At 66.5% G+C, this 53,602-nt stretch carries 62 protein-coding genes and 2 tRNA genes (1 of these 64 cut by a window edge); 28 read left to right on the top strand and 36 right to left on the bottom strand.

Annotated features, from left to right (window positions below):
- A protein-coding gene (locus ABD050_RS07085; RefSeq protein WP_343888690.1) for a prephenate/arogenate dehydrogenase family protein crosses the window boundary here: on the top strand, positions 1–284 show its final stretch. It extends 625 nt beyond the left edge of the window; the window shows 284 of its 909 coding nt (coding positions 626–909); its start codon lies beyond the left edge, outside the window; its stop codon occupies positions 282–284.
- Positions 285–658: 374 nt separating this feature from the next.
- Here the strand turns inward: ABD050_RS07085 and ABD050_RS07080 are convergent, their stop codons facing one another.
- Entirely contained in the window at positions 659–1,075 is a 417-nt protein-coding gene (locus tag ABD050_RS07080; protein WP_343888552.1) for a CHRD domain-containing protein, read from the bottom strand.
- A gap of 129 nt (positions 1,076–1,204) precedes the next feature.
- Complete coding sequence (locus tag ABD050_RS07075) at positions 1,205–1,585, bottom strand: VOC family protein (protein WP_343888551.1); 381 nt, start codon at positions 1,583–1,585, stop codon at positions 1,205–1,207.
- Positions 1,586–1,681: 96 nt separating this feature from the next.
- Between ABD050_RS07075 and soxR the strand changes: the two genes are divergently transcribed.
- Positions 1,682–2,146: a redox-sensitive transcriptional activator SoxR gene (gene soxR / locus ABD050_RS07070; RefSeq protein WP_343888550.1), complete on the top strand. Its 465-nt coding sequence runs from the start codon at positions 1,682–1,684 to the stop codon at positions 2,144–2,146.
- Positions 2,147–2,154: 8 nt separating this feature from the next.
- Here the strand turns inward: soxR and ABD050_RS07065 are convergent, their stop codons facing one another.
- From ABD050_RS07065 to ftsE, 4 genes are read right to left on the bottom strand one after another with little or no spacing between them, the layout of a single operon-like run.
- Positions 2,155–2,844: a lysophospholipid acyltransferase family protein gene (locus ABD050_RS07065; protein WP_343888549.1), complete on the bottom strand. Its 690-nt coding sequence runs from the start codon at positions 2,842–2,844 to the stop codon at positions 2,155–2,157.
- A complete protein-coding gene (locus ABD050_RS07060; protein WP_343888548.1) occupies positions 2,841–3,377 on the bottom strand; it encodes a YdcF family protein in 537 nt (178 codons plus the stop codon). Before ABD050_RS07060 ends, ABD050_RS07065 begins: the two co-directional genes overlap by 4 nt.
- Positions 3,374–4,267: a cell division protein FtsX gene (locus tag ABD050_RS07055; protein WP_343888547.1), complete on the bottom strand. Its 894-nt coding sequence runs from the start codon at positions 4,265–4,267 to the stop codon at positions 3,374–3,376. The genes ABD050_RS07060 and ABD050_RS07055 overlap by 4 nt, the downstream gene beginning before the upstream one ends.
- The gene (gene ftsE, locus ABD050_RS07050; protein ID WP_343888546.1) at positions 4,264–4,980 is read right to left on the bottom strand and encodes a cell division ATP-binding protein FtsE; all 717 of its coding nucleotides are present in this window, start codon (positions 4,978–4,980) and stop codon (positions 4,264–4,266) included. The genes ABD050_RS07055 and ftsE overlap by 4 nt, the downstream gene beginning before the upstream one ends.
- 231 nt (positions 4,981–5,211) lie before the next feature.
- On the opposite strand from ftsE, the gene ABD050_RS07045 reads away from it, so the two are divergent.
- Complete coding sequence (locus ABD050_RS07045; protein ID WP_343888545.1) at positions 5,212–5,916, top strand: MJ0042-type zinc finger domain-containing protein; 705 nt, start codon at positions 5,212–5,214, stop codon at positions 5,914–5,916.
- On the opposite strand, the gene ABD050_RS07040 is transcribed toward ABD050_RS07045, so the two are convergent.
- A complete protein-coding gene (locus tag ABD050_RS07040) occupies positions 5,867–7,255 on the bottom strand; it encodes an MATE family efflux transporter (protein WP_343888544.1) in 1,389 nt (462 codons plus the stop codon). The genes ABD050_RS07045 and ABD050_RS07040 overlap by 50 nt on opposite strands.
- A 153-nt stretch (positions 7,256–7,408) precedes the next feature.
- On the opposite strand from ABD050_RS07040, the gene ABD050_RS07035 reads away from it, so the two are divergent.
- The 6 genes from ABD050_RS07035 (at position 7,409) to ABD050_RS07010 (ending at position 13,234) form a co-directional block, all read left to right on the top strand.
- Positions 7,409–7,495, top strand: a tRNA-Leu gene (locus ABD050_RS07035).
- A gap of 176 nt (positions 7,496–7,671) precedes the next feature.
- Positions 7,672–8,748, top strand: coding sequence for a type III polyketide synthase (locus ABD050_RS07030; RefSeq protein ID WP_343888543.1), 1,077 nt, complete (start codon positions 7,672–7,674; stop codon positions 8,746–8,748).
- Positions 8,745–9,434, top strand: a complete 690-nt coding sequence (locus tag ABD050_RS07025; RefSeq protein WP_343888542.1) for a methyltransferase domain-containing protein — start codon at positions 8,745–8,747, stop codon at positions 9,432–9,434. The genes ABD050_RS07030 and ABD050_RS07025 overlap by 4 nt, the downstream gene beginning before the upstream one ends.
- Positions 9,413–10,543 carry an NAD(P)/FAD-dependent oxidoreductase gene (locus tag ABD050_RS07020; RefSeq protein ID WP_343888541.1) on the top strand — a complete coding sequence of 377 codons (1,131 nt, stop codon included), beginning with the start codon at positions 9,413–9,415 and terminating at the stop codon, positions 10,541–10,543. The genes ABD050_RS07025 and ABD050_RS07020 overlap by 22 nt, the downstream gene beginning before the upstream one ends.
- A 5-nt stretch (positions 10,544–10,548) precedes the next feature.
- A complete protein-coding gene (gene msrB / locus ABD050_RS07015; RefSeq protein WP_343888540.1) occupies positions 10,549–10,971 on the top strand; it encodes a peptide-methionine (R)-S-oxide reductase MsrB in 423 nt (140 codons plus the stop codon).
- 103 nt (positions 10,972–11,074) lie between these two features.
- On the top strand, positions 11,075–13,234 hold the full coding sequence (locus tag ABD050_RS07010; protein WP_343888539.1) for a transglycosylase domain-containing protein: 2,160 nt from the start codon (positions 11,075–11,077) through the stop codon (positions 13,232–13,234).
- Here the strand turns inward: ABD050_RS07010 and ABD050_RS07005 are convergent.
- The 3 genes from ABD050_RS07005 to ABD050_RS06995 are packed head-to-tail and all read right to left on the bottom strand — an operon-like array spanning position 13,210 to position 14,929.
- Positions 13,210–13,884 (bottom strand): M48 family metallopeptidase, encoded by a 675-nt coding sequence (locus ABD050_RS07005; RefSeq protein WP_343888538.1) that lies wholly within the window; start codon positions 13,882–13,884, stop codon positions 13,210–13,212. The genes ABD050_RS07010 and ABD050_RS07005 overlap by 25 nt on opposite strands.
- The gene (locus ABD050_RS07000) at positions 13,881–14,315 is read right to left on the bottom strand and encodes a YcgN family cysteine cluster protein (RefSeq protein ID WP_425542418.1); all 435 of its coding nucleotides are present in this window, start codon (positions 14,313–14,315) and stop codon (positions 13,881–13,883) included. The genes ABD050_RS07005 and ABD050_RS07000 overlap by 4 nt, the downstream gene beginning before the upstream one ends.
- Positions 14,312–14,929 (bottom strand): SCO family protein, encoded by a 618-nt coding sequence (locus ABD050_RS06995; RefSeq protein ID WP_343888536.1) that lies wholly within the window; start codon positions 14,927–14,929, stop codon positions 14,312–14,314. Before ABD050_RS06995 ends, ABD050_RS07000 begins: the two co-directional genes overlap by 4 nt.
- Before the next feature lie 78 nt (positions 14,930–15,007).
- On the opposite strand from ABD050_RS06995, the gene ABD050_RS06990 reads away from it, so the two are divergent.
- Entirely contained in the window at positions 15,008–15,613 is a 606-nt protein-coding gene (locus tag ABD050_RS06990) for an ankyrin repeat domain-containing protein (protein ID WP_343888535.1), read from the top strand.
- Here ABD050_RS06990 and ABD050_RS06985 read toward each other — a convergent pair.
- From ABD050_RS06985 to ABD050_RS06935, 11 genes are all read right to left on the bottom strand, one after another.
- Positions 15,610–16,104, bottom strand: a complete 495-nt coding sequence (locus ABD050_RS06985; protein ID WP_343888534.1) for an MmcB family DNA repair protein — start codon at positions 16,102–16,104, stop codon at positions 15,610–15,612. The genes ABD050_RS06990 and ABD050_RS06985 overlap by 4 nt on opposite strands.
- A gap of 65 nt (positions 16,105–16,169) precedes the next feature.
- A complete protein-coding gene (locus ABD050_RS06980; protein ID WP_343888533.1) occupies positions 16,170–16,823 on the bottom strand; it encodes a cell wall hydrolase in 654 nt (217 codons plus the stop codon).
- Between the two features lie 155 nt (positions 16,824–16,978).
- Complete coding sequence (locus ABD050_RS06975) at positions 16,979–17,320, bottom strand: DUF1491 family protein (RefSeq protein WP_343888532.1); 342 nt, start codon at positions 17,318–17,320, stop codon at positions 16,979–16,981.
- 24 nt (positions 17,321–17,344) lie between these two features.
- On the bottom strand, positions 17,345–17,830 hold the full coding sequence (locus ABD050_RS06970) for a PaaI family thioesterase (RefSeq protein WP_343888531.1): 486 nt from the start codon (positions 17,828–17,830) through the stop codon (positions 17,345–17,347).
- The gene (locus ABD050_RS06965) at positions 17,817–18,284 is read right to left on the bottom strand and encodes a PTS sugar transporter subunit IIA (RefSeq protein ID WP_343888530.1); all 468 of its coding nucleotides are present in this window, start codon (positions 18,282–18,284) and stop codon (positions 17,817–17,819) included. Before ABD050_RS06965 ends, ABD050_RS06970 begins: the two co-directional genes overlap by 14 nt.
- Positions 18,285–18,350: 66 nt before the next feature.
- Positions 18,351–18,932, bottom strand: coding sequence for a ribosome hibernation-promoting factor, HPF/YfiA family (gene hpf / locus ABD050_RS06960; RefSeq protein ID WP_343888529.1), 582 nt, complete (start codon positions 18,930–18,932; stop codon positions 18,351–18,353).
- A 54-nt stretch (positions 18,933–18,986) separates the two neighbouring features.
- Positions 18,987–19,679 carry a DNA polymerase III subunit epsilon gene (dnaQ, locus tag ABD050_RS06955; protein WP_343888528.1) on the bottom strand — a complete coding sequence of 231 codons (693 nt, stop codon included), beginning with the start codon at positions 19,677–19,679 and terminating at the stop codon, positions 18,987–18,989.
- A gap of 17 nt (positions 19,680–19,696) precedes the next feature.
- The gene (gene coaE / locus ABD050_RS06950) at positions 19,697–20,281 is read right to left on the bottom strand and encodes a dephospho-CoA kinase (RefSeq protein WP_343888527.1); all 585 of its coding nucleotides are present in this window, start codon (positions 20,279–20,281) and stop codon (positions 19,697–19,699) included.
- Between the two features lie 7 nt (positions 20,282–20,288).
- Positions 20,289–21,101, bottom strand: coding sequence for a shikimate dehydrogenase family protein (locus ABD050_RS06945; RefSeq protein WP_343888526.1), 813 nt, complete (start codon positions 21,099–21,101; stop codon positions 20,289–20,291).
- The gene (locus ABD050_RS06940) at positions 21,098–21,694 is read right to left on the bottom strand and encodes a Maf family protein (RefSeq protein WP_343888525.1); all 597 of its coding nucleotides are present in this window, start codon (positions 21,692–21,694) and stop codon (positions 21,098–21,100) included. Before ABD050_RS06940 ends, ABD050_RS06945 begins: the two co-directional genes overlap by 4 nt.
- Positions 21,691–22,515 (bottom strand): pyruvate, water dikinase regulatory protein, encoded by an 825-nt coding sequence (locus ABD050_RS06935; RefSeq protein WP_425542417.1) that lies wholly within the window; start codon positions 22,513–22,515, stop codon positions 21,691–21,693. The genes ABD050_RS06940 and ABD050_RS06935 overlap by 4 nt, the downstream gene beginning before the upstream one ends.
- 308 nt (positions 22,516–22,823) lie before the next feature.
- Between ABD050_RS06935 and hemE the strand changes: the two genes are divergently transcribed.
- From hemE to ABD050_RS06910, 5 genes are all read left to right on the top strand, one after another.
- On the top strand, positions 22,824–23,864 hold the full coding sequence (hemE, locus tag ABD050_RS06930) for a uroporphyrinogen decarboxylase (protein WP_343888688.1): 1,041 nt from the start codon (positions 22,824–22,826) through the stop codon (positions 23,862–23,864).
- Complete coding sequence (locus ABD050_RS06925) at positions 23,861–24,313, top strand: CopD family protein (RefSeq protein WP_343888524.1); 453 nt, start codon at positions 23,861–23,863, stop codon at positions 24,311–24,313. Before hemE ends, ABD050_RS06925 begins: the two co-directional genes overlap by 4 nt.
- A 159-nt stretch (positions 24,314–24,472) precedes the next feature.
- Positions 24,473–25,729: a transcription termination factor Rho gene (rho, locus tag ABD050_RS06920; RefSeq protein ID WP_343888523.1), complete on the top strand. Its 1,257-nt coding sequence runs from the start codon at positions 24,473–24,475 to the stop codon at positions 25,727–25,729.
- A gap of 117 nt (positions 25,730–25,846) precedes the next feature.
- Positions 25,847–26,137 (top strand): antibiotic biosynthesis monooxygenase family protein, encoded by a 291-nt coding sequence (locus tag ABD050_RS06915; protein ID WP_343888522.1) that lies wholly within the window; start codon positions 25,847–25,849, stop codon positions 26,135–26,137.
- Entirely contained in the window at positions 26,134–26,778 is a 645-nt protein-coding gene (locus ABD050_RS06910; RefSeq protein ID WP_343888521.1) for a YjbE family putative metal transport protein, read from the top strand. Before ABD050_RS06915 ends, ABD050_RS06910 begins: the two co-directional genes overlap by 4 nt.
- A 284-nt stretch (positions 26,779–27,062) precedes the next feature.
- On the opposite strand, the gene ABD050_RS06905 is transcribed toward ABD050_RS06910, so the two are convergent.
- Positions 27,063–27,764, bottom strand: coding sequence for a dienelactone hydrolase family protein (locus ABD050_RS06905; protein WP_343888520.1), 702 nt, complete (start codon positions 27,762–27,764; stop codon positions 27,063–27,065).
- 151 nt (positions 27,765–27,915) lie between these two features.
- Between ABD050_RS06905 and ABD050_RS06900 the strand changes: the two genes are divergently transcribed.
- Genes ABD050_RS06900 through ABD050_RS06875 form a run of 6 tightly spaced genes read left to right on the top strand, consistent with a single transcriptional unit; the run spans position 27,916 to position 33,614 of the window.
- Positions 27,916–28,143 (top strand): DUF6489 family protein, encoded by a 228-nt coding sequence (locus ABD050_RS06900; protein WP_343888519.1) that lies wholly within the window; start codon positions 27,916–27,918, stop codon positions 28,141–28,143.
- Between the two features lie 5 nt (positions 28,144–28,148).
- Positions 28,149–29,429 carry a tRNA uridine-5-carboxymethylaminomethyl(34) synthesis GTPase MnmE gene (mnmE, locus tag ABD050_RS06895; RefSeq protein WP_343888518.1) on the top strand — a complete coding sequence of 427 codons (1,281 nt, stop codon included), beginning with the start codon at positions 28,149–28,151 and terminating at the stop codon, positions 29,427–29,429.
- Positions 29,430–29,486: 57 nt separating this feature from the next.
- A complete protein-coding gene (gene mnmG, locus ABD050_RS06890) occupies positions 29,487–31,328 on the top strand; it encodes a tRNA uridine-5-carboxymethylaminomethyl(34) synthesis enzyme MnmG (protein WP_343888517.1) in 1,842 nt (613 codons plus the stop codon).
- Complete coding sequence (gene rsmG, locus ABD050_RS06885; protein WP_343888516.1) at positions 31,325–31,939, top strand: 16S rRNA (guanine(527)-N(7))-methyltransferase RsmG; 615 nt, start codon at positions 31,325–31,327, stop codon at positions 31,937–31,939. Before mnmG ends, rsmG begins: the two co-directional genes overlap by 4 nt.
- On the top strand, positions 31,936–32,715 hold the full coding sequence (locus ABD050_RS06880) for a ParA family protein (RefSeq protein WP_343888515.1): 780 nt from the start codon (positions 31,936–31,938) through the stop codon (positions 32,713–32,715). The genes rsmG and ABD050_RS06880 overlap by 4 nt, the downstream gene beginning before the upstream one ends.
- Complete coding sequence (locus ABD050_RS06875; RefSeq protein ID WP_343888514.1) at positions 32,712–33,614, top strand: ParB/RepB/Spo0J family partition protein; 903 nt, start codon at positions 32,712–32,714, stop codon at positions 33,612–33,614. Before ABD050_RS06880 ends, ABD050_RS06875 begins: the two co-directional genes overlap by 4 nt.
- A 2-nt stretch (positions 33,615–33,616) precedes the next feature.
- Here the strand turns inward: ABD050_RS06875 and holA are convergent, their stop codons facing one another.
- The 4 genes from holA to ABD050_RS06855 are packed head-to-tail and all read right to left on the bottom strand — an operon-like array spanning position 33,617 to position 38,136.
- Positions 33,617–34,630, bottom strand: coding sequence for a DNA polymerase III subunit delta (holA, locus tag ABD050_RS06870; protein ID WP_343888513.1), 1,014 nt, complete (start codon positions 34,628–34,630; stop codon positions 33,617–33,619).
- Positions 34,631–34,653: 23 nt separating this feature from the next.
- The gene (lptE, locus tag ABD050_RS06865; RefSeq protein WP_343888512.1) at positions 34,654–35,151 is read right to left on the bottom strand and encodes an LPS assembly lipoprotein LptE; all 498 of its coding nucleotides are present in this window, start codon (positions 35,149–35,151) and stop codon (positions 34,654–34,656) included.
- Positions 35,148–37,685 carry a leucine--tRNA ligase gene (leuS, locus tag ABD050_RS06860; protein ID WP_343888511.1) on the bottom strand — a complete coding sequence of 846 codons (2,538 nt, stop codon included), beginning with the start codon at positions 37,683–37,685 and terminating at the stop codon, positions 35,148–35,150. The genes lptE and leuS overlap by 4 nt, the downstream gene beginning before the upstream one ends.
- 13 nt (positions 37,686–37,698) lie before the next feature.
- Positions 37,699–38,136 (bottom strand): DUF3576 domain-containing protein, encoded by a 438-nt coding sequence (locus ABD050_RS06855; protein WP_343888510.1) that lies wholly within the window; start codon positions 38,134–38,136, stop codon positions 37,699–37,701.
- 268 nt (positions 38,137–38,404) lie between these two features.
- Between ABD050_RS06855 and ABD050_RS06850 the strand changes: the two genes are divergently transcribed.
- Positions 38,405–39,064, top strand: coding sequence for a hypothetical protein (locus ABD050_RS06850; protein ID WP_343888509.1), 660 nt, complete (start codon positions 38,405–38,407; stop codon positions 39,062–39,064).
- 7 nt (positions 39,065–39,071) lie between these two features.
- Here ABD050_RS06850 and ABD050_RS06845 read toward each other — a convergent pair whose 3' ends face one another.
- Positions 39,072–39,572, bottom strand: a complete 501-nt coding sequence (locus ABD050_RS06845; RefSeq protein ID WP_343888508.1) for a thiamine phosphate synthase — start codon at positions 39,570–39,572, stop codon at positions 39,072–39,074.
- 70 nt (positions 39,573–39,642) lie between these two features.
- Between ABD050_RS06845 and ABD050_RS06840 the strand changes: the two genes are divergently transcribed.
- Together ABD050_RS06840 and ABD050_RS06835 are read left to right on the top strand one after the other, a co-directional pair.
- Entirely contained in the window at positions 39,643–40,311 is a 669-nt protein-coding gene (locus tag ABD050_RS06840) for a YggS family pyridoxal phosphate-dependent enzyme (RefSeq protein ID WP_343888507.1), read from the top strand.
- A complete protein-coding gene (locus ABD050_RS06835) occupies positions 40,308–40,970 on the top strand; it encodes an HAD family hydrolase (protein ID WP_343888506.1) in 663 nt (220 codons plus the stop codon). Before ABD050_RS06840 ends, ABD050_RS06835 begins: the two co-directional genes overlap by 4 nt.
- Positions 40,971–41,003: 33 nt before the next feature.
- On the opposite strand, the gene ribA is transcribed toward ABD050_RS06835, so the two are convergent.
- The 4 genes from ribA to ABD050_RS06815 all read right to left on the bottom strand — a co-directional run bounded on the left by ribA (position 41,004) and on the right by ABD050_RS06815 (position 46,203).
- Entirely contained in the window at positions 41,004–42,065 is a 1,062-nt protein-coding gene (gene ribA / locus ABD050_RS06830) for a GTP cyclohydrolase II (RefSeq protein ID WP_343888505.1), read from the bottom strand.
- Positions 42,062–42,856, bottom strand: coding sequence for an exodeoxyribonuclease III (locus ABD050_RS06825; RefSeq protein WP_343888504.1), 795 nt, complete (start codon positions 42,854–42,856; stop codon positions 42,062–42,064). Before ABD050_RS06825 ends, ribA begins: the two co-directional genes overlap by 4 nt.
- Before the next feature lie 359 nt (positions 42,857–43,215).
- A complete protein-coding gene (locus ABD050_RS06820) occupies positions 43,216–43,797 on the bottom strand; it encodes a LolA family protein (RefSeq protein WP_343888687.1) in 582 nt (193 codons plus the stop codon).
- Between the two features lie 105 nt (positions 43,798–43,902).
- Positions 43,903–46,203 (bottom strand): DNA translocase FtsK, encoded by a 2,301-nt coding sequence (locus ABD050_RS06815; protein WP_343888503.1) that lies wholly within the window; start codon positions 46,201–46,203, stop codon positions 43,903–43,905.
- Positions 46,204–46,316: 113 nt separating this feature from the next.
- Here ABD050_RS06815 and ABD050_RS06810 point away from each other — a divergent pair, with 113 nt between their 5' ends.
- Positions 46,317–47,534, top strand: coding sequence for a UbiH/UbiF/VisC/COQ6 family ubiquinone biosynthesis hydroxylase (locus ABD050_RS06810; protein WP_343888502.1), 1,218 nt, complete (start codon positions 46,317–46,319; stop codon positions 47,532–47,534).
- Between the two features lie 31 nt (positions 47,535–47,565).
- Entirely contained in the window at positions 47,566–48,027 is a 462-nt protein-coding gene (locus tag ABD050_RS06805) for a hypothetical protein (RefSeq protein ID WP_343888501.1), read from the top strand.
- 24 nt (positions 48,028–48,051) lie between these two features.
- On the opposite strand, the gene ABD050_RS06800 is transcribed toward ABD050_RS06805, so the two are convergent.
- Both ABD050_RS06800 and ABD050_RS06795 read right to left on the bottom strand, forming a co-directional pair.
- Positions 48,052–48,705 carry an LON peptidase substrate-binding domain-containing protein gene (locus ABD050_RS06800; RefSeq protein ID WP_343888500.1) on the bottom strand — a complete coding sequence of 218 codons (654 nt, stop codon included), beginning with the start codon at positions 48,703–48,705 and terminating at the stop codon, positions 48,052–48,054.
- The gene (locus tag ABD050_RS06795; protein ID WP_343888499.1) at positions 48,702–49,598 is read right to left on the bottom strand and encodes a tetratricopeptide repeat protein; all 897 of its coding nucleotides are present in this window, start codon (positions 49,596–49,598) and stop codon (positions 48,702–48,704) included. The genes ABD050_RS06800 and ABD050_RS06795 overlap by 4 nt, the downstream gene beginning before the upstream one ends.
- A gap of 208 nt (positions 49,599–49,806) precedes the next feature.
- On the opposite strand from ABD050_RS06795, the gene ABD050_RS06790 reads away from it, so the two are divergent.
- A tRNA-Gly gene (locus ABD050_RS06790) sits at positions 49,807–49,881 on the top strand.
- 39 nt (positions 49,882–49,920) lie between these two features.
- On the opposite strand, the gene ABD050_RS06785 is transcribed toward ABD050_RS06790, so the two are convergent.
- From ABD050_RS06785 to ABD050_RS06775, 3 genes are all read right to left on the bottom strand, one after another.
- Entirely contained in the window at positions 49,921–50,832 is a 912-nt protein-coding gene (locus tag ABD050_RS06785; protein ID WP_343888498.1) for an LLM class F420-dependent oxidoreductase, read from the bottom strand.
- Between the two features lie 51 nt (positions 50,833–50,883).
- The gene (locus ABD050_RS06780; protein ID WP_343888497.1) at positions 50,884–51,726 is read right to left on the bottom strand and encodes an SDR family NAD(P)-dependent oxidoreductase; all 843 of its coding nucleotides are present in this window, start codon (positions 51,724–51,726) and stop codon (positions 50,884–50,886) included.
- A 152-nt stretch (positions 51,727–51,878) separates the two neighbouring features.
- Positions 51,879–52,424: a TetR/AcrR family transcriptional regulator gene (locus tag ABD050_RS06775; protein ID WP_343888496.1), complete on the bottom strand. Its 546-nt coding sequence runs from the start codon at positions 52,422–52,424 to the stop codon at positions 51,879–51,881.
- Between the two features lie 487 nt (positions 52,425–52,911).
- On the opposite strand from ABD050_RS06775, the gene ABD050_RS06770 reads away from it, so the two are divergent.
- Positions 52,912–53,602, top strand: a 691-nt coding sequence (locus ABD050_RS06770) for a TonB-dependent receptor plug domain-containing protein (RefSeq protein WP_343888495.1), incomplete at its 3' end; no start/stop codon positions are given.

The raw sequence follows: 53,602 nt of genomic DNA, 5'->3' as shown, positions 1-53,602 counted from the left end.
GCAGCGAGGTGATCAAATATTCGGCCGGCGGCTTTCGCGATTTCACCCGCATCGCCGCCTCCGACCCGACCATGTGGCGCGACGTGTTCCTCTCCAATCGCGAGGCGGTGCTCGACATGCTCCAGCGCTTCTCCGAGGACCTCTCGGCGCTGCAGCGCGCGATCCGCTGGGGCAAGGGCGACGAGTTGTTCGAACTCTTCACCAAGACCCGCGCAATCCGCCGCGGCATCATCGAGCAGGGCCAGGATGATCCGGCGCCCGATTTCGGGCGGACGCACGACTGAAGCGTACAACCCGCTCGCGGTGATCGGCTGAGCTTTTCCCGCTGTTCCCCGCTGTTAATCGGCATTTTTTATTTTCGCCGCTGTTATGTTGGATTTTCCGGCCCATTTCTTCGCTTATTATCAACAGCTTGCCGGCAATCCCGCTGTTATTGAATAACAGCGGCGGAACAGCGGGAATAACAGCCACGATAACAGCGAGGAACAGCGGGCGGGAACAGCGGGCTGTTGGAAAGAACAGCAAACGCGTGCCGGCCTATGAAGCGGTCATGTCAAAGAGCCGGGCGGGACCGATCCAGCATCCCGCCCGCACGCGCTCTCCCATAGTCTCAGCCAGGGTTGAATCCGGCATGGGCCACCAGGTGGCGGCGTCGCTTCTATCCGCCCAGTTGCCCGCGCAGCGCGCCTTTCGGGAAGGCAGCATTGTGGATGTTGACATAATAGTCCGACGGTGTGGCGAGGATCGCGGCGATCACGGCCGGGTCGACTGGTTTGCACCCTGTCGAGCTGCCGGTCGCCGGCGGATCGAGCGGCACGACCACCGGGCCGGCAACCCCCGCCGCACCCTTGTGGATGTGCGCCATCGTCGCCGTGTCGATGCCGGCCACGCTCAGCGTGTAGCAGACCTGGCCCTTGGCAGCGTCGATCGTCACGCTCGCCGTGCCGGTGCCGTCGGGGTCGCCGGCCGGAACCTCGGCGGCGCCGGTCATCGCCACCTTGATCGTCACCGGGTCGGCGGCGAGCGCAGGGGCGGCCGCCATCGCCGTCGCCAGCAGTGCCAGGGTCATTCGCATCGAATCCTCCTCTTCTCAGCGCGCCAGCGCTAGCCCGTGCCGGCGCGATCATCATCCCGGAGGGAGTGTGTGCCCGGCCGGGCCGCATGGCAATGGAATCATCGGTCAATTGTGCCAAACCCGGGGCCGTCATCGATAGCTGACCACCTCATATTCGATGCCGTCCGGATCGAGGAAATAGAAGCGGCGGCCGGGCTCGTAATCGCCATGCGAGAAGGGCACCAGCCCGGCCGCGACGACCTTCGCCTCGGTGGCATCGAGATCGTCGACCTCGACGCCGACATGGTTGAGCGGACGGCCCTTGGCGAAGTCCTGGTCGGTATAGGTGACGTCATGGCCCGTATAGAGCGCCATATAATGCGCCTCGGTGCCGACATGGACGGTGTGGCCGCCGTCCCGCGCCGGGCCGCGCCACCGGACATACCAGCCGAACAGGCCAGCGAGCATGCCGGCGCTATGCTCCGGATCCCTGACCGTCAGGTTCACATGTTCGATTGCAAGCGATGCCATTTTCTTCTCCTGGATCGAGGCGGGAAACCCGCGATTTGCGAGTCGTACGACCTCAAGCTAAGGTGAGGTCAAGAGTCATTTTCCGGGAGGTCTGTCATGGCCGAATCGCCACTGTTGACGATCGGGGAGCTGGCGCGGCGAACCGGCATGTCGGTATCGGCGATCCGTTATTATGAGGCGCGCGGGCTGGTCGACGCGATCCGCACCAGCGGCAACCAGCGGCGCTTCCTGCGATCCGACATCAGGCGGCTGTCCTTCGCGCTGATCGGCCAGCAGCTCGGGCTGACGCTCGGCGAGATCGAGCGCGAGCTGGCGACATTGCCCCGTGGCCGCGCGCCCACCCAGGGCGACTGGCAGGCGATCAGCGCGCGCATCCGCGGGGCGCTCGAGGCCAAGATCGACATGCTCGAGCAGACCCGTGACCTGCTCGACGGCTGTATCGGCTGCGGCTGCCTCTCGCTCGATCGTTGCGCGCTCTACAATCCCGGTGACCGGGCGGCGCGGGCTGGGACCGGGCCGCGCTTCCTGATGGGCAATCGCGCGGGTGATTTCGCTGATTGAAAGGAACGCTACCGCGTCTCCAGCGCATTGATCGCCTCGTGCACCAGCCGCTCGGCCTCGGCGCGCGGAAGGCCCGGCGGGATCGGCTCGCCGAAGCGGAACGTCACCGTGCCGGGATGTTTGGGCCCGTGCCTCGGCCACACCAGCCCCGAATTGATCGCGACCGGAATCACCGGGATTCTGAGCATCTGATAAAGCCCGGCAAAGCCAGCGCGGAGCGGCGGCTGCTCACCCGGCGCGACTCGCGTGCCTTCAGGGAAGATCAGGATCGAGCGCCCGAGCGCGAGCTCAGCCTGCGCCTCGCGTACCATCCGCCTGAGCGCGCCCGCTGTCGCCTCGCGATCGACGACGATGACGCCATAGCGTCGCGCCGCCCAGCCCCAGACCGGAATCGACGCAAGCTCCTGCTTCATCACGATCGCGGGGGTGCGCAGCATCCGGCCGAGCTCGAGCGTTTCGTACATCGCCTGGTGCTTGGCGGCATAGATCACCGGCCCGTCGGCATAGAGCATGCCTTCGACGCGGCGGTGGATGCCGAGGATATGCTCGGTCGTCCAGCCATGGAAGCTGGTCCAGAGATGGGTATGGACGATCAGCGCCTTGCGCCCGAACATCGCCGTGATCGGCGTCAGCAGCACGATCGGCACCGAACCGAGATAGAAGACGATCATGAAGGCGATCGTGCGCACCCAGATCATTGGCCGATCCCGAGCCAGAGCGCCGCCCGGCGCAGCAGCAGCTTGTTATATTCAGCGACCAGCAGCGCGAGGCGCGGGTTGTTCGGCACCCCGTCGCCCAGCACCGTCACGTCGCTGCCCAGCGTGTTGCCGAGCTCGAGCCGGGCGCGGGCGAGGTGCCAGTCCGAGGTGACGATCCGGACCGAATGATAATGATGGTGCTTCACCCAGGAAGCGGTTTCCTCGGCATTGGAGCGGGTATCGACTGCCTCATGGCCGAGATCGATGCAGCAGGCGAACAGGGCCGGCGGGCTGTGATATTCGGCGGCGAGTTCGGCGGGACGCACCTCGGGCGCCACGCCGCTGATCAGCATCCGCTGCGCAAGATGCCTCTGGAGGAGCGCAATGCCGTGGTCGATCCGGCCCGGCGCGCCGGTCAGCACGACGATGCCGTCAGTCTTCACATCGCCGAGCGGCCCCGGCAGGGCGAGCAGGAACAGCACGAAGCCGAAGGCCCAGAGCAGGGCGATGGCGCCGAGGATGCGCGCGATCACAGGCTGCGCCTGAGCACGCCCAGCACCGCGAGCCGCGCGGCGACGGTTGCGAGCAGGGCAAAGGAGATCGGGAGCAACCCGAGCAGCACCCAATCGCGGCTGGACAGCGCCAGGCCCCCCAGCAGATCCGAGCCCAGCGTGGTGAGCTGCATGCCGACCAGCACGACGGTGCCGATCGCGAGCGCAGTGCCCAGCACTCCGCCGAACAGCGTGTCGAGCGCGATGCGGCGCTGGAACAGCCGCGCGACCTGGATATCGGTCGATCCGAGCATGTGCAGCACCTCGATCGTGTCGCGGTGAGTCTCGAGCCCGGCGCGCGCGGCGAGGATGACGACCGCCGCGGTCGCCCCCGCCATCAACAGCACCAGCCCCAGAGCGAGCCAGGTCATGAGGTTCATGAAATGGCTGACCGGCGACATCCACGCCTCATGGCGATCGACCCGGGCGGCAGGCGCTGCCGCCATGACGGCATGGGTCACCCGTGCGGCCGCAGCATCGGTGCCGACGCCGAGATCGACATCGATCATCGCCGGGATGGGCAGATCGGGGTCGGCACCGTCGCTGCCGAGCCAGGGCCTGAGCAATTCGGCAAGCTGCGTGCGGCTGACCTCGGTGGCCTTCACGACTTCGGGCAGGCGATGGAGCGTCGCCATGGCGGCCGCGGTCTGGGCCTCGCGGGCATGATCGACGGGTTCGACGATCTGGACCGTCAGCCGGCCGGCGAGCTGACGGTCGAGCAAGGTGGCGGCCGAAAGCGTGCCGAGCCCGAACGCCGCCGCCAGCACCGTCAGGAACAGCATGATCGCCATGATCCACGTCATCGCCCGCGTGCTGCGGCTCTCGTCGAGCAGGCGACGATCAGCGGCCGAGGTGATCAGGCGGACGCTCATGCGCCGCTTTCGGCCGGCGGGACGGGCGGGAAGCGCAGCGATCCGGTCGGATCGAGCAGCCGCCCCTTGTCGAGCCGCATCATATGCGCGCCCGGGATGCGGCCGAGCAGGTGGAAATCATGCGTGGCGACCACCACGGTCGTGCCGAGCCGATTGAGCGAATCGAACAGATGGAGCAGGCGCTCGGCCATGTCGGGATCGACATTGCCGGTCGGCTCGTCGGCGACGAGGATCTCGGGCCGGCCGATCACCGCGCGTGCGATCGCCACGCGCTGCTGCTCGCCGCCCGACAGGGTCGGCGGCTTGGCCTGGACCCGGTCGGACAGGCCGACCCAGGCGAGCATCTCGCGCACCGGCGCCTCGACATCGCTTTCCGGCACCCCCGAGACCCGCAGCGGCAGGGCGATATTGTCATAGGCCGAGAGATGCGGGACGAGCCGGAAATCCTGGAACACCACGCCGATGCGGCGGCGGAAGCCGGGCAGGCGCTTGCGCGGCAGGGTGACGGCGTCCTCGCCGAACAGGCGGATCAGGCCCCGGCTCGGGCGCTGCGCGAGATAAAGAAGCTTCAGCAATGACGTCTTGCCGGCGCCCGACGCGCCGGTGAGAAAATAGAAGGAGCCAGTCGACAGCGTGAAGCTGACGTCGGACAACGTCTCCTGGCTGGTGCCGTAGCGCAGCCCTACATTCTCGAACTGGACGATATTCGCCATTATTCGGCGTTGCCGCTCACTGATCGTTATGCCCCGCCCGCCATCGCACGATCGGGGCGCGCGCCACAAGGACGGGGTTTGCACCGCTGTCGGCAGATGGGACGAACAGCCCTTCTCTCTCCCTGAAGGCCGATCGCCCCTTACGGACAATCACGACCATTGCGGGAACAAACGACAGGGCTTAGTTCAAAGACGGGTGCCGCGGGTTCGCGGTGCCGGAAGCGGCCACCAATGATCCTCGAATGCAGCCAGTGCCGGACACGTTACCTCGTTCCCGATTCAGCGGTCGGGCCCGACGGGCGGACCGTGCGATGCGCGGCCTGCAAGCATAGCTGGTTCCAGCCGGGCCATGTGCTCGATCTGGTCGCGCGCGCCGAGGCGCCGCTGGCGCCTGCCCCTTCCCCGCCACCGCCACCCCCGCCGCCCCCGCCCGATGTCGTGATCGCACCGCCCGGCACGGCGCCGGACTATGACGCATTCGCCAACGAGCCCCCTTTCCGCCCCCGTCGCAACCCGGCGCGGCGTTGGACGATGGCCGCGATCGCCGCCGGCATCCTGATGCTGATCGGCGCGGGCGCGATCCTGTGGAGCGGCGCACCCGGGCTCGCCGACCGGTTCGGCCTGCAGCTCGGGCCGGCCGAGGTACCGCTCAAGATTGTCAGTAACGCAGTCGACCACCGCGATCTCGACAATGGCAGCCACATCTTCGCGGTCAGCGGCAAGGTCGTGAACCCGACCAGCACCCGCCAGCATGTTCCCGACATCCGGGTCGAGCTCAAGGATGCGCAGAACCGGGTGGTTTATGGCTGGATGATCCGGCCCGATGCGACGACGCTCGCGCCGCATGGCTCGGTCGAGTTCAACAGCGCGAAGCTCGATGTGCCGCTCAGTTCGAAGAATCTGGTGCTGAGCTTTTCAGGCGAAGCCGCGAGCTGACCAGGGCGAAGCGGCCGCCATGGAGCGCCGCCGCCGCGATCATCCCGGCGCCCGAGGCGTAGACGAGCCCGGGCAGCCCGAAACCGGCATGGACCAGCCACCAGCCCGCGCCGCCGGTCACCAGGAAATAGGCGATGATGCTGTTGATCCCCGCCGCGATCTGATCGCCGAGCGAGCGCAGCGCATAGACCAGCACCACCTGGACGCCGTCGAACAGGATGAAGGGCGCCCATAGGGGCACCATCGCCAGGGCGAGCCCCTTGACCTCGCCGGTCGCCGGGAACAGGCCGACCACGCCCGCCCGGCCGATCACCAGAAGCAGGGCGAGCAGCCCGGTGAGCAATGCAGCCACCCCGACCGCGATCAGCGTGCGGTGGACTGCAGCGGCGGGAGTGCCTTCGCCGACCGCATTGCCAGCGCGCACGCCCGCCGCCGAGCCGAGCCCGAGCGCGACGGCGAAGGTGACGTTATGGATCGAGAAGACGATCTGGAAGGCATGCGCGGCGGCGTCGCCGAGCTGGGTGGACAGCGCGATCAGGATCGAGAAGCCGGCCAGCTCGAGCCCCGAGGCGATCGCCGGGACAATGCCGAACCGGGCGAGCCGGGCGACGCCGACCGCTACCGTCGCCCAGGCCGCCGGGGAAAGATCATGGACGCCGCGACCCCGTGCCCGGGGCAGCGTCCATGCAGCGCCGAGCATGCCGGCCGCGCCGATCGCCGAGGCGATCGCCGTCGCGGTTGCCGCCCCGACGGCACCAAGCGCGGGCAGGCCGAGATGGCCGCCGGACAGCGCCCAGGCGAGCAGGGCGTTGAGCGGCAGGATCGAGAGATTGACCGTCATCACCCGGCGCGGACGGCTGACGCCTTCGAGGAAATAACTGGCCGCGACGATCACGAGCTGGAACGGAAAGGAGATGCCCATCACCCTGACCACCCGGGCTGCCTCGGGCACCAGCGCATCCGCGACCCCCATGGCGGCGAGCATCGGCGCAGCGAAGACGAGCAGGAGCAAGCCCATCGCGAGACCGAGCAATATGGCGAGCGCAAGCCCCTCGCGCAGCACGCCACCCGTGCGCTCCAGCTCGCCGGCGCCATCGGCGCGTGCGGTGAACACCAGCACGCCCGACAGGCCGGCAAGCCCGGCGACGATCGCGACGAAGGTCAGCGACCGGCTCGCCCCGAGCGCCGCGACCTCGCCGGTGCCGGCGAGCCCCACGACGATGACGTCAGTGACGTGCAGGATCGTCCAGTTGAGGCTGGTCAGCATAACCGGCCAGGCAAGCGCCAGGATGCGGCGCGTCTCGTCGGCGATCGGCCTGGCTGTGTGCGAAATCGGCATGCGGCGCTGGTAGCGGCGCGCCGGCCTCAGGCATAGCGGTGGCGATCGCCCTTCCTTTCCCAAAGGCGAGGGGGCCGGGTTGCTATCGGTGCAACACCTTGCTAGGGGCGCTCCCCTACCAGCTGCCGGGGCTTGTCCGGCGGTGTTTCACGTGCGGCCGTGGCGGAACTGGTAGACGCGCAACGTTGAGGTCGTTGTGGGCGAAAGCCCGTGGAAGTTCGAGTCTTCTCGGCCGCACCACATTCTCCTTTGATGGACCGAGAGTCCGGAGCGCGGACGGACAGATGTCCGTCCGCCGCTTATTTGGCGGCCGATAGAACCTTCGTGCAAAGCATTGGTACCTACGGATCGACCGCGCTGCTATGGCGTTGTGCAAGCGGTGCGGCATCCGTCTCACCTGCTCTCGAAAGCCATTCTTGCCTGACATCGTCGCTCATCTGAATGCGATCGGGACCGCGGTCCCGGATCACGATATCCACCACGCCTTCATCGACTGGGCACAGGAGCGGATCGCGGACGGCCGCTCGGCGAAGCTGTTCGCGCGGATGGCGGCGCGATCGGGGATCGAGCATCGCTGGTCAGTGCTCGAACGCACTCCGGGCGGCGGGTCGCCGGTCGCGACCACGGGCTTTTATGCCCGACCCCAGCTTCCCGGCACCGCCGAACGCATGCGGCTCTATGCCGAAACCGCGCCGGCGCTCGGGATCGCCGCGATCGAGGCGCTGGCGGCGCAGATACCTGTCCAGGGCATCACGCATTTCGTCGTCGCGAGTTGCACCGGCTTCGTTGCGCCCGGTATCGACCAGATCATTGCGCGGCGGATCGGGCTGTCCCCCGCGGTCGAGCGGCTGCTGATCGGCTTCATGGGCTGCTATGCAGCGGTCGCGGCACTGCGCACCGCGCGCCATATCGTCCGCTCCGATCCGCCCGCCCGCGTGCTCGTGCTGTGCGTCGAGCTCTCGACGCTTCATCTTCAGGCAGTGAACGAGATCGAGCCGCTGCTGGCGATGCTCCAGTTCGGCGACGGCGCCGCCGCAGCGCTCGTCACCGCCGAGCCCCGGGGCTTCGCCGTCGGCCAGCCCTTCGCGACGACGCTGCCCGATTCGGCCGAGCTGATCCGCTGGGACGTGACCGACAGCGGCTTCGCGATGCATCTCTCCGGCGAAGTGCCGGCCCGGATCGCGGCCGGGCTCGCCGACCCCGATTTCGCCGCTGCCGCGACCGGCGGCCGGGCGCCCGCCGAAATCGACGCCTGGGCGGTGCATGCCGGCGGCCGATCGATTCTCGACGCAGTCGAGCACAGCCTCCGCCTTCCCCCCGAAGCGCTGGCTGCCTCGCGTCGCGTGCTCGCCGATAACGGCAATATGTCGTCGGCGACCTTGATGTTCGTGCTCGCCCGACTGCTCGGCGGGCCAGTGATCGACGACGGCGTCGCGCTCGCCTTCGGGCCCGGCCTCGCCGCCGAGGGCTTCGGCTTCAGGAGTGCGGGATGACGAGCCTCGCCACCCGCGCCATCGCCGAGGAGCTGATGGACAGCGAGGATCTCGACGCAGCGACCTATGCCGCGGTGGTCGGCGATCTTGCCAAAGTGAATGTGGTGACGATGGCGGCGCGGCCGACGCTCGATTTCCTCGCCCGGGGAACACGCGGGATGGCGCGCTTCAAGCTGCTCGATGTCGGTTTCGGCGACGGCGACATGCTACGGCGGATCGCGCGCTGGGCGGCGCGGCGCGGGATCGCGGCCGAGCTGGTCGGGGTCGATCTCAACCCGCGCAGCGCGCCGGCCGCCGCGGCGCACACGCCCGGCGACCTACCCATCCGCTATGTGACGGGAGATTATGCGGATCTTGCCGGGCAGGGCTGGGATTTCGTCATCTCGAGCCTGGTCGCCCATCACATGACTCATCCCCAGTTGATCGCCTTTCTGCGCTTCATGGACACCGAGGCAGCGCGGGGCTGGCTGGTCAACGACCTTCACCGCCACGGCTTTGCGCATTGGGGCTTCCCGATTCTCGCCCGGCTGGCCCGATGGCACCCGATCGTCCGTCTCGACGGAACGCTGTCGATCGCGCGGTCTTTCCGCCCGGCCGAATGGCCGCCGATCCTCGCCGAAGCGGGCGTGACCGCTGATGTCTACCGCGCCTTTCCGTTCAGGCTGTGCGTCGAACGGCTGCACTGATCGTCGGCGGCGGGCCGGCTGGGGCGAGCGCGGCAATCATGCTCGCGCGGGCCGGAGTGCCGCATCTGCTGATCGAGCGGAGCCGCGAGACCGGCGACGCGCTGTGCGGCGGCTTTCTCAGCTGGCGCACGCTCGAATCGCTCCGCAGCCTTGGGGTCGAACCCGACGCGCTCGGTCCGGCACGGGTGACTCAGGTCCGGCTGTTCGCCGGCGGGAAAATGGCCGAGGCGCGGCTGCCCCGCCCGGCCCATGCCGTGTCGCGCCGCCATCTCGATTCAGTCCTGCTCGACCGCGCGGCGCGTGCCGGCGCGGCGATCGAGCGTGGCGTCATCGTCAGGGCGATCGACGGCACGACCGCCAGGCTGCAGGATGGCGCCGATCTCGCCGGCGATGCGCTGTTCCTGGCCAGCGGCAAGCATGACGTGCGCGGGCTCGGGCGTCCGGCGGGGGCGCGGGGCGCCGACCCGGCATTGGGGTTGCGGATCAGGCTCGGTCCCTCGCCGACGCTCCACCGGCTGGTCGACGGCGCGATCGAGCTGCATCTGTTCGACCGCGGCTATATCGGCGTGGTGCTCCAGGAAGACGGCAGTGCGAATTGCTGCATGGCAGTCCATCGCTCGCGATTGGCCGAGGCAGGCGATCCGGCGCGGTTGCTCGAGGCGCTGGCGCGCGAATGCCCCGCGCTCGGCGAGCGGCTGGGGCAGCGCAGCGGCAGCGAGCCGATCGATGCGGTGGCGAACATCCCCTATGGCTGGCGCGCGCACGGGGGCGTGGCTGGATTGTTCAGGCTCGGCGACCAGGCCGGCGTGATCCCGTCGCTCGCGGGCGAAGGCATGGGCATCGCGATCGCGAGCGGGATCCGCGCCGCGCGTGCCTATAGTGAGGGCGGCGCCGGCGCCGCGATCCCGTACCAGACCAGGCTTGCCCGCGACCTGGCGCCGCCGATCGGAATCGCGGGCATGATTCGCGCCGGTGCCGAGCACCCGCCTGTCGCGCGCGCGGCGGTGGCGATCGCCCGGCACCTGCCGGTGCTGACCGAGCTCGTCGCGCGACTGACCCGAATCAACCATTCGCACCTTGACCATCCGCCCAGAGCGCAGGAAAGCTGATCCACATGGACCATCTCACCCTTTCCGAAGCCGAATGGCGCAAGAAGCTCTCCCCCGAGCAATATCATGTGCTGCGTGAAGCCGGGACCGAGCCCGCCTTTTCAGGGCGTTACAACAACAACAAGGCAGACGGCATCTATCGCTGCGCCGGCTGCGCGAATCCGCTGTTCGACAGCGCCGACAAATATGATTCGGGTTCGGGCTGGCCGAGCTTCACCCAGCCGATCGCGCCCGACCGCGTGACCGAGCATAGCGATGTCAGCCACGGCATGACCCGCACCGAAGCACGGTGCGCACGGTGCGACGGTCATCTCGGCCATGTCTTCCCCGACGGCCCGCCACCGACGGGTCTGCGCTACTGCATGAACTCGCTCAGCCTCGACTTCCGGGCACGCAGCGTCGAGGCGCAGGGCGAGGCGGCGGCCTGAAGGCGAACCTCGGTTCACTTCCTGTCCATCACTTCTGCACCAAAAGCCCATGAAGCAGACGTCTTGTCTGCTTAACCGTTAAGGCTTATCCCGCACCAGCCCTATGGCCCGCCGCTCCCTGCCATCCTTACGCCCGACCTGGCGCCGCCGGCTGACCCTGGCGCTGCGCGGCATCGGCGTGCTGTTCGTCCTCGGGCTGATCGGGCTGATCGTCGCCGTCTATATCCAGAAGGCGCAGCTGCCGAGCTTCGACGAGCTCAAATCCTCGCCCAATGGCCAGATGATCCGCGTCCACGCCGCCGACGGCACCGTGATCGTGTCGATCGGGCCGAGCTATGGCGAGTGGCTGCCCTATGACAGGATCCCGGCGGTGATGCGCGACGCGATGGTCGCGGTCGAGGATCGCCGCTTCCGCTCGCATATCGGCGTCGATCCGATCGGCATGATGCGCGCGGTGAAGCTCGCTGTCGCCAATCATGGCAACGAGAAGCGCTTCCAGGGCGCATCGACCATCACCCAGCAGGTCGCGCGGACGATCTTCCTGTCGAACAAATATGATCTCGGCCGCAAGAGCCGCGAGGCGCTGATTGCGCTGGCGATGGAGCGCAAATTCTCCAAGGACCAGATCCTCGAGCTCTATCTCAACAAGGTCTATTTCGGCGGCGGCGCCTATGGCATCGACGCAGCGAGCCGCAAATTCTTCGGCCATGGCGCCGACCATCTGACTCTTTCCGAAGCGGCGGTGATCGCCGGGCTGGTCAAGGCGCCCTCGCATTATTCGCCCACCGCCGATGCCGACGCGGCGGTCGGCCGCGCCGGCGTCGTCATCCAGCTGATGGTCGAGACCGGCAAAATCACGCCGGCTCAGGCCGCCAGCGCCGATCTCAAGCGCGTCGCCCTCGCCCCCGAGCCCAAGCAGAACAGCGTTCGCTATTTCACTGACTGGGCGCTGCCCCAGCTCGACACGCTGATCGACGAATCGAGCCGCCCGCTCGAAGTGTGGACGACGCTCGACCTCAACATGCAGCGCGCGGCCGACGCGGCGATCCGCGCCAACGCTCCCGCCGGCGCTCAGGGCGCGCTGGTCAGCATCGATCGCGACGGCGCGGTGCGGGCGATGGTCGGCGGGACTGATTATGTGACGTCGAACTATAACCGCGCGACCAAGGCGGCACGCCAGCCGGGCTCGTCGTTCAAGCTGTTCGTCTATCTCGCCGCGCTCGAGGCAGGCCGCAAACCCGAAGATACCGAAGTCGACGAGCCGATCACGATCAACGGCTGGACCCCGCACAATGATTCCCGGCACAATTCGGGGACGATGACGCTGCGCACCGCCTTTGCCTATTCAGTCAACACGGTCGCGGCCAAGCTCGGCCAGCAGGTCGGCTTCGGCACCGTCGCCGACATGGCGCGACGATTCGGCATCACCACGCCGATCAACACCTATCCGTCGATGGTGCTCGGCACCTCCGATGTCCATCTGATCGACATGACGCGAGCCTTTGCCAGCGTCGGCAACAAGGGCGTTGCGGTGACCCCCTATGGCATCACCAAGGTCACCGCCAACGGCGACACGATCTACGAAATGCAGGTCGATCGCAGCCATGTGCTGGTCGCGCCCTATGTCGCCGCCCAGATGACCGACCTGCTCCAGACCGCCGTCAATACCGGCACCGGCAAGGCAGCGCAGATCGGCCGGCCGGTGGCCGGTAAGACGGGCACCACCTCGTCGAACAAGGACGGCTGGTTCCTCGGCTTTTCGAGCGGGCTGACGACCGGCGTGTGGATGGGCCGTGACGATGCCAAGCCGATTCCGGGCCTGCACGGCGGCACCGCGCCTGCCCGCGCCTTTGCCGCGTTCATGAAGCCCGCCACCGCGAACCGGCCGATCGAGCCGTTCGAAACCCAGGTCACGCTCCCCGAATTCCAGCTCGAGCCCGACCAGGAATTCGGCCAGCCCGACAATGGCGGGTTCGTCGACGAGAATGGCAATCCGATCGACCAGAGCGCCCAGCCGCCGACCGACCAGGGGGATGAGGGCGCTCAGGTCGATGGCGACGGCAATCCGCTGCCGCCGGCGGGCGACGGGCGTGTGGCGAAACCGGAAAAGCTCGACCAGGACTGGATGGACCGCGTTCTCGGCCGCGATACCCCGCGAAACCAGCCGGCGCCCGGGCGCTCACCGCAGCGCGACCGCCCCGCAGCAGCACCGCCGCCCGAGCGGCCGGCCGACCGCTTTCAGGATTCGCGCCCGACCCAGTGAAGCGCCGCGCCATTGGCCCGGAGCCAGGCGCGGGACCGGTCGGGGTCGCTTTCATCGAGGCTCTCGACCAGCGCGTGGAAATCGGGGCCGTGATTCATGTGCACCCGGTGCGCGACCTCATGGGCGACGGTCGCGCGGCGCACGAACACCGGCGCGAGGATCAGCCGCCAGCTATAACGAACCGCGCCGCTCGAGGTGCAGCTTCCCCAGCGCGTACGCGGATCGCCGATCGCGACCCTGGTCACGCCGACGCCGGCGCGGGCTGCGAATTCAGCCGTCTCCGCGCTCAGCACCCGCAAGGCCTCGCGCCTGAGCCAGGATTCGATTCGCCGCGCCAGGCTGTCGCGCGGGCCGCCGCAGCGCAGGCTGTCGCCGTCCAGCTCGATCCGCCGGGAGGCAGTCTCGCACCAGTCGATCGTCAAGACGCCGTCGCCGAACGGGACGATACCGCCCGGGACGAACGGCCTGGGCCGGGGCAACCGCGCCTGCTGGGCAGCGATCCAGGCCTGTTGACCCTCTGCCCAGCGCAAGGCCGCCTTGACCGGCGCGCGCGGCGGCAGGGTGAGCCTGACCCGCCCGCTCGCCGGATCGACCGACAGCCTGGCGCGACGCGCCCGGGCATTGCGCACGACCTCGACGGGCGCGTTCATAACTCCCGATCGACCAGATGATGCTCGAGATCGCCGGCGTCGTCCTCGGAGATCGTCCAGCCGCGCACCGATTCCCCGGCGCGGTGGACGGCGTCGCGATCACCGCACACCAGATAATGCCAGCGCGGCAGCGTTTCACCGGCGGCGCGCAGGCGATAGGCGCAGGTCGTGGGCAGCCAGTCTATCTCGCGGACATTGTCACGGCTGAGCCGGACGCATTCGCTGACATAGGCATGGCGATGCTTGTAATCGGAACATTGCGCCGTCGCCCGATCGAGCAGGCGGCACGAGACGTTGGTCGCCATCAGCTCGCCGGTATCCTCGTCCTCGAGCTTGTGGACGCAGCATTTGCCGCAGCCGTCGCACAGCGCCTCCCACTGGCCGCGGTCGAGCGCCTCGATCGGCGTGGTTTCCCAGAAACGGTCGCTCATTTGACCCATCGCCTCGCCTCGGCGGCGATCGCCTCGCCCGATTGATCCTGGGGCAGCAGGGCGAGCGGCTTGCCTTCAGGATCCATCAGATAAGCGACCCGGCTGTGATCGACCATATAGCCGCCGCCGGGCGCCGCGTCCTGCTTGTGATAATAGATCGCATATTCCTTCGCGACCGCATCGATCGCCGCCGGGCTTCCGGTGAGCCCGACCATGCGGGGATGGAAGGCGCCGACGAACGCCTTGAGCACCGCCGGCGTATCGCGCGCCGGATCGACCGAGATGAAGATCGGCACGATCTTCGCGGCGACCTGCGGATCGCTCTTCTCCAGGATGCGCAGCCCCGCGCCGATATTCTGGACGTCGACCGGGCAGACATCAGGGCAGAAGGTGTAGCCGAAATACATGATCCGGTATTTTCCGGCGAAATTCCGATCAGTGACGGGATGGCCGTTCTGATCCGTCAACGCGAAAGGGCCGCCGATCTTCGCGCCCTGGAGCGGCGCCTTTGCGGTCGGGGCCGGGCCCGTACAGGCGGTGACGAGAAGCGCTGCCCCGATCATGACGGAGAGGGCGCGGATCGGAAGCGTGCGGCGCGCGCGGGTTTCGTTCATGGCGCCGCCAGCCATGATCTGTTACGCTTGCCCACGCAAGTTCGACGACACATCACGAACCAGGGAACCAGTCACCAGATGTTCGCACGCATATTCGGCACCGCGCTCGCGGCGGCGCTGCTCGGCTTTGCCGCTCCCGCCTCGGCGCAGATCGGAGGCTCGGACAGCTACAAATTCCTGCAGGCCATCCGCGACGCCAAGGGCGAGGACGTGATGCAGTTCCTCAACAAGCCCGGCACCACCATCATCAACACCCGGGACTACAAGACCGGCGAGACGGCGCTCCACATCGTCGTCAAGCGCGGCGACATGACCTATGTGCGGTTCCTGCTCGCCAAGGGCGCCGACCCCAATCTGAAGGACGACAGGGGCACCACGCCACTGTTGCTGGCAGCGACCTCGGGCGAGACCGAAATGATCAGCGTGCTGATACAGCAGGGCGCCAATGCGAACCTGGGCAATTCGAGCGGAGAGACGCCGCTGATCCGCGCCGTCCAGAATCGCGACCTGGCGACAGTGCGGGTGCTGCTGGCCGCCGGGGCCGATGCAGACCAGCCCGATCTGCTCGCGGGCAAGTCAGCGCGCGACTATGCACTTGACGACGCGCGGTCGCCGGCGATGGCAAAGCTGTTCGCCGATACCCCGAAAAAGCCGCGGCGCGCCATTTCCGGCCCGAAATTCTAGAGCAAGGCGCCGGCGTCGGGATCGATCAGGCCGATCAGCCGCCGCCCGGCGCGCCGGGCAAAGGCAAGCGTATTGCGCTTGCGCGCCGCCGCTGCGAGCGGCTCGGTATGCGCCTCGCGGACGATCGCCGCATCATAGCGATCAGCGATGATCACCCCGGTGCGCGCCGGCAGGAACGCCTCGCCATCGAGCGGACGCGCATCGAAACCGGCCGGGATCGCCCAGTAGAAACGATCGCAGCAGCCGAGATAATCAGTCCATTTGCCGTCGCCGAGCAGATCGGCGCGCGACACCTTGATCTCGACGATGACGATGTTGCCGCGCGAATCGAGCGCCATCAGGTCAGCGCGGCGCCCGCCATCGAGCGGCACCTCGGCCATCGCGACGAGATCATGACGAAGCAGCATCCGGACGGTGCCGCGCGCGACATCGGCCGCGCAAAGCGCCGACTCCGGGCCGTCGACACAGGAATCGGGAGGACGCGTCAGCATCCTCCCGATCTAGAACATTTCGCGAACAGGTCAATTCCGGGCAGGTCAGGCCTGCCCGTCACGCTTCAACGATAGAAGACGTGGTTGCCGATCGAGGCGACCTTCTGCATCCGCCATGCCGGCGAGACGCGGCGGGCGTGGAAATACATCGCATTTGCGGCCGGGCTGTCCCACGCATCGGCCAGCGCCACGCGGGCGACCGCCACGGCGGTGCGATAGGCGGCGCTGTTGGCAATGCTCGGGATGCGGCCGTGGCGCACGAACGAGAACTGGCCGGGCTGCTTCACCACCGAGCAGATCGAGGTCGGGAAGCGGCCCGATTTGGTGCGGTTGATGATCACGTCGGCGACCGCGAGCTGGCCGGCCAAGGGTTCGCCCTTGGCCTCGAAATAGACCGCGCCGGCCATGCAGGCGAGATCATCGTCATCGAGCTTGTCGGTCTCCTGCGCGGCGACCGCCTCGGAAAGGCTGGCATATTCGAGGGTTGGGGTGGGAGCCTGATCCTTGCCGTCAGCCTGGGTGGCCGGCTGGGCGGTGTCGACCGGAGCCGGCGTCGCGGCGACCGCGGGGGTCGGGGTCGGCTGCGGAACAGAAAGGGCGGACGGCACGTTTACCGTCTTGTCGAGTTCGAATGCAAAGCCCGGTGTGCTGGCGCCGATGAGGCCAGTAATGCCGAACGTCATCGCCGCTATGGCTGCGGCGCGAGTGAAAAACGTCATTAATACTTCGAAATATGCGGTTGGTGTGCAGACCTGATCACATCAAAAGGCGATCAGCTGGACGTCCCCCCGACTGCGTAACCTAGCCGGATCGCACCCGGCACGGCGCAACGCGCGTGACAATCCGGCTGCCTTTCGTTGTGCGACGCAACAAGTCAACCCTCCGCTATCGTTTCTGCGGCGAATCGTTTCGCCTGCGCGATATCCAGCTCTATGACCCACAAATCCGGGTCGCGGGCGCGCCTGCGTTGCCAGTAATCAGCGATTTCTGCTTCATTATCAGTTGTTTGTGGGCCGACTTGCAGCAACGCACTGTTTCCGTCTGGACCTATCCCCCGCTCCCACGCGCTTGGATTAATTCCCTTTTCCCGTGTGATAACGAGAATGGCCCCGGCCTGGGCATCCCCCCTGGCGAGCACGGTGCCCAGCCCGCCGGCATCGTTCACCCGCCGCAGCATGGCACTCACCAGCACCCCGCTCGGCAGGCGCCCACTCATCTCCTGGCACTCATTTCCGGACGCTCATGCCGGGCGGTACCCCGGCAGCCCGGACAGCGCGATCCGGCTGCGCATGAAGGTCCCTGTCCCCCGGGCCGCCTCTTCGCCCTCGGCATCGACCAGCCGGGCCTCGGCGACGAACACCCGTCTGTGGCCGCTGACCCAGCGACCCTCCGCTATCACAGGCCCGGTCTTGAGCGGCTTGGTGAAGAGCAGGTTGAACGCAGTGGTGAGCAGAAAACGGTCTGTGACCAGGCTGTTCGCTGCATAAAAGGCGGCATCGTCGAGCATCTTGAAATAGCTGGTGCCATGGGCAGCGCCGCCGGCGTGGAAATAGCGTTCGTCGATGGTAAAATGAATTCGGGCGATACCGGGCGCGGGGATCTCGAGCGTCGATTCGAACAGGCGGTTGATCGGTGCCGCGGCATAAAGCGATTCGAGCGCGCGGAAATGGGCTTCCTCGCCCTGCGCCGGTGCCTGTCCGGCCGACGCCGGATCAGGCGGCGTCACGGGCTTCGTCAGCGGTCAGCAACGCGTAGAGCGCATCGCGCGACGCCGCACCGCGCAGCTTGTCGACAAAGCCGCGCTCGCGCAGGCGCCGCGAGACACGGGCGAGCGCCTTGAGATGCACCGCGCCGGCATCGACCGGCGACAACAGCATGAAGACGATATCGACCGGCAGATCGTCGACTGCGTTGAAGTCGATCGGCTGCGCCAGCTTGGCGAATACCGCCACGACGTGGTTCAAACCCGGAATCTTCGCATGCGGCGTTGCGACGCCACCGCCGAAACCCGTCGATCCGAGCTTCTCGCGCGCAACGAGCCGCTCGACGACGATGGCGGCGTCGAGACCATAGGCCGCCGACGCCGCGACCGCGAGTTGCTGGAACAACGCCTTTTTGTTGGCGGCCGCCAGCCGTTCGAGCACGGTTTCCGGCAGCAGCAGATCGCTCAAATCGGTCATGTTCTTCCCTGGGGATGGCGCGCGTCGGCGCGCGCCAATAACGCCGATCGCACGCGGAAGATAGCGTCAGGCTGCGCGGTGCGGCTCGACCCAGCCGATCGTCCCGTCGCCCCGCCGATAGACCATATTATAGGCCCCCGAACCGACATTGCGAAACAGAAGCGCATTGGTGTGGCGCAGATCGAGCATCATCACTGCGTCAGAGACGGTGGCATCGGGCACATCGACTCGAGTCTCGGCGATGATCGGCGGGAAATCCTCGGCAATTTCATCATCGGTTTCGCGGAACACGGTATAGCCGGCATTGTCATAGGCGCCATTCTCGGCCGCTGCATTGACCTGGCCGGCATTGCGGTCCTTCAGGCGGCGCATGTAGCGGCGCAGCTGCTTTTCGATCTTGTCGGCGACGCCGTCGAATGCGCCGTGCGCATCCATGCCGTCATTGCTGCCCTTGAGTACGAGCCCCTGCATGACATGCGCGATGATGTCGCAGGTGAAGCCGTTATCGTGCGGGCCCTTGCCGAAGGTTACATGGGCCGAAATGGCGCGGGCGAAATATTTGGCGGAAATCCCCTGGAGGCGAGTCTCGACATGGGTTTTCAGCGCGTCGCCGGTAGCGACCTGATGACCCGATATCCGGATTTCCATGAGCATTCTCCACTTAATGGGGATTTAGGAGCTAGGCCCGCCCCGGCACTAACGTCAATCAGGCGAATCGATGGCCCAGACCGGATTGACGATCTTCTTCATAAACGCAGCGTGACGCAGGAGTTCCGCTTCGCTCGCTGAAAAGACGCGCGCCGGGCGGATGGTGGCGGGCGTCGGCGCGGGCGCGAAGCTCGCCTGGACTTCGATCGATTCACTGACGAGGCCGAGCCCGATCTGCCGCCCCCCCGTCAGCTCGACATAGACCTGGGCGAGCAATTGAGCGTCAAGCAGGGCGCCGTGCAGCGTGCGGTGGCTGCGATCGATGCCGTAGCGGGTACAGAGCGCATCGAGGCTGTGCTTGGCGCCGGGATGCCGCGTGCGGGCGAGGACGATCGTATCGACCATCCGGTGAAGACCGATCGTGCTGCGGCCGCAGCGGGCCAGCTCGCCATTGATGAAGCCGAAATCGAAGCTGGCATTATGCGCGACGAGGGGGCTGTCACCGAGAAACTCGAGCAGATCATCGACGCCATGCGCGAACAGGGGCTTGTCGGCGAGGAAGGCGTCGCTGAGCCCGTGAATCGCCTGCGCACCGGGCGGCATGGCGCGTTCGGGATGAAAATAGGCGTGGAAGGTGCGGCCGGTCTCGACCCGGTTGATCATCTCGACACAGCCGATTTCAACCATCCGGTCGCCGTCGGCGAAGCTGAAACCGGTTGTTTCGGTATCGAAGACGATCTCGCGCATGACCCTCTATATCGGGATCAAGAGGCGGTGAGGCAAGCCACGAGCGCAGCAACCTCGGCGCGGGTTTCAGCCATCGTGCCGCCGGTCGAAATGATGAAATCGGCGCGGGCGCGCTTTTCGGCGTCGGGCATCTGCCGCGCCAGGATGGCGTCCAGCCGCGCCTCGCTCATGCCGGGCCGGGCGAGCACCCGGGCACGCTGGACATCGGCCGGGGCGGAGACCACCGCCACCTTGTCGACTCCGGATTCCCCACCGGTCTCGAACAGCAAGGGCACGTCGAAGACGACAAGCGGCGCGTCAGGATGTGCCGCAAGGAACGCAGCGCGCTCCACGCCGACCGCGGGATGGACCAACGCCTCGAGCCGCCTGAGCGCCTGCGGATCGCCGAGAACCGCCGCGCCGAGCAGCGCCCGGTCTACGCCCTTCGGCCCGGTGGTGCCGGGGAACATCTCCTCGATGGCCGCCACCAGCCGGCCGCCCTCGCCCTGGAGCCGGTGAACCGCGGCGTCGGCATCGAACACCGGCACGCCGAGTTCCTCGAACATCGCAGCGACCGTCGACTTGCCCATGCCGATCGATCCGGTAAGGCCCAGGGTGATCATTGCCTCGTCACGCCAGCAGCAGATCGCGCAACGCGTCGTCGCGGTCGCGCGGCGGCTCGGCGCCGAACAGCAATTCGAAGGCGAGCGCGCCTTGGCCGATCAGCATGTCGAGGCCGTCGACCGTATCGAGATCACGGTCGCGCGCCGCCTTCAGCAGCGGTGTTTCGAGCGGCGCATAGACGATGTCATAGACCACCGCGTCGTCGGGGAGCGGCGACAGATCGATGTCCAACGCCGGCTGGCCGACCATGCCCAGCGCGCTGGTGTTGACCAGCAGGGCCGCGGCCGGAAGCGGGGCAGCGAGCGGCAGCGCCTTGCCCTTGAGACCGAAGGACGAGAGCAACGCCGCCGCCTTCAACACGTTGCGGTTGAGAATGGTGACGTCACCGACGCCGATCCGCGACAAGGCGAACAATACCGCCCTCGCCGCCCCCCCGGCGCCGATCACGACGATCGGCGCGCCTTCGAGCGGCAGGCCCGCGATCGGAGCGTAGAAACCGCCGGCATCGGTGTTGGTGCCGATGAGTGCGCCGTCCTCGGCACGGAAAGCGAGGTTGATCGCCCCGATCGTGGCGCGCACCCCGCCGCGATCCTCGACCAGGTCGAGCGCTGCCTGTTTGTGGGGCAGCGTGATGTTGCAGCCGCGCCAGGCGGGATCATCGCGGCGCGCGGCGAAATAGGCGGCGAGAGCCTCGGGCGTGACATGGTGCGCCCGATAATCCGCATCGAGGCCGAGCGCGTTGATCCAGAAGCGGTGAATCAACGGCGATTTCGAATGGCTGATCGGATCGCCGATCACCTCGGCATACATGTGCGTCATGACGCCAATATTCCCCTGACGCGCAGATAATCGAGCACCGGCAGCAGCGGCAGCCCCAGCACGGTGAACTGGCTGCCCTCGATCCGGGTGAAGAGCTGGGCGCCCGGCCCCTCGATCCGATAGCAGCCGACACAACCCGATATCCCGGGCCATTCGAGATCGAGATAGGCCTCGATAAAGTTTTCCGAGAGTGGTCGGACGTGCATCTTCGCGCGGTCGACGACCCGCCAGACCGGCTTGCCGTCAATCGCCATCACCGCCGCACTGATCAGTTCGTGACGCTTGCCCGAAAGGCGGCGGAGATGATCGGCCGCCTCGGCGCGATCAGCCGGCTTGTCGAGCATCGAGCCATCCTCGAGCGCGACGACCGAGTCGCTGCCGAGCACCAGGGCTTCAGGATCGCGGTGCGAAACGCGGAGCGCCTTCAGCTCGGCGAGCGCATCGGCCAGGTCTCGCGGCGCCACGCCGTCGGCGCGGAGCGCGGCCTTGGCCGCCTCCTCATCGACGCTGGCGGAGGCCGACTCGAAGACGACGCCGGCGGCCGTCAGCATCGCGCGCCGCGACGCGCTCTTCGACGCGAGCACCAATCTCATTCGCCGCCCGCTCCCTCGCCGTCTCGCTCATTGACCAGGGCGATAATCGCCGCCGCGGTCTCCTCGATCGAGCGGCGCGTGACGTCAATCACCGGCCAGTCATTGTCGGCGAACATCCGGCGGGCATAGGCGACCTCACGCGTCACCGCCTCCTGGTCGACATAATCGGTCTCGGGCGCCTGATTGAGCGACAGCAGCCGGTTGCGCCGGACCTGGATCAGCCGGTCGGCGCTGGTGGTCAGCCCCACCACCAGCGGATGGACGAGCGAGAAGAGCTCGGCAGGCGGCGGGCTTTCGACCACGATCGGGATATTGGCCGTCTTGTAGCCGCGATTGGCGAGATAGATCGAGGTCGGCGTCTTCGAGGAGCGCGAGACCCCGGCGAGAACGATATCGGCCTCTTCCCAGTCCTCCCAGCCGATTCCGTCATCATGCGCCATGGTGAACTGGATCGCATCGACGCGGGCGAAATAGGCTGCATCGAGAACATGCTGGCGGCCTGGGCGCGCCTTGGCCTGCTGGCCGAGCAGCCCGGACAAGGCGCCGGTCACCGGATCGAGCGGCGCGACCGCCGGCAGGCCGAGCGCGCGGCACCGCGTCTCAAGCGTCCGCCGCGTCACGCTGTTGACGAGGGTGAACAGCACCAGGCCGGGGTTTTGCGCAATCTCCTGAAGGATACGTTCGAGATGAGTCTCGGTCCGCACCATCGGCCAGAAATGGCGGATCGTTTCCACATCGTCATATTGGGCAAGTGCTGCCTTGGCGATGTTCTCGAGCGTCTCGCCGGTCGAATCCGACAGGAGATGGAGGTGGAGCCGCATCAGCTGCCGGCTGGGGATGGGGCTGTGGAGAACATCCGGAAAATCGCTAGCGCAACTTTTCGGTTCCGCAAAGCGATCCCGGGCTGTGGAAAAGCCGGGACTTGCCCACAATTCGGTCCACAGCCCCCGATTCAGCCCACAGACTGTGGATAATGGGGACAGCACGAACGACTCGGCTGACTCGGGACGGTCTGCAACGTCAAGCTGTTGGCATTTTCGGGATGAACGCATAAGCCCCGCAACCAACGCGCCAACACCTGCTCCATCCTTTTCTAGATTCTACTCTTATCAGAAGAAGGACTCTTCCGATCGCGACGTCTCTACCCGCTTCCAAGCCCCTCCTCGCGACGCTGAAGGGTGTCCGCCAGCCCATCGCGCCCATCTGGCTGATGCGCCAGGCCGGGCGCTATCTGCCGGAATATCGCACGCTCCGGGCCGAGAAAGGCGGCTTCCTCGCCCTTGCCACCGACAGCGAGACGGCAGCCGAGATCACCATGCAGCCGATCAGGCGCTTCGGCTTCGACGGGGCGATCCTGTTCTCCGACATCCTGATGGTGCCCTGGGCGCTGGGACAGGCGCTGAGCTTCGGCGCGGGCGAAGGGCCTGCACTGACCCCGGCGCTGGTCGATCATGCGCTGACGGGGCTCCAGCCGGCCCCTGAGCGGCTTGATCCGGTCTATGCGACTGTCGCGCGCGTTGCCGGAATGCTGCCGGCGGGAACGACCTTTCTCGGCTTTGCCGGCAGCCCCTGGACGGTCGCGACCTATATGGTCGCCGGCCATGGCAGCCGCGACCAGGGGGAGACGCGACGCTTCGCTTATGCCGACCCCAGGGCATTCGGCGAGATCATCGACGCGATCGCCGACAGCACGATCACCTATCTCTCACGCCAGATCGAGGAAGGCGTCGAGGCGGTGCAGCTGTTCGACAGCTGGTCGGGCAGCCTCTCGCCCGCGCAGTTCGAGCGCTGGGTCATCGCGCCGACCGCGCGGATCGTGGCCGCCCTTCATGACAGGCATCCGGACGTACCGGTGATCGGCTTTCCCAAGGGGGCGGGCGGCAAGCTGCCGGCCTATGCTCGCGAGACCGGCGCCGATGCGATCGGCCTCGACGAGACGGTCGATCCGGCCTGGGCGCATGCCAGCCTGCCCGCTGACATGCCGGTGCAGGGCAATCTTGATCCGCTCGCGCTGATCGCAGGCGGCGACTCGCTCGACGCGGCGGCCACGCGGATCCTCGAGGCGTTCGCCGATCGGCCGCATATCTTCAATCTCGGCCATGGCATATTGCCCGATACGCCGATTGCCCATGTCGAGCGCCTGCTGGCGCATGTCAGGAGAGCGCGATGAATTTCCTCGGAAACGCATACCCCTGGGTCAAGGCGGCTCATGTCATCTTCGTGATCTTCTGGATGGCCGGCATGTTCATGCTACCGCGCTACCTCGTCTATCACCAGGAGGCAGTGCCCGGATCGGCCGAAGCGAAAGCCTGGGTGGAGCGCGAGGCGAAGATCCGCCACATCATCCTGACGCCCTCGATGATCCTCGTCTGGGTGCTCGGCCTGATGCTTGCCGCCAATGCCGGCATGTTTTCGGGCGTGGGCGGGCTTGGCTGGCTTCATGCCAAGCTGTTCTTCGTCCTCCTCCTCAGCGCCTATCATGGCTGGGCAGTCGGCTATGCGAAGAAATTGGCGACCGGCAAGCCGAGCTTGACGGGCAAGCAGCTCAGGATGCTCAACGAAGTGCCCGCGGTGCTCGTCACGCTGATCGTGCTGCTGGTGATTGTCCGTCCCTTCTGATTCGCGCCCTTCTCCCTTGACTTGATCGAGGGTGGCACCTAGGTCGCAAGATGTCGCAGCGCGCGGGCTCAACCCGTGCCGTGGCATCCTCCTCCAGCATCGTCGCGTGTTCCGCCGACCGACGCTTTCCCAGCATCATTCCATGCCCGGACGCCCAAAATGCATCTGAAAGACCTCAAGAAGAACAAGCCGGCCGAGCTGGTCGCGATGGCCGAGGAGCTCGGCATCGAGAGCGCGTCGACGCTGCGCAAGCAGGACCTGCTGTTCGCGATCCTCAAGGTCCAGGCCGAGAATGGCGAGCAGATCATGGGGCTCGGCACGATCGAGGTGCTGCCCGACGGCTTCGGCTTCCTGCGCAGCCCCGAGGCGAACTATCTCGCCGGGCCCGACGACATCTATATGTCGCCCAACCAGGTCAGGAAGTTCGGCCTGCGCACCGGCGACACGGTCGAGGGCGAGATCCGCGGACCCAAGGACGGCGAGCGCTATTTCGCGCTGACCCGCCTCACCTCAGTCAATTTCGACGATCCCGATGCGGTCCGACACCGGGTCAATTTCGACAACCTCACCCCGCTCTACCCCGATGAGAAGCTGACGCTCGATCCACAGGATCCGACCGTCAAGGACAAGTCGGCGCGGGTGATCGACATCATCAGCCCGCAGGGCAAGGGCCAGCGCTCGCTGATCGTCGCCCCGCCGCGCGTCGGCAAGACGGTGCTGCTCCAGAACATCGCCAAGGCAATCACCGACAACCACCCCGAGGTGTTCCTGATCGTTCTGCTGATCGACGAGCGACCTGAGGAAGTGACCGACATGCAGCGTTCGGTGAAGGGCGAGGTGGTTTCCTCGACCTTCGACGAACCCGCGACGCGCCACGTCCAGGTCGCCGAGATGGTGATCGAGAAGGCGAAGCGCCTCGTCGAGCACAAGAAGGATGTCGTGATCCTGCTCGATTCGATCACCCGCCTCGGCCGCGCCTACAACACCGTGGTGCCCTCGTCCGGCAAGGTGCTGACCGGCGGTGTCGACGCCAACGCGCTGCAGCGGCCGAAGCGCTTCTTCGGTGCGGCGCGCAACATCGAGGAAGGCGGTTCGCTCTCGATCATCGCGACCGCGCTGATCGATACCGGCAGCCGCATGGATGAGGTGATCTTCGAGGAATTCAAGGGCACGGGTAACTCGGAAATCGTGCTCGACCGCAAGGTCGCCGATAAGCGCATCTTCCCGGCGCTCGACGTCGGCAAGTCCGGCACCCGCAAGGAAGAGCTGCTGGTCGACAAGGGCAAGCTCTCCAAGATGTGGGTGCTGCGCCGGATCCTCATGCAGATGGGCACCATCGATGCGATGGAGTTCCTGCTCGACAAGATGAAGGATTCGAAGACCAACGAGGATTTCTTCGATTCGATGAATCAGTAGCCGCGAGCGGCCTGCGTTAGCTCAGCTAACGCAGGACTCGCTCCGGTTCGGCCGGCGGGACAACGTCCCGGCCGACGACGCGGGCTTTGCCCGCGTCCGGTGTTATAGGACCACCCCATGATCCTCGAACACGCCCTCCTCTCGATCAAGCCCGGCGAATCCGCCGCCTTCGAAGCCGCCATGGCCGAGGCGCGCCCGCTGATCGCCGCCTCCCCCGGCTTCCGCTCGATTACCGTGCGCAAGGCGTGCGAAGCCCCCGACCTTTATCTCCTGATGGTCGAGTGGGACGATATTGCGAGCCACCGGGACGGATTCCGCGCCTCCGAGCGTTACGCGCAATGGCAGGGCTTGCTTCACCGCTTCTATGACCCGATGCCAATGGTCGGCTATTTCGGAGACTCGCTGTGATCAACTTCGCCGATGTGTTCACTGCCGCCGGGCTCGCGACGCTCGGTCAGGTGATCATGATCGACCTGATGCTCGCCGGCGACAATGTCATGGTGCTCGGCACGCTGGCGGCCGGGCTGCCGCCCAAGCAGCGCAAGCAGGTGCTCGGCTATGGCGTGATCATCGCGCTGGTCTGCCTGGTCGGCTTCGCGCTGATCGCGACTCAGTTGCTGCATGTCGTCGGCCTGTTGTTCGGCGGCGGGCTGTTGCTGCTCTGGGTGGCGTGGAAACTGTATCGCGAGCTGCATCCGGCACACGCCCCTGCCCCGGTCGACGATCCCGACACCCCCGAAATCGAGGGGGTGAAGCCGAAGAGCTTCACCAAGGCAGTGATCTCGGTTGCGGTCGCCGACCTGTCGATGAGCCTGGACAATGTCCTTGCCGTTGCCGGTGCCGCGCGCGACCATCCCGCCGTGCTGTTCTTCGGCCTGGCGCTGTCGGTGACGCTGATGGCGGTTGCGGCCAATTACATCGCGCGGCTGATCGGGCGCTTCCCCTGGATCGCCTATATCGGCCTGTTGGTCATACTTTATGTCGCTGGATCAATGATTTATCACGGCATTATCGACCATGACGTCGGTATCTTCCAGCTATTCGACTAGCCGACCCGCGCCGCGGCGGCAGGGGGCCGTCTCCCTGTTCCTCCCTGTTCCTGCATTGAATCTTTTTTGGGCCGATTTCTCCCTGTTACGTTGGAGAATTCGCCGAAATTTATGGATGTTTTACAATGTCTTGGAACAAATTCTCCCTGTTATTGAAGAACAGGGAGGGATTAGCGGCATAACAGGGAGGCCTTGTGCGATTAACAGGGAGAGCGAACCAGCGGAGATGCTGGGTGTAAAACCGGATTTCGAAATAGGCTTTCCGATCTCGTGGTTGAATCGTTCTAGCGAAGATTCTCGGCGAAGAACGCCGCCGTCCGCTCGTCCGCCAGCTGCGCCGATTCCTCGGAACGGCGCTTGCCGAATTCAGTCGCGAAGCCGTGATCGACCCCGGGATAGTCGTAGAGCGTCACCTTGGGATGGTCGTCGAGACCCTCATGCATGCGCCGCTGCGCTGCCTTGTCGACGAAATGATCCTCTTCGGGGATGTGGAGCAGCACTGGATGCGCGATCGCGTGCTTTTCGCCGAGAAGCCCATCAATGCCGACGCCATAATAGCCGACGCTTGCGTTCACGTCAGTCCGGGTCGCGGTCATGAAAGCCAGGCGGCCGCCAAGGCAATAGCCGACAGCGCCGACCTTGCCGCCTTCGCCAAGCCGGGCCCGAGCTGCGCGGATCGTTGCCTCGATGTCCGCGACGCCGACATCCTGGTCGAACCCGCCCATCAGCTCCAGCCCACGCTTGAACTGATCGGGGATATCGGGATCGAGCTCGACGCCGGGTTCGAGCCGCCAGAACAGATCGGGCGCGATCGCGAGATAGCCGGCTTCGGCGAGCAGGTCGCATTTGCGCTGGATGCCGGCGTTAACCCCGAAAATCTCCTGGATCACGATGATCGCGCCATGCGGTCTACCGGCGGGCTCAGCGCAATAGGCATTGAAGCTGCCAGCGCCATCGAGTGGCGTGATCGAGATCATTCCGGTCATATCTCAGTCCCTCAGCTGTCGGTTTCGCGGTGGCGTCCTGTCGTGCCCGAACTCGGCATCGCCGATCAGCGTTGCGATCCGGGCGGTGTCGCGCGCATACATGCACAAGCTTATGCAGCGCGGCCATCGCCCGCTCAAGCGGAGAACGGCCATGAAGATCAATGTCGAAGTCGATTGCACGCCCGAGGAAGCACGCCGTTTCATGGGCCTGCCCGATTTCACGCCAGTCCATGAGAAATATGTCCAGAGCCTGATGGGGGCGATGGACGGCGTGGTCGCGCCCGAGATGCTCGAGAGCGTCATGAAGAGCTGGGCGCCGATGGGCGATGCCGGGATGAGCTTCTGGAAGAACATGTTCGAGACATCGGGTAAAAAATAAAGCCGATGGAGACGATCTTCGCCGTTTCGAGCGGCGCTCCGCCTGCGGCGATCGCGATCGTCCGGATCAGCGGTGCCCAGGCCGTTGCCGCGGCGACGCAGCTTGCGGGCGCGCTGCCGCCGCCGCGCCGGGCGGCGCTTCGGGCGCTTCGCGATTCCCAAGGCCTGGTCCTCGACCGGGCGCTTGTCCTGCTCTTCCCGGCGCCCGACACCGCGACCGGCGAGGATGTGGTTGAGTTGCATGTCCATGGCGGGCGCGCGGTGGTTCGCGCGGTCGAGGCGGCATTGGGCGCGCTGCCCGGGATGCGCCGGGCCGAGCCGGGAGAGTTTACCCGCCGCGCCCTGTTGAACGGCCGGATCGACCTGACCGAAGCCGAGGGGCTTGGCGACCTGCTTGCCGCCGAGACCGAGACGCAGCGCCGGGCGGCGCTGGCGGTGGCCGAGGGGGCGATCAGAAGGCTGGCCGAGGGCTGGACTGACCGGTTGCTCGCGCTTGCGGCGCGGGTCGAGGCGCAACTCGACTTTGCCGATGAGGATGATGTCGCGACCGAGGCGGTCGCCCCGATCGTCAACGGTTTGCTCGCGCTTGCCGGTGACATCGAGGCCGTGCTCGCCGCCCCCCCGGTCGAACGATTGCGCGATGGCCTTCGCGTGGTGATCGCCGGCCCGCCCAATAGCGGTAAATCGACCTTGCTCAATAGGCTTGCCGAGCGCGACGCGGCAATCGTCTCGCCCATTTCGGGAACGACCCGCGACAGGATTGAGGCGCCGGTGGTGCGCGATGGCATCGCCTATGTCCTGACCGACACCGCCGGGCTGGCGGCGGAAACCGCCGATCCGATCGAGCTGATCGGTATCGCGCGCGCCGAGGACGCCATGCGGGGCGCCGATATCCTATTGTGGCTTGGCGATGCGCCGCCCGCGAACCCGGGAGCGATCAGGGTGCATGCGCGCGCCGATCTTGCTGGCCGGGAGAGGCTCCCGCCCGGTGCCGAGATCGCTATTTCAGCTGCGAGCGGTCTGGGTATCGCCGATCTGTGGCGCCTGGTGCGCGAACGGGCCGTCCAGCTATTGCCGCGCGAAGACGCCACTGCCTTGAACCAGCGCCAGCGCTCGCTGGTCGAGGCCTGCGCCGTCGCGGCGCGGTCAGCGGCGGCCCAGCAGGATATGTTGCTGATGGCTGAGGACCTTCGACTGGCCATGGCAGCGCTCGACCATCTGGTTGGGCGCAGCGACGTCGAGGCGATGCTCGACGCGCTTTTCAGGCGATTCTGCCTCGGCAAGTGAAACGTTCCACGTGGAACAGTTTTGACAGTAGGGCGATGCGGACCTAGCGGGGCGGGCATGGACTATGATGTCATCATTGTCGGCGGCGGCCATGCCGGGACCGAGGCCGCGGCCGCTGCGGCGCGGCGCGGTGCGCGAACGGCGCTGGTCAGCTTCGACCCGGCAAAGATCGGCGCGATGTCGTGCAACCCGGCAATCGGGGGGCTCGGCAAGGGACATCTCGTGCGCGAGGTCGACGCGTTTGATGGACTGATCGCGCGGGCGGCCGATGCCGCCGGCATTCACTACCGCATGCTGAACCGCAGCAAGGGGGCAGCAGTGCAGGGCCCGCGCGTGCAGGCCGACCGGCGCCTTTATGCCAGCGCGATCCAGGCGATGATCGCCGCACAGCCGAATCTCGAGATCGTCTCTGGTGAAGTCGCGGCGCTGTTGCTTGGTGCTGACGGCGGCGTTGCGGGCGTCACCCTCGCCGATGGCCGCGCCTTTTCGGCGCGCGCGGTGGTGCTTGCCACCGGCACCTTTCTGGGCGGCCGCATCTTTTGCGGCGAGGAGCGCCTGGCCGGCGGCCGGATCGGCGAGGCGGCTGCTTCCCGGCTTGCGGCCCAGCTGCGCGAGGCCGATCTTCCGATGGCGCGGTTGAAGACAGGCACCCCGCCCCGGCTCGACGGCCGCACGATTGACTGGAGCGGGCTGGCCGAGCAGCCGAGCGATGTCGAGCCCTGGACAATGTCCCCCCTCACCCGGCAGCGAGCCCTGCCCCAGCTCTTCTGTGCGATCACCCGGACGACCGAAGAGACGCATGTCATCATCCGCGGCTCGCTCCATCGCTCTCCCCTGTTCGGCGGGGCAATCGCCGGAGCCGGTCCGCGCTATTGCCCGTCGATCGAGGACAAGATCCACCGTTTCGGCGACCGTGACGGCCACCAGATCTTCCTCGAGCCTGAGGGCCTCGACGATTCGACGATCTATCCCAATGGCATCTCGACGTCATTGCCGGCCGATGTGCAGGCGGCCCTGATCGCCTCGATCCCGGGTCTCGAGCGCGCCCGGATCCTCACCCCGGGCTATGCAGTCGAATATGATCATATCGATCCGCGCGCACTCGCGCCGACGCTCGAGGTGCGTGCGATCAGCGGGCTGTTCTGCTGTGGGCAGATCAACGGGACGACGGGGTATGAGGAAGCAGCCGGCCAGGGGCTGGTCGCCGGGCTCAATGCGGCGGCGACCGCGCTCGGCGCTGCGCCAATCCTGCTTGATCGGGCGAGCAGCTATCTCGGGGTGATGATTGACGATCTGGTGCTGCAGGGCATCACAGAGCCCTATCGGATGCTCACCGCGCGCGCCGAATATCGCCTGCGGCTGCGCGCCGACAATGCCGAGACGCGGCTGGGGCCGATTGCCGAGGCGCTTGGCTGCCTCGGCACGACCAGGCGGGAGCGCCTGCAGCAGCGCGCTGCGGCAAGGGCGGAAATCGACGCCATCCTCGCCCAGCCGGTTCCGGCGTCGACGCTGCTGGGGAATGGCGTAGGCGCGCCCCTCGACGGACAGCGTCGGACGGGAGTCGAATGGCTGCGCTTTGCCGGCGTCGGCATCGACCATGTCGCGCCTGGAATAGCCGAACGCTTCGATCCGGCGCTGGTCGCCGAGATCGCCGAGGATGCGCGTTACGCCCCCTATCTGCGCAGGCAGGACGAGGAAGTGGCGCAACTGCGCTCCAATGACGGCGTGAGCCTGCCCGACGCACTCGATTACGCCACCATCCCCGGCCTGTCGGCCGAAATGGTCGAGCGGCTCGATCGCGCCCGCCCCGCCACGCTGGGCGCTGCCGGCAGGATTCGCGGGATTACCCCGGCGGCACTGACGGCCATCCTGCTTCACGCCCGGCGGCGCGCGGCATGACCGAGGACGAAGCGCGCCGCTGGATCGTCGAGCATTTCGGGGAAGCCGGCGAAGCGCGAATGGAAAAGCTGGCCGATCTGGTGACGGCGGAGGCGGCGCGACAGAATCTCGTGGCGCCGTCGACACTGGCTGCGATGTGGTCGCGCCATATCGTCGACTCGGCCCAGCTCATCGGATTCGCCGCTGAGACACAAGGCGATTGGCTCGATATCGGGACGGGCGCTGGCTTTCCAGGCCTTGTCATTGCAGCGCTTACCGACCGGAAAGTGACCCTGGTCGAGCCAAGGCGGCGTCGCGCCGCATTTCTTGAAGAGGCAGCGAAAGCGCTCGGCATTGCCGATCAAGTCACTGTAATTGCAGCAAAAGTGGAAGGCGTTTCGATGAGCGCCGCGGTCATTTCGGCGCGTGCCGTGTCACCGCTTGCGATTCTTTTTGGGTCAGCACTGCAATCTAGCCGTCGCAAGACGCTCTGGATTCTGCCAAAAGGGCAGGGAGCGCGGGAAGAGATAGCCAGTGCCCAGCAGACATGGCATGGAGTGTTTCACGTGGAACATAGCGTCACGGATCCTGACTCGCTCATCGTCCTCGCCAAAGGGGTGTCTCGTCGATGAATGTCATTGCGGTTGCGAACCAGAAAGGCGGGGTCGGCAAAACCACCACCGCCATCAATCTGGGTACCGCCCTGGCGGCGACCGGCCTTCGCGTGTTGCTGATCGACCTCGACCCGCAGGGCAACGCCTCGACCGGGCTGGGTATCAGCCGGGCGGAACGGGGCAAATCGAGCTACGACATCCTGCTCGGCGAGATGCCGATCACCGAGGCGGCAATCGCGACCTGCGTGCCCAAGCTCGACATCGTGCCGGCGACCGTGGACCTGTCCGGCGCCGAAATCGAACTGGTCGATTATGAGGAGCGCACCCATCGGCTGAATCGAGCGCTCGAGCGATCCGACCATCGCTGGGACGTGGTGCTGATCGATTGCCCCCCCTCGCTTGGCCTGCTGACGCTGAACGCAATGGTTGCCGCCAATTCGCTGCTGGTGCCGTTGCAATGCGAATTCTTCGCGCTCGAAGGCCTGAGCCAGCTGCTCAGCACGGTCGAGCGAATCCGCGAGCGCTTCAATCCGGGCCTCACCATCCTCGGCGTCGCGCTGACCATGCATGACCGGCGCAACCGCCTGACCGACCAGGTTTCGGCCGATGTTCGCGCCGTGCTCGGCCGGGTGGTGTTCGACACCGTCATTCCGCGCAACGTGCGCCTGTCCGAGGCGCCAAGCCACGGCCTGCCGGCGCTGATCTATGATTATCGCTGTCCCGGCTCGGAAGCCTATATCGCACTTGCCCGCGAACTGATCCCTCGCCTCAACAGACCCGCCAAGGCAGCATGACCGACCCGACCGCAGACCATCACCCCCGCCCCAAGCCCCGCTCGGGCCTAGGCCGCGGCCTGAACGCACTGATGGGCGATATCGCCCGCGAGGAACCCGTCGGCGGCGGCGAATCGCTGTCCACGGGGGTGCGAACCCTGCCGGTCGGATCGCTGACCCCGCATCCGGGCCAGCCGCGGCGCCATTTCAGTGAAGCCGCACTCGAAGAGCTCGCTGAATCGATCGCGGCACGCGGGCTGATCCAGCCGATCGTCGTGCGCCCGCACGGCAAGGGCTATCAGATCGTCGCCGGCGAGCGGCGCTGGCGCGCGGCACAGCGCGCGCGACTCCACGAAGTGCCGGTCATCGTCCGCGATTTCAGCGACGCCGAGACGCTCGAGGTCGCGCTGGTCGAGAATATCCAGCGCCAGGACCTCAACGCGATCGAAGAGGCCGAGGCCTATAACCGGCTGATCGACGATTTCGGCCATACCCAGGATGCGCTCGGCAAGCTAGTCCATAAATCGCGCAGCCACATTGCTAACCTATTGAGATTGCTGGAGCTTCCCAAGTCCGTTCAGGAGCGGGTGGTCGAGGGTGTGCTGACCATGGGCCATGCCCGTGCGCTGATCGGCGCGCCCGATATCGAGCGGCTCGCCGACCAGGTCGTCGCCAAGGGCATGTCGGTGCGCGATACCGAGCGGCTCGCCCGTGCCGCCAAGCCCGAGACCGCGCGGATCCGCAGCGGCGACGCCGGCCGCGATGCCGATCTTGCCGCGCTCGAACATCATCTCGCCGATTTGCTCGGCCTGTCGGTGCGGATTGCGCATGGTCCGAAGGGTGGCTCGCTCACCCTCGCTTATTCGACGCTCGATCAGCTGGACATGATCTGCCAGCGGCTGACCGGCGAGCGAATCTAGCCTCAGCGCTGCCGCGCCGCCATGCGCGCGACCGCGACGAGGGCCGATTGGGCAAGCACCGTCCCCGCCGTCGCTGCGCTCATCACGCCGCGTTCGGCGAGGCGCGCGCGCTGGATCGCCTCGCTGATCTTCGGCGCCGACCAGGTACGCAGCGCCCGTCCGGTCGCGGCGCGCTCGCGGAAGAAGACTCGCTCGATCACCTGGCCCGGATTCGCGCCGGCATCGACCTCGGCGCGCAATTCAGCGAGAGTCATCAGCCGACGGACAAGCTGGCGCAGCACCGGGATCGGCGAAACGCCCGCCTCTTCCAGCCGGGCAAGCTCAGTGCCGAGCAGGTCGGGCCGACCGTCGATCGCCGCGTCGATCGCGCGGGCCATTTCCGAATCGCCGAGATCAGCGCCGATCGCATCGAGCGCCGCATCGTCGATCTCGCGCGGCCGCTCGGGCGCCGCGTCGAGATAGAGCGCCAGCTTTTCGAGCTCGCGGGTCATTACCGCGCGGTCGCCGCCGCTCGCGCTCGCCAACCGGGCGGCCGTGTCTCCGGTCGTGCGCAACCCCTGTTCGCGCGCAATGGCGACCGCGATCTTCTCGGCATCGCCGCCTTCGGGCACGTAACAGGCAAAGCTCATCGCGCGTGGCGCGCCGAGCGCGAGCTTGACCAGCTTGGAGGTCGATTTGAGCGTGGGCGCAATCGCCACCACCGGATTGCCGGCGCGCTCCGATTCGAGCAGCAGGGTGACCGCCTCGAGGCACTCCTCGCCCGCGCCGGCGATGCGGATATGCCGGGCGGTGCCGAACAGCGACATGGATGCTGCCTCGTCGGCAAGGCGCCCGGGATTGGCTTTCAGCAAGGCGGGCTCGAGATCGACCCGCTCCGCATCGGGGCCCATCGTCCGGGCCAGCCGCGCGGCGATCTCCTGAGCGCCCGATTCATCGGGGCCGTGGAGAAGATAGAGGCGGATATCGGGGCTCGCGGCGTCGATCGCGGCGCGAATCTGGTTGGCGTTCGCCTTCATCGGGGCGCCTTCACCCGAAAGCCCTAATTGGCCGGCGCTGCGGCCGTCCGCTGGGCATAGAGCGCGACGCGCGAGACGATCTGGTCGGCGACGATCCCCGACAGCCGCTCGAGCGCGGTATTCTCCGCCGCGATCGTCGCATATTCCGAATTGACCACGTCGATGCCGGCATCGGAGCCGGCGGTCGCATCGAGCAGGACGGAGCCATGGGCAAGCTCGATCAGCTGGAACCGCGCGCGGAGAGTTCGCCGCTCGCGCGAGACGCTGTCGTCGCGGCGTGCGCCCAGGCCGATGATCCGGTCGTCGAGCTTGACCTCGAGCCGGTAGAGCGGCGCGGCGCCGCCAGCGGCAAGCCGGTCGTTGAGGGCATTGGTCATCAGCCAGCCGGTCTTGCCCGCAATCGGCGCGACCTCGATGCGGGTCAGCGTCGTCGCGACGACGCCCGAGCTGCCGCCCGAATAGAGCGGGTGCAGCCCGCAACCGGCCAGCGCGAGCGCGAACAGCGGGGCAAGCCGCTTCATGCGACGAGATTCACGAGGCGATCGGGCACGACGATGACCTTTTTCGGGGCGGCACCGTCGAGAATGCGCTGCACATTCGCATTTGCCAAGGCGATCGCCTCGATTGCGTCGCGCGGCGTTCCCTTGGCGACCGTCACCGTGTCGCGCAGCTTGCCGTTGACCTGGATCGCGATCGTCACCTCGTCCTCGATCAGCAGAGCGGGATCGACCTCGGGCCAGGCGGCATCGGCGATCAGGCCCCCCTCCTTGGCCGAACCCTCGCCGGTCGCTGCCCAGGCCTCCTCGGCGAGATGCGGCGCCATCGGCGCGACGAGCAGCATCAGCGTGCGGATCGCAGCCGTACGCGAGGCGGAAGGCCCGGCGCGCTCGATCGCGTTGACCAGCTCGTAAAGCTTGGCGACTGCCTTGTTGAACGACAGTGCCTCGATATCGGCGGCGACGCCGGCGATGGTCTGGTGAGTCTTGCGATCGAGCGCCTTGTCGGTGCCCTCGCCCTGTTCGATGCCGTCGAACAGCCGCCAAAGCCGCTGGATGAAGCGCCAGCAGCCCTCGATGCCCGATTCGCTCCATTCGAGGTCACGTTCAGGCGGCGAATCGGAGAGCATGAACCAACGCACCGCATCGGCGCCATATTGGTCGACGATCGGTTCGGGATCGACGGTGTTTTTCTTGGTCTTCGACATCTTCTCGACCCGGCCGGCCGAAATCGTGTCGCCGCTTGCTTTCAGCGACGCGGTCTTGCCATCGAACACCACATCGTCCGGCGGATACCAGGTGATCCGCCCGGTCTCGGCGTCCTCACTGAAAAAACTCTGGTGAGTCACCATCCCCTGGGTGAACAGGCCCGCAAAGGGCTCGGCGATATCGATCTTGCCGATATGCTGGAGCGCCCGGGTCCAGAAGCGCGCGTAGAGAAGATGCAGGATCGCATGCTCGACCCCGCCGATATATTGAGCGACCGGCAGCCATTTCTCGGCGACCGCGCGGTCGAACGGCGCATTGCCGGGCTGGCTGGCGAAGCGAATGAAATACCAGGAGGAATCGACGAAAGTGTCGAGCGTATCGGTCTCGCGCCGCGCCGGCCCGCTGCAGCTCGGGCAATCGACATGCTTCCAGGTCGGGTGGCGATCGAGCGGGTTGCCGGGGATGTCGAAGCTGACATCCTCGGGCAGCACGACCGGCAGCTGCTCGCGCGGCACCGGCACCGCGCCGCAGGCGTCGCAATGGATGATCGGGATCGGCGTGCCCCAGTAACGCTGGCGCGAGACGCCCCAGTCGCGCAGGCGGAACACGGTCGCTCCCTTGCCCCAGCCCTCTTCCTCGGCGCGGCGGATCACGGTGCGCTTGGCGTCCTCGATATCGAGCCCATCGAGGAAGTGCGAGTTCACCAGGGTGCCCGGGCCGGTCCAGGCCTCGTCGCCGCGAAAGACGGGATCGGTCTCGTCGCCTTCGGAGACCACCCGGCGCACCGGCAGATCATATTTGCGCGCGAAATCCATGTCGCGCTGGTCGTGCGCCGGCACGCCGAACACAGCGCCAGTGCCATAGTCCATCAGCACGAAATTGGCGATGTAGAGCGGTAATTCGCCCAATGGATCAAAGGGATGCACCGCGCGAAGCCCGGTGTCGAAGCCGAGCTTCTCCTGGGTTTCGAGCTCGGCCGCGGTGGTACCGCCGCGCTTGCACAGCTCGATGAACTCGGCGGCTGCCGGATTCGCCGCGGCAACCGTGCGCGCGATCGGGTGATCGGCGGCGACCGCGACGAAGCTCGCCCCGAAGATCGTGTCGGGGCGGGTGGTGAAGACTTCGACCTCCCCGCCAGCGGAGAGCGCGAATCGAAATGTCAGGCCCTGGCTCTTGCCGATCCAGTTCTCCTGCATCAGCTTCACCTTTTCGGGCCAGTGCTCGAGCCCCTTAAGGCCTTCGAGCAGCTCGTCGGCGAAATCGGTGATCTTGAGGAACCACTGGCTGAGCTTGCGCCGCTCGACCAGGGCGCCCGAGCGCCAGCCGCGGCCATCGATCACCTGCTCATTGGCGAGCACGGTCATGTCGACCGGATCCCAGTTGACCGAGGATTCCTTGCGATAGACCAGGCCATTGGTGAACAGATCGAGAAACAGCGCCTGTTCGTGTCCGTAATAGTCGGGGTCGCAGGTCGCGAGCTCGCGGGTCCAGTCGAGCGCGAAGCCGAGACGCTTCAGCTGCGCCTTCATCGTCGCGATGTTGGCGCGGGTCCAGCCGCCGGGATGGACATGCTTTTCCATCGCCGCATTTTCGGCCGGCATGCCGAACGCGTCCCAGCCCATCGGGTGGAGCACTTCATGGCCCGTCATCCGGCGAAAGCGCGCCAGGACGTCGCCCATGGTGTAGTTGCGGACATGCCCCATGTGAATCCGCCCCGAAGGGTAGGGAAACATTTCGAGCACATAGGTACGGGGTTTGGGCGAATCGTCGCGCGCGGCAAAGGTGCGGCGCTCGTCCCACACCGCCTGCCATGCCGCGTCCGCCTTCAGCGCGTTGAAGCGGGACGCCATTGTTGCAGAAATCCTAGCTTGCGATAGCGGCACGGCGCAGATCGCGCGCCCGCGTCAGAATGATGTCCTCGAGCTTCTGGACAGTCGAAGCGGCAACCGGTGCGGCGACCCATTGCCCGCCCTGGTTGACCTCGCGCAGCGCAGCCACGCGGACGGCGTCGGCACGGAGATCCTGGTCGAGGATCGTCACCGTCACCTTCATCCGCTCGGTCGGCGCGCGGGGGTTCACATACCAGTCGGTGACGATCACGCCGCCGTTCGAATCGGTCTGGAGCAGCGGCATGAAGCTCAGCGTATCGAGGCTGGCGCGCCACAAATAACTGTTCACGCCGATCGTGGTGACCTTGGACGCAGCCAGATCCGCCTGCGGATGGCCGCCGCGGTGATGGCCGCAAGCGACGAGCGGGAGGGCGAGCGAAACCACGATCGCGGTGCGCAACGGGCGGATCATCGGCATTTTCCTGGACGGTTTCATGAAAGTCAGGGCATCTATAGATGGTCTCGCGTCCGCCGCAAGCGCGCCGGTCGGGCACCGTCTGTGTGCCATGGGCAACACTTGCGCAGAAAATGAGTCAAGACAGTGGCAGGCGGCGCTTGAATCGTGATAGGCGCGTTGTGAGATAAGACGTCGAATCCGACGCCAGAGGGGTTGCGAAGTGTTTTCAGGTCGTTTGCTGTCCGGAATCGGGGTTGGGGCGCTTGTCGCCGCCGGCTTCGCCATGGCGCCTGCGATCGGTGCACCCGGCGAATCGGCCCGTCTGGTGAAGCGCGCGCCTTCCAGCGTGTACGGAATCGGATCCTTCACCCCCGCCGCGGCCGACCCCCGGCTCGCGGCCGTGTTCGCGCGCAGCGGCCTCGATACCAGCAGCTTCCGTTTCACCCCGACCGATTCGCGCCGCGACGGTAGCCGCGCGGTGACGGTCGCCGTCCGTGCCCGTTCGTCGCGCACCGCGCTGGCGGCTGAGCGTGTCGGGTCGATCAATGACGGGTCGTCGTCGGTCGCGCTGGCGCCGATCGCCTATAATCTCGGCGTCGCGGTCGGCTGGCGCCGGTTCGCGCTCTCGGGCGATGTCTCGAAGGTGGATCTTGCCGGCGTGCCCGGCAGCCGCGAGGCAGTCGATGTCGGCGTGAGCTATTCGCTGAAGCGCTTTACCGGCCGGGTGAAGGCTATTGCCGACCGGCCGCTGGCCAATGCGCCCAAGCTGGTCGAGGAAGCACCTGCCTATTCGCTCGATGTCGGCGGCTCCTATCGACTGACCCGCAACCTCGATGTGACGGCGGGCGTGCGCTACAAGGCCGAGCGTGATCGGCTGGCGCAGCTGACCGATGATCGCCGGGACAGCCAGGCCGTCTATGTCGGGACTGCCTTCCGCTTCTGATCCGGCGCTAACTGATCGGGCGCCAGGCGTCGATCGCTGCCCAGCCATGAAAGCCAAGCCCGCGCAACCGCCCGAATCGGCGTGAGTCCATTCCGCCCAGGGCAATGGTCTTCAGCCCCAACCCGCGCGCGATCGCCGCGGCGCGCAGCGCCCCGAGCGATCGTGCGCCGGGATGCGAACGGGTCGGGTGAACAGGCGAGACGAAGACGATGTCGGCCCCGGCGCGCCTTGCGGTGACCGCCTGCGCGCGCGAATGGGCAGGCGAGGTGCGCAGCCCCGGATGGACGCGCGGGAGATCGCCATGCACCCCGGCCTCGCCGCGACCGAGGCGCTCGGGTCCCGCGCGCACCAGCACCAGCCGCTTGCGCCGCGCGATTCGCGCCACCTGCTCGAACAGCGCGCGTCGCTCGGCCCGATTCGTCGCGTGATGGCGAAAGACGATGCCGGCCCCGCGCGGCAGCACCTCGATCGCCGCCAGGAGCCCGTCGCCCATTCGCTCGTCAGTCATCAGCCATAATGTCGGGATCGCACGGCGGATGGGGTGGCGGTGGGGCACGGGCCTGCCTATAGCGCTGCCGATGCGGCCCGACGACCCCGAGACCCGACTTGCCGCCGTCAATGAGGCGATTGCCCGCGCCGCGCACCTTGCCGGCCGGAAAGCCGAGTCGGTAACCCTGATCGCTGTCTCGAAGACCAGGTCGGCCGAGGAAATCGCGCCGCTGCTCGCCGCCGGCCACCGCGCGTTCGGCGAGAATCGGGTCCAGGAAGCGCAGGCGAAATGGCCTGATCTTCGTGTTGCCTGGCCCGAGGCCCGGCTCCATCTCGTCGGCCAGCTCCAGTCGAACAAGGCTGAGGAAGCCGTCGCGCTGTTCGACGCGATTCATTCAGTCGACCGGTCCTCGCTGGTGACCGCGCTCGCCCGCGCGATGGAGCGGCACGATCAGCGCCCGACCTGTTTCCTCCAGGTCAACATCGGCGACGAGCCGCAAAAGGGCGGCTGCGCGATCGACGCCCTGCCCGGCCTGCTCGCCGAGGCACGCGATGCCGGCCTGCCGGTCGCCGGGCTGATGGCGGTGCCGCCGGCCGATGTGGAAGCAGCGCCCTATTTCGCGCTGCTGGCGAAACTCGCGCGTCAGCACGGCCTGGACGGGCTCAGCATGGGCATGTCGGGCGATTACGAGACGGCGGTGACGCTCGGTGCGACTCATGTCCGGGTCGGCACTGCGCTCTTCGGGGCGCGCGGATGAGGTTCGAGGGACTGATCTTCGATTTCGACGGCGTGCTGCTCGAAAGCGAATATGCCGGCAACAAGCAGATCGCCGAATATCTGACCGGAATCGGCCATCCGACCACGCCGGACCAGTCGATGGCCAATTTCATGGGCCTTGCCGGCGATGATTTCCTCGCCGCGCTCGAGCGCTGGATCGGGCGGCCGCTCCCTGAGGATTTCCACGTCGCACGCAAGGCCGAAGACGAGCGGGCGATGCGCGAGGGGCTCGAGGCGGTAGTGGGCGCGGTCGCCTTCGTCCGCAGCCTGCCGCCGTCCTTGCCGCGGGCGGTCGCCTCGTCGAGCTCGACTGCCTGGATCGAACGGCATCTCGAACATCTCGGGATACGCGACGCGTTCGGCGCGATGATCTTTTCGGGCCGCGAGCATGTGGTGCGCGGCAAGCCTGCGCCCGATCTCTACCTGCACGCCGCCGCGGCGCTGGGTCTCGATATCGCACGCACTGCGATCATCGAGGATTCGCCGGTCGGCGCTACGGGTGCTGTCGCCTCGGGCGGCCATGTCATCGGCTTTGTCGGCGGCAGCCATTGCGGGCCGGATCATGCCGATCGCCTGCGGGCGATCGGCGTGCAGGATATTGCCACCGGCTTCGACGAGGTCGCCCGGCTGATCGCGTAGAGGATGCCGGGCCGGTCCGACAGGGCGATCAGGCTAGAACTGGTGTCCCGTCCGGTCCCGCTTGGTCGCCAGATAGCGTTCGTTATACGGGTTCGACGGCAGCACATGCGGCACCCGCTCGACTACCTGAATCCCGGCCCGCTCGAGCTGCGCCACTTTTTCCGGGTTATTGGTCAGCAGCCGCACCGATCGCTGGCCGAGCAGTTCGAGCATCCGCGCCGCCACCGCGAAGTTGCGCGAATCGACCGCGAAGCCGAGCCGGGTATTGGCGTCGACCGTATCGAAGCCCTGGTCCTGCAGCGCATAGGCACGCAGCTTGTTGATCAGCCCGATGCCGCGCCCTTCCTGGCGGAGATAAAGCAGGATGCCCCAGCCGCTCGCCTCGATCGCCTCGACCGCGGCGTGGAGCTGCGGTCCGCAATCGCATTTCAGGCTGCCGAGCACGTCGCCGGTCAGGCATTCGCTGTGCAGCCGGACGAGCGGCGGCCGTCCGTTCGGCGCGCCGATCAGCAACGCGACATGCTCGCCCGGCATTTCAGGGGTGCGGAAGGCGACGATCTCGGTGTTTTCAGCCCCGAACACCGGTAGCCTGGCGCGGGTCGCGATCGTCAGCCGGGCGGCATCCTCATGTGCGTCGATATCGCCGGGCGTCAGAATCAGGTCGGCGTGCCCGCCGCTGCTTGCGAAAAAGGCGGGCAGCACGCCGCCCACCCGCGCCAGCCGCAACGCGGCGGCCGCGGCCGCGCCGGCCTCGATCGGAATCGCGCGAAATGGCCCCTTCATCGGCGTCTGCAGGTCGAACTGGGGATCGGCGAGCGCGGTCGCCGTCGCGAAATCGAGCCATGGCGCACGCTCGACCAGTACCGGCGAATCGGGCGCCGCGGCGTCGCGCTGATTGGCGAGCTTGAGGGTCGCGGCGCGGCCCGCGGAAAGCAGCACCGGCGCCGTGCCCGCGGGATCGAAGGCGGCAAGGCGTTCGGGATCGGCTGTCTCGATCGGCAGCAGCGCCAGCGTGCCGTCAGGTCCGGCGATCGCGATCGGCCAGCCCCGGCGCAGCGCATCAATCGCATTGGCGGTGCGGTGCGCGTCGGTCACACAGCGAACTCGGTCATGATCGGCACATGGTCAGACGGCTTGAGCCAGCTTCGGCAATCCTCGAAGACACGGTGCGAGACGGCGGTGCCGGCGATATCGCGGGTCGCCCACATATGGTCGAGCCGCCGGCCGCGATCGGAGGCAAGCCAGTCCTTGGCGCGGTAGCTCCACCAGGTGAACAACCGCTCCGGCGGCGGCACGAAATGCCGGCCGAGGTCGACCCAGTCGTTCGACGCCTTCAGCGCGTCGAGCGCGGCGACCTCGATCGGCGTGTGGCTGACCACATCGAGCAATTGCTTGTGGCTCCAGACGTCCGATTCGAGCGGCGCGATATTGAAATCGCCGACCAGGATCGTCGGGACCTTCAACCCTTCCGACCAGCGCGTCATCCGCTCGACGAAATCGAGCTTCTGGCCGAATTTCGGGTTCACGTCGCGGTTCGGAATATCACCGCCCGCCGGGACGTAGACATTCTCCAGCCGCATACCGTTATCGAGCCGCACCCCGACATGGCGCGCCTCGCGGTTCGCCTGCCAGTCGAACCGGTCGTCCTCGACCAGCGGCACGCGGCTGATGATCGCCACGCCGTGGTGCATGCGCTGGCCGTGGAGCACGATATGCTTGTAGCCGAGCGCGCGGAACGGCGCTGTCGGGAAATCCCCGTCGATCACCTTGGTTTCCTGCAGGCACAAGATGTCGGGAGACACCTCGCGCAGGAAGCGTTCGACGATCTCGATGCGGAAACGCACCGAATTGATGTTCCAGGAAACGATCTTGAGCCCGTCCGTCATCACGGCGATGTAGCCACCCACGCGGCGGTGCGCCAGAGCAGGCTTTGGCCGACTTGGACCTCTCCAGTTCGGTTCAGGTCGAGGCGAAAAGGGCGATTTCCGAGCATTGGAGCGCAGCGTACTTCAGTAGGTGAGCACCGAAGCGCAGGAAATAGCGCTTTGCAGCCCGGCATGGGCCGAACCGGAGAGGTCCAAGAGAAAGGCCCTCGCTCCGGGGGCATGGAGCGAGGGCCGACCTAGCGTTCGTCACGCAGGCGGGAAGTGGAGCCGTTCGGGCAACAGGGGGAAAATCCCGAGACCACCCCACATCCGCGAGGCCTTTCTAGGGTCGCGAACCTGTCGCCACTATGAACGAAATCTCAATTTTTGGGAGAATTGCGACGTGGGTCGTTCCAATTGAACGTCCTGTCGCTCACGGGCGCGTTGAACTGCTGATTCGACAGCCTGATCGTCGTGCGGTTGTTCTGCGAATCGAGCGCGACCCATCCCTGCAGCATCAGCCCGCCCGGTGCCGCTGCGTTGCGGATGAAGACGAGCGTGATGCGGCCATATTCGGGATGCTTCGGATCATAGGCCTCGACCGACAGGATCCGCGGATCGATGCCCGGCACGATCTTCGCGAATTTCGTCATGTCGCGGTAGGGGTTGAGCAGCACGGCAAGCGGTGAATTCCCGATCGGCCAGCGCTGCACCTGCTTCACCGAATAATCGATGAAGGTCAGCGCATGGCCGTCGCCGACGATCAGGATCGGTACGCCCTTTTCATATTGGAAGCGGATCTTGCCCGGCTTCTTGAGCGTCAGCACGCCGGTAAGCACCTTGCCGGCGCGGTCGGTCTGGCTGAACGCGGCGGTCATCGTCTCGACTGACCGGAGATGATGCTGGACCGCCGCCAGGTCGCCGGTGGCGGGCTGGGGCGCAGCGATGGCGATCACCGGCATGGCGAGCAGCGCCAGCACGCTGGGGATACGAAGATTCACGTCATTCTCCCGGGAAAGCCCTGCACAGTGAGGGAACAGGGTTGAACCCGTTCTGAACCAGTGACCCTATAGCGGGTTCCCGTCGCGATCGCGCAACACGTCGCGCCGCCCGACATGGTCGGGCCGGCTGACGATGCCGTCCTTCTCCATCCGCTCGATCAGCCGCGCCGCCGAATTATAGCCGACGCGGAGCTGGCGCTGCAGCCAGGAGGTCGATGCCTTCTGGCTTTCGACCACGAGCTGGATCGCCGAGCGATATTGCTGGTCCTCGGCCGAATCCTCGCCCATCGGCGCGCCGTCGAGCGCGAAGCCGTCCTCGGGCTCCTCGGTGACTGACTGGATATAGTCCGGCCGCCCCTGGCCGCGCCAGTGATCGGCGACAGCGCGCACTTCGTCGTCCGAGACGAACGGCCCGTGCACGCGGACGATCCCCTTGCCGCCGGGCATATAGAGCATGTCGCCCTTGCCGAGCAGCTGTTCGGCGCCCTGCTCGCCGAGAATGGTGCGCGAATCGATCTTCGAGGTGACGTGGAAGCTGATTCGCGTCGGCAGGTTCGCCTTGATCACGCCGGTGATGACGTCCACCGAGGGGCGCTGCGTCGCCATGATCAGGTGGATGCCGGCCGCGCGCGCCTTTTGCGCGAGCCGCTGGATCAGGAATTCGACTTCCTTGCCGGCGGTCATCATCAGGTCAGCCAGCTCGTCGACGATCACCACGATCTGCGGCAGCACCTGGAAGTCGAGCGTCTCCTCCTCATAGACCGGCTGGCCGGTCTCGGGATGATAGCCGGTCTGCACCCGGCGCCCGAGCGGCTGGCCCTTTTGCCGGGCGGCGCGGACCTTGTCGTTGAAGCTGGCGAGGCTGCGGACGCCCACCGACGACATCATCCGGTAGCGTTCCTCCATCTGTTCGACCGCCCATTTCAGCGCGCGCACCGCTTTCGCAGGATCAGTGACGACCGGCGAGAGGAGATGGGGGATGTCCTCATACATGCTCAGTTCGAGCATCTTGGGGTCGATCATGATCATCCGGCACTGGTCGGGCGTCAGCCGGTAGAGCAACGAGAGGATCATGCAGTTGAGTCCGACCGACTTGCCCGAGCCGGTCGTGCCCGCGACGAGCAGATGCGGCATCGGCGCGAGATCGGCGATGACGGGATCGCCCGCGATATTCTTGCCGAGGATAAGCGGCAGCGAGGCCGACTGGTCCTCGAAGCTCTGCGATCCGACCAGTTCGTGCAGCCCGACCGTCTCGCGCCGCGCATTGGGCAGTTCGATGCCGATCACCGTCCGCCCCGGAATCGTTGCGACGCGCGCCGAAATCGCCGACATGTTGCGGGCGATATCGTCGGCGAGCTGGATCACCCGGCTCGCCTTGATCCCGCTGGCCGGCTCGAGCTCGTACATGGTGACGACCGGACCCGGCCGCACCTCGACGATCGATCCCTTCACGTGGAAATCGTCGAGCACTGATTCGAGCAGCCGGGCATTGCGCTCGAGCGCGACCTTGTCGATCGGTCCGCCCGGTGCCGGCGGCGCCGGCTTGAGCAGGTCGAGCGGCGGCAGCCGGTAGTTGTCGCGCAGGTCGAGCGAAGCCTGCTTGGCGCGGGGTTTGGCGACCGAAGGGGCGATCGCACGATCGGAAATCACCGGGCCCGGCCGCGCGTCGGGAGTCGCCACTGCGCGCGGCGTCGGCTTGCGGGCGGGCTCGGGCGGCAGCACTTCCTGGTCGGGGGTACGCCGCTCAGCCTTGAGTGGCTTGGCCGCGACCGGCTTCGGGCGGCGTTGCCGGTCGCCCATGTCGATCACGAAGCTCGATGCCCAGATCGCCGCGCCGGCAAGGCCGGTGACGAAGGCGATGCCATGCGACGTCCACCAGATCGCGGTCGGATCGCCGATCAGGTCGATCGCCCAGCCGAGCAGATCAGCCAGCGCGATGCCGACCACGCCGCCATAGCCGGCGGGAAGGCCATGCACCGCCGCATGCGACAGGAGCGAGAAGGTCGTGCCGATCAGGATGACGCCGCCGATCGAAGCGGCGAGCATCAGCCGCCAGCGCCCGACCGGAATGTCGCGCCACAGCCGGGTCGCGATCATCAGCGCGACCGGCAGCAGGAAGGCGATCGCCGGCCCGAACAGCAGGAAGCAGATATCGGCGATCCACGCTCCCGGCGCGCCGAGCCAGTTTTCGGCCGGCCCGCCCGAGGCGGTGTTGAGCGAGGGGTCGCCCGAATGATAGGTGGCGAGCGCAATCAGCAGCAGCGCTGCGGCAATCACGATTGCGATCGCGCCGATCAGCGCCCCGCTCCGCGCCGCGCCTGCCCTTACGGTCTCGCGCCACAAGGGCGTATTCGCCCGGCTCGCCATTGTATCGATCCTCACGATGTTCGCTGTCTGTGCCGCGGAATCATCGCGCTTGCCGAGTCCGGCGTCAAGGCGGACGCATTGGCAGCCCGCCCGCCGCGCGCTAGAGCCGCATCATGGAGCAAGCAGACGTCATCATCCTCGGCGGCGGCCTGGTCGGCAGCGCGCTGGCCGTCGCGCTCGACGCGCATGGCCTGACTGCGATCGTCATCGATATCGCCGATCCGCATGTGATCCTCGCCGCCGGTTTCGACGGTCGCGCCTCGGCGATCGCCAGCGCGCCCTATCGGATGCTCGAGGCGATCGGCGTGGTTGAGCGGCTCGAAGGCGTTGGCTGCCCGATCCAGGGTATCAGGGTCAGCGATGGGCTCGAGCCGGGCGCGCTCGATTTCGAGCCCGATGCCGAGAGCGGCGCGCTCGGCTATATGTTCGAGAACCGCCGCCTCCGCGCCGCCTTGCTCGATGCGGCGAAAGCGGCGCCCGGTATCGACCTGCGGATGAAGACACGCGCGGTCGCGGTCGAGCGCGGCGCGCAGGGCGTGGCGGTGACGCTCGATTCGGGCGACACGATCCGCGCGCCGCTGCTGATCGCGGCTGAAGGCCGCAATTCCCCGACGCGCGAGGCAGCCGGCCTCAAGGTCGCGCGCTGGAGCTATGACCATGCCGCTTTGGTGACCTCGCTTCATCACGAGCGCAGCCACCGGAACATCGCCTATGAAATCTTCTATCCCAAGGGTCCGTTCGCGATCCTGCCGCTGAACGATGACGCCGCGGGGCATCGCTCGGCGATCGTCTGGTCGGTGCGCCGCGCCGAGGCGCCTGGGATGCTCAAGCTTTCCGATCGCGGTTTCCTTGCCGAGGCCGAGAAGAAGATGGGCGGCTTTCTCGGCCGGCTCGGCCCGCTCGGCGCCCGGTCGAGCTATCCGCTTGGCTTCCACCACGCGGCGACGATCACCGGCGAGCGGCTCGCGCTGGTCGGCGACGCGGCCCACGGCATCCACCCGATCGCCGGCCAGGGCGTCAATGTCGGCTTCCGCGATGTCGCAACCCTGGTCGAGGTACTGGTCGAGGGAAAGCGGCTCGGGCTCGATCCCGGCGATCCGCAACTGCTCGCCCGCTATGAGCGCTGGCGCAGCCTCGACACGCTGATGGTCGCGGCGGCAACCGACGGGCTGACCCGCTTGTTCGGCATCCCCGGCCGCACTGCGTCAGCGGTCCGCCGCTTCGGCCTGTCGGCTGTCCAGAAGCTGCCGCCGCTCAAGGACCGCTTCATGGCCGAGGCGCGCGGCGAATCGGGCGAAGTGCCGAAGCTGCTGCAGGGGCTGACTGTTTGATCGCGACCATTTTTGCGTAGCGGAGCGGCTGGTGAGCTGGGACATTCACATTTCCGACTTCCCGCAGGTCGAGTCGATCGCGGGCATTCCGGACGATTTCGCACCTGCGGCTCTCGGAAGCAGAGAATCACTGACTGACAAGATCGTCGAAATTTTCCCGTCTGCAGACTTTGGCGATCCATCTTGGGGGGTCATTGAGGGCGAGGGGTGGTCAATCGAGGTCAACATTGGTCGAGAGGCCGAGTGCGATAGCATCATGCTGCATGTTCGGGGTGGAGATGGTGCGATAGCGGCTGTTGCGGCGATCCTGAATCGTCTCCAGTTGAGAGCGATCGATCTTCAGTCGGGCGAATTTTTTGATTCACGCTCGGCATCGGAAAGCTTCGATTCCTGGCGTGCCTATCGCGATCAGGTTGTTGCGGGGTATGCAAAGACAGAGCCGGGCGCCAAGCGGCCCGGATTTTTTGCCGGGTTGTTCGGGAAAAAAGTCTAAGTCGGTCGTCCGACTTAGTGCACATCACTGAAGCGTCACCGATTCCTCGCCGTCGTGCCGGCCGAAAAACTGCATCAGTTGAATGATCAGCTCGGCCCGGTCCTCGATCCCGTTCGCCTCGAGCAAAGCCTGCTTCGCCGCCACATCGAACGGCGCGATCTGGGCGATGCCGTTGACCAGGGCTTCGTCGTCGAGCCGGTTCACTGCCTCCCAATCGACCGCATAGCCCTGCGCATCGGCGAAGCGCCGCGATTCCATCTCGAGCGAGGATCGGCGCGACAGCGAGAGGATTTCGGGCTCGTCGCGCACCGGCAGCAATTCGGCCTCGACCTGGCGGAACGCCGTGGTCACGTCGAGCTCGCGCAGGATTCGGAACAGCGCGACGCCCTCGAGCACGAGGTTGTAGCGCCCGTCCTCGCTCGTCTCGAACTCGGCGATTCGGCCGACACAGCCGATCTCGAACAGGCTCGGCTGCTCGTTCGGCGCGAGCGGCCCCGGGCGCGGCTGGATCATGCCGATCCGCCGGTCGCGTGCCATCGAATCGGACACCATCGCGCGGTAGCGCGGCTCGAAGATATGGAGCGGCAAATGCATGCCCGGAAAGAGCAGCGCGCCGGGCAGCGGAAAGATCGACAGCCTGGTCGTTTTGGGCGCTGCGATGTCCGGCGTGGCGGTCATCCGAACAGAATCGCCGAAAGTCGCCGTCGCTGCGCCGAGACCCAAGGGTCTTCCAGGCCGACGACATCGAACAGCTTCAACAGCTGCTGGCGTGCGGCGCCCTCGTTCCAGTCGCGATCGGCGGCGATGATGCCGAGCAGCGAATCGGCCGCGGCATCGCGGTCGCCCGCCGCCATCTGGCCGCCCGCCAGCTCGAAGCGCTTGTCGAGATTGTCCGGGTTTGCCGCGACCTCGGCGGCAAGGCCCGCAAGGTCGTCGACCGGCTTCGCGTCGCGCGCGAGTTCGAGCGCTGATTTCGCGCGTTCGATCTCGGGCAGCTTCGCCAGCTCCGCGGGCAGCGCGGCCAGCGCCGCATCCGCCTCGTCAGTCCGGTTCGCCGCAACCAGGGCCCGCACCCTGCCCGAAAGCACGGCGGGATGGTCGGGCGCCACCTCGGCGATCTGGTCAAAGACCGCCAGCGCTCGCTCGCCATCACCTTCGGCCAGGATTTCCTCGCCCATCGCGATCAGCGGCTCGATCTCGGCCTCCACCTCGGCCGCCTCGCCCGCAACCGGCAGCTGCTTCAGGATCTGGTCGAGCATTGCCTTCAGCTGCGATTCGGTCCGCGCGCTGGTCAGGTCGGCAACCAATTGTCCCTGGAACATCGCATAGACGGTCGGGATCGACTTGATCTGGAATTGCGCTGCGATGAACTGGTTCTTGTCGGTGTCGATCTTCGCCAGCACCACGCCCTTGTCGGCATAGTCGGCCGCGACCTTTTCGAGCACCGGCGACAGCGCCTTGCACGGCCCGCACCATTCAGCCCAGAAATCGATGATAACGAGCGCCTTCATCGATGGCTCGACGACGTCGCGGCGGAACGCCTCGACGGCGTCGCGTTCAGTTGCGGTCATTCCAAGGCTGGCCAAGTCTTGCTCCCAGGGTCATCAATCAGGTGTCGATGCCTTATGTGGGCGCTCGGCGCTTCAAGCCAACCCTTTTCGCAGGCGATACGTTTCGGGTTGGGCAGAGGGCGTTCAGGGGGGGTTGCCGGGTCGAAAGGCCAATGCTAGAGGCCGCCCCCTTACCCGCCCGGTCCACCCGACCGGCGCAGGCGCCAGAGCGGGCGTAGCTCAGGGGTAGAGCACAACCTTGCCAAGGTTGGGGTCGAGGGTTCGAATCCCTTCGCCCGCTCCAGTTTTCCAGCACATGTGATATTCGGCCTTCGGGCCAGCCTCACAATTTCGCGATGACCTCTTCGCCGACGCGCTCGGCATTGTCGCACCATTCGGCGCGGCTGTTGCCCTTTACCGAGACGGCGACCGTGGTCACGCCAAGCGCGCGGTACACGCCGATCCGGTCGAGGATTTCCTGGTTTGAAAGATCCTCGCCCGGCTTGTTGACGCCGCCCAGCACGATCTCGGGCAGGTCGCTGCGGCCGACCTGGGCCGCATAATCCTTCATGTAATCGATCCCGGCCTTCAGGTCCTCCTCGCCCGTCATCGCGGCGGTGCGCGCGGTGGTGGTGTTGGTCTCACCCGCGGTGAAGAAGGGATTCCAGCCGTCCGCCAGATCGACGACGCGGCGGATCGCCCGCTTCGCATTGCCGCCGACATAGATGGGCAGGCCCGGCTTTTGCGGCGATCCGGGGACGATCCGGTTGCCAAAGGCATTATAGCCGGAGCCCTCGAAGGTGAATTCCTCGCCGCTCGTCGCTGCGCGCAGGGCGCGGATATATTCGTCCATCAACTCGTTGCGCTGCTCGAAATCGACCCCCAGCGCCCGATACTCGCCCTTCAGATAGCCGGCACCGACGCTCAGCGTCACCCGGCCGCCGGCAAAGGAATCGAGCGTGGTGATCTCGCGCGCGACGATGAAGGGATTGCGATAGGGCAGCACCAGGATGCCGGTCTGCAGCCGGAGCGTCTTGGTGTGCGCGGCGAGCAGCGCCAGCATGACGAAGGGCCCCTGCGCATGATGGCCGCCCGAATCGAGCCAGCGCCCGGTCGGCACGGGATGATCGGTGACGAGGCCTGCATTGAACCCGGCCCGCTCGATCGTGGTGCCGATCTCGATGACTGCCTCCATCGTGCCGAATTCGGCCGGCAGATCGGCATGGTCGAACGGCAGGGGAACGTTGATCTTCACGGCGTTGCTTCCTCTCGCTATGCTTGGGCGCGCTGCGATGCTCGCGATACGCTAGCTGTTCACCTCGGCCAGAACCCATTTGCCGGCGCGGTCACGGACCCAGCCCGACGATGCCCAGCTCCCGCCATCGACCGGCAGCACGATGCCCGTCACATAGCTGCTCATCGCTGAGGCCAGGAACAGGGCCGCCTGCCCGCACTCCCGATCAGCGCCCGGCCGCAGCAGGGGGATGCGCCGCCTGGTCGCGTCCTCCATTTCAGGGGAGATGCTGATCCAGGTCGATTCGTCGACCGGCCCGCTGACATTGCCGCGCGTGCCCGGCGTTGTCGTGAAATCGGGCGCGATGACGTTCACGCGGATGCCGTGATCGGCCAGCTCGAGCGCCATGGTGCGGGTGTAATTGTTCATGCCCGCCTTGCAGGCTGCGTAGACGGCATAGCCCGGCGCGGCGCGCGATCCCTCGATGCTCGAGACGTTGATGATGCTGCCGCCCCGCCCGCCCGCGATCATCACCGGCACCGCGGCCGATGTCGCGGCGAACATGCTGATCAGGTTGAGGTCGATATGGCGCCGCCAGCTGGTCTCGCTCTGCGCGAGAAACGGCTTGCGGCTGACGCCGCCGGCATTGTTGACCAGAATGTCGATCCGGCCGAACCGCGCCCGTGCGGTCTCCACCATCGCGCTGACCTGGTCGGTCTTCGCCATGTCGGTGGGGATGGCGAGGCAGGCACGGCCCAGTTCGGCCACCCGCGCCTCCACTTCGGCGCAACGCTCCGGGATGATGTCGGCGACGACGATGTCGGCGCCCGCCCCGGCCAGGGCAAGGGCGATGGCGCGCCCGATCCCGCCGCCGCCGCCGGTAACGATCGCGACCTGATCATCGAGCTGACACATGCCTGGCGCCACGATCCTCCTCCACCTCCGGCCCTCAGGCTCCCGAACATTCTTTCGCTGCCATCGGCGCGCGCAAGTCAACGTCCGCCGCTTCCGCTTGGCGGTTCAGGGGATGATATCGGTGGGGCGATTGCCCGGCCGGCAATACTCGGTCAGCGTCTGTCGACGATCGCCTGGACCGATTCGGCGAGCCAATCCATCGTCACCCGCTGAATGGGCGCGACCGGGATGCGGCGGATATAGACCGAGAACCCGGTCATCAGCATGATGAGGTTCATCGCCCTGGCCTCGGCATCGGGTGGCCCGAGCCAGTCGGCAAGCCGGTCGAGGATATGGCCTTTGGTCACCCTTGCGGTGACCGCCGATGCTTCGGGGTCGCCAATCGACAGCACCATCATCGTGGTCAGACTGATATCGGCATTCGCCAGGGTCAGGTCCGCGAGGCGCGCGCCCGCCGTCGAGCGATCGCCCTCGAGCACGGTCGACTCGCCCACCGCTGCGATCAGGCTGGCTTCGAACAGGCCGAGTTTAGACCCGAAATGCTGGAATACGAGCGACGATGCGACATCGGCCTTGCGGGCAATGTCGCGAACGCCTGCTTGCGAATAGCCTAGTTCGGCGAAGGTCTCGATCGCCGCGGCGATGATTTTGGCCTTTGTCTTTGGCGTATTGCGCCGTTTCGGCTCCGATGCTGTCATAACGCCCGATAGCGTCACCGTTGACAGAGCTCAACTGACTCCATAGACCCATAACTGATCAATGGATCATATAAGGGGTTCGGGCAAAGCTCGCCTTTCGTCCCAGAGGCTGATCCTCAGAAAACAGCCCTGCGACACGGCAAGTCGATTCCTTTGGTGGCCGCGTTCGCACGATCGACAGACCGCCCCGGGCGGCAAGTCGTGCCGAACCAGGGAGGATGCGGATGGCAATGCACGCCCAGCGACACGGCGCCTTTGATCGGCTCGCCGGCGCACGCCTCCGGGCGCTCTCCGCGTCAATGATCCCGCTTCACCGACCCAATCGCGAAACGTCGGGCCCCTTTGCTGCAACAGCCGGCGCGCCCGGAATATCGCCGTCACGCCGCGGCCGATGGGTAACGACACGCCGAATTTCCAAGACGTGCAGTGAGGAAGAAAACGCCCCGGAGAGGGCTGAGTAAATCACGAACAAAAAGGGAGCGGAAAAATGTCCAAGTCATTCCATAGATACGCCATTCTTGCATCGACGATCCTGGCGTGCGGGGCCTGGGGTTCCGCCTTTGCGCAGGACAGGCCTGCGTCGGAAAACACTGCCCCCGACGATGTCATCGTCTCTGCCCGGCGTGTCGATGAACGGCTTCAGGACGTTCCGATCTCGATCACGGTTTTCAACCAGCAGCAATTGACCAGCCGCAACGTCGTGAACGCCCAGGATCTGGCGACCTATACGCCGTCGCTTTCGGCAAACGCCAATTTCGGCAATGAGAATACCACCTTTGCCCTGCGCGGCTTTGCTCAGGATATCGGCACGGCGCCGTCGGTCGGCGTCTATTTCGCTGATGTCGTCGCCCCGCGCGGCGCCTCCAATGGCCTGCCGGCCGGGGATGGCGTGCTGCCGGGCAGTTTTTTCGATCTGCAGAACGTCCAGGTCCTGAAAGGGCCGCAGGGCACGCTGTTTGGCCGCAACACGACGGGCGGCGCAGTGCTGCTGGTGCCGCAGCGACCGACCTACAAGCTCGAGGGCTATGTCGAGGGCTCCTACGGCAATTACGACATGCGCCGGGTCCAGGGCGTGCTCAACATTCCGCTTTCCGACACCTTCCGGGTCCGCATGGGCGTGGATCGCATGACGCGAGACGGTTATCTCAACAATATCAGCGGGGTCGGCCCGAAGGACT

This window comes from Sphingomonas oligophenolica (assembly GCF_039522915.1).
GTDB lineage: Bacteria > Pseudomonadota > Alphaproteobacteria > Sphingomonadales > Sphingomonadaceae > Sphingomonas > Sphingomonas oligophenolica.
This window is presented reverse-complemented; position numbering and strand designations above follow the sequence as displayed.

Excerpts from the sequence above, each read along its gene's own strand:
- ABD050_RS07080 (WP_343888552.1), bottom strand. The coding sequence starts at position 1,075 with ATGCGAATGACCCTGGCACTGCTGGCGACGGCGATGGCGGCCGCCCCT.
- ABD050_RS07075 (WP_343888551.1), bottom strand. The coding sequence starts at position 1,585 with ATGGCATCGCTTGCAATCGAACATGTGAACCTGACGGTCAGGGATCCG.
- soxR (WP_343888550.1), top strand. The coding sequence starts at position 1,682 with ATGGCCGAATCGCCACTGTTGACGATCGGGGAGCTGGCGCGGCGAACC.
- ABD050_RS07065 (WP_343888549.1), bottom strand. The coding sequence starts at position 2,844 with ATGATCTGGGTGCGCACGATCGCCTTCATGATCGTCTTCTATCTCGGT.
- ABD050_RS07055 (WP_343888547.1), bottom strand. The coding sequence starts at position 4,267 with ATGAGCGTCCGCCTGATCACCTCGGCCGCTGATCGTCGCCTGCTCGAC.
- ftsE (WP_343888546.1), bottom strand. The coding sequence starts at position 4,980 with ATGGCGAATATCGTCCAGTTCGAGAATGTAGGGCTGCGCTACGGCACC.
- ABD050_RS07045 (WP_343888545.1), top strand. The coding sequence starts at position 5,212 with ATGATCCTCGAATGCAGCCAGTGCCGGACACGTTACCTCGTTCCCGAT.
- ABD050_RS07040 (WP_343888544.1), bottom strand. The coding sequence starts at position 7,255 with ATGCCGATTTCGCACACAGCCAGGCCGATCGCCGACGAGACGCGCCGC.
- ABD050_RS07025 (WP_343888542.1), top strand. The coding sequence starts at position 8,745 with ATGACGAGCCTCGCCACCCGCGCCATCGCCGAGGAGCTGATGGACAGC.
- msrB (WP_343888540.1), top strand. The coding sequence starts at position 10,549 with ATGGACCATCTCACCCTTTCCGAAGCCGAATGGCGCAAGAAGCTCTCC.
- ABD050_RS07010 (WP_343888539.1), top strand. The coding sequence starts at position 11,075 with ATGGCCCGCCGCTCCCTGCCATCCTTACGCCCGACCTGGCGCCGCCGG.
- ABD050_RS07005 (WP_343888538.1), bottom strand. The coding sequence starts at position 13,884 with ATGAACGCGCCCGTCGAGGTCGTGCGCAATGCCCGGGCGCGTCGCGCC.
- ABD050_RS07000 (WP_425542418.1), bottom strand. The coding sequence starts at position 14,315 with ATGAGCGACCGTTTCTGGGAAACCACGCCGATCGAGGCGCTCGACCGC.
- ABD050_RS06995 (WP_343888536.1), bottom strand. The coding sequence starts at position 14,929 with ATGAACGAAACCCGCGCGCGCCGCACGCTTCCGATCCGCGCCCTCTCC.
- ABD050_RS06990 (WP_343888535.1), top strand. The coding sequence starts at position 15,008 with ATGTTCGCACGCATATTCGGCACCGCGCTCGCGGCGGCGCTGCTCGGC.
- ABD050_RS06985 (WP_343888534.1), bottom strand. The coding sequence starts at position 16,104 with ATGCTGACGCGTCCTCCCGATTCCTGTGTCGACGGCCCGGAGTCGGCG.
- ABD050_RS06980 (WP_343888533.1), bottom strand. The coding sequence starts at position 16,823 with ATGACGTTTTTCACTCGCGCCGCAGCCATAGCGGCGATGACGTTCGGC.
- ABD050_RS06975 (WP_343888532.1), bottom strand. The coding sequence starts at position 17,320 with ATGAGTGGGCGCCTGCCGAGCGGGGTGCTGGTGAGTGCCATGCTGCGG.
- ABD050_RS06965 (WP_343888530.1), bottom strand. The coding sequence starts at position 18,284 with ATGACCGATTTGAGCGATCTGCTGCTGCCGGAAACCGTGCTCGAACGG.
- hpf (WP_343888529.1), bottom strand. The coding sequence starts at position 18,932 with ATGGAAATCCGGATATCGGGTCATCAGGTCGCTACCGGCGACGCGCTG.
- dnaQ (WP_343888528.1), bottom strand. The coding sequence starts at position 19,679 with ATGCGCGAGATCGTCTTCGATACCGAAACAACCGGTTTCAGCTTCGCC.
- coaE (WP_343888527.1), bottom strand. The coding sequence starts at position 20,281 with ATGATCACCCTGGGCCTTACCGGATCGATCGGCATGGGCAAGTCGACG.
- ABD050_RS06945 (WP_343888526.1), bottom strand. The coding sequence starts at position 21,101 with ATGACGCACATGTATGCCGAGGTGATCGGCGATCCGATCAGCCATTCG.
- ABD050_RS06940 (WP_343888525.1), bottom strand. The coding sequence starts at position 21,694 with ATGAGATTGGTGCTCGCGTCGAAGAGCGCGTCGCGGCGCGCGATGCTG.
- ABD050_RS06935 (WP_425542417.1), bottom strand. The coding sequence starts at position 22,515 with ATGCGGCTCCACCTCCATCTCCTGTCGGATTCGACCGGCGAGACGCTC.
- ABD050_RS06925 (WP_343888524.1), top strand. The coding sequence starts at position 23,861 with ATGAATTTCCTCGGAAACGCATACCCCTGGGTCAAGGCGGCTCATGTC.
- rho (WP_343888523.1), top strand. The coding sequence starts at position 24,473 with ATGCATCTGAAAGACCTCAAGAAGAACAAGCCGGCCGAGCTGGTCGCG.
- ABD050_RS06915 (WP_343888522.1), top strand. The coding sequence starts at position 25,847 with ATGATCCTCGAACACGCCCTCCTCTCGATCAAGCCCGGCGAATCCGCC.
- ABD050_RS06905 (WP_343888520.1), bottom strand. The coding sequence starts at position 27,764 with ATGACCGGAATGATCTCGATCACGCCACTCGATGGCGCTGGCAGCTTC.
- ABD050_RS06900 (WP_343888519.1), top strand. The coding sequence starts at position 27,916 with ATGAAGATCAATGTCGAAGTCGATTGCACGCCCGAGGAAGCACGCCGT.
- mnmE (WP_343888518.1), top strand. The coding sequence starts at position 28,149 with ATGGAGACGATCTTCGCCGTTTCGAGCGGCGCTCCGCCTGCGGCGATC.
- mnmG (WP_343888517.1), top strand. The coding sequence starts at position 29,487 with ATGGACTATGATGTCATCATTGTCGGCGGCGGCCATGCCGGGACCGAG.
- rsmG (WP_343888516.1), top strand. The coding sequence starts at position 31,325 with ATGACCGAGGACGAAGCGCGCCGCTGGATCGTCGAGCATTTCGGGGAA.
- ABD050_RS06880 (WP_343888515.1), top strand. The coding sequence starts at position 31,936 with ATGAATGTCATTGCGGTTGCGAACCAGAAAGGCGGGGTCGGCAAAACC.
- ABD050_RS06875 (WP_343888514.1), top strand. The coding sequence starts at position 32,712 with ATGACCGACCCGACCGCAGACCATCACCCCCGCCCCAAGCCCCGCTCG.
- holA (WP_343888513.1), bottom strand. The coding sequence starts at position 34,630 with ATGAAGGCGAACGCCAACCAGATTCGCGCCGCGATCGACGCCGCGAGC.
- lptE (WP_343888512.1), bottom strand. The coding sequence starts at position 35,151 with ATGAAGCGGCTTGCCCCGCTGTTCGCGCTCGCGCTGGCCGGTTGCGGG.
- leuS (WP_343888511.1), bottom strand. The coding sequence starts at position 37,685 with ATGGCGTCCCGCTTCAACGCGCTGAAGGCGGACGCGGCATGGCAGGCG.
- ABD050_RS06855 (WP_343888510.1), bottom strand. The coding sequence starts at position 38,136 with ATGATCCGCCCGTTGCGCACCGCGATCGTGGTTTCGCTCGCCCTCCCG.
- ABD050_RS06850 (WP_343888509.1), top strand. The coding sequence starts at position 38,405 with ATGGCGCCTGCGATCGGTGCACCCGGCGAATCGGCCCGTCTGGTGAAG.
- ABD050_RS06845 (WP_343888508.1), bottom strand. The coding sequence starts at position 39,572 with ATGACTGACGAGCGAATGGGCGACGGGCTCCTGGCGGCGATCGAGGTG.
- ABD050_RS06840 (WP_343888507.1), top strand. The coding sequence starts at position 39,643 with ATGCGGCCCGACGACCCCGAGACCCGACTTGCCGCCGTCAATGAGGCG.
- ABD050_RS06835 (WP_343888506.1), top strand. The coding sequence starts at position 40,308 with ATGAGGTTCGAGGGACTGATCTTCGATTTCGACGGCGTGCTGCTCGAA.
- ABD050_RS06825 (WP_343888504.1), bottom strand. The coding sequence starts at position 42,856 with ATGACGGACGGGCTCAAGATCGTTTCCTGGAACATCAATTCGGTGCGT.
- ABD050_RS06820 (WP_343888687.1), bottom strand. The coding sequence starts at position 43,797 with ATGCCGGTGATCGCCATCGCTGCGCCCCAGCCCGCCACCGGCGACCTG.
- ABD050_RS06815 (WP_343888503.1), bottom strand. The coding sequence starts at position 46,203 with ATGGCGAGCCGGGCGAATACGCCCTTGTGGCGCGAGACCGTAAGGGCA.
- ABD050_RS06810 (WP_343888502.1), top strand. The coding sequence starts at position 46,317 with ATGGAGCAAGCAGACGTCATCATCCTCGGCGGCGGCCTGGTCGGCAGC.
- ABD050_RS06800 (WP_343888500.1), bottom strand. The coding sequence starts at position 48,705 with ATGACCGCCACGCCGGACATCGCAGCGCCCAAAACGACCAGGCTGTCG.
- ABD050_RS06795 (WP_343888499.1), bottom strand. The coding sequence starts at position 49,598 with ATGACCGCAACTGAACGCGACGCCGTCGAGGCGTTCCGCCGCGACGTC.
- ABD050_RS06780 (WP_343888497.1), bottom strand. The coding sequence starts at position 51,726 with ATGTGTCAGCTCGATGATCAGGTCGCGATCGTTACCGGCGGCGGCGGC.
- ABD050_RS06775 (WP_343888496.1), bottom strand. The coding sequence starts at position 52,424 with ATGACAGCATCGGAGCCGAAACGGCGCAATACGCCAAAGACAAAGGCC.